Origin of the sequence: Pseudomonas sp. NFACC37-1 (assembly GCF_900101575.1) — a bacterium.
GTDB lineage: Bacteria > Pseudomonadota > Gammaproteobacteria > Pseudomonadales > Pseudomonadaceae > Aquipseudomonas > Aquipseudomonas fluorescens_AA.
Genome location: NZ_FMUZ01000021.1, coordinates 1 through 55,586, shown reverse-complemented (window position 1 = coordinate 55,586; position 55,586 = coordinate 1). Strand labels below are relative to the sequence as shown.

Sequence of the window (55,586 nt, the reverse complement as noted above, 5' to 3'; positions counted from 1 at the left end):
CCGCTACGGTGGCGTCGGAGTAGGTGCCGGATTCGGCGCGCGGCTGCCGCGTTTCGGCAAGATCAATATCCAGATCAAGGGCAAGGGTGTGTCTGCGGCCGGCGCGGCGGAGGCCTTTCCCAGCACCGGCAAGGTGTTTGTCAGCGATGCCTTGGTCGCTCGCGACCTGACCAGTGACGACATCACCGGACCGTGCATGTACACCGAAGTAGGGGTGGGCCTGGGAATCGGTGGTTCGGCCACGGCGCTGTTGTTCGGGCTTGATCCCAAGTTGCTGGCGTTGTCGATGGCACTGAATTCCAACCCGGCGACCTCGCTCATCGCTTCCACCCTGGTCAACCAGCGGCTGGCGAAGTCGGCCAAGGGGGCGGTGGTCATGGCCGGCATAAACGCTGGTTTGCAGGCCGGTGGTGGCGCTGCGATTTACATAGGCTATCTGTTCTAGCCCGGTTGTAGGAGTGGGCAAGACCACAGTGCCAATCAATTAGCTCTGCTCACGAAGCGCCCGCTGCATCTTTCGGCGGGCGCCTGGAGGAGGTCAGTTCAGTCTTTTGAACTCTGCGTCGATGGCTTCAGCTTCAACGCGCCATGCCTGGAAGCGCTGCTGACGTACACGGCTTTCATCCACATTGCTCTGCAGTTCTTTGCGGCGTGTGTTGAGCAGCAGGTACTCCGGGAAGAACTCCTCCTTGAAGCGTTCCGAGTTCACGAGGGCAAGGAAGTCCTGACGTTGCTGTTCGAAGTTGCCGACCATCGTCGCGACTGCTTTCTTGAAAGCTTCTTCGCGCTTGTATTGCTCCCAGCTGTCCCAGGCTTCGAGGGCCACGCCGAGGAAGGCCAGTGCGCCATTGGCACCTTTGGCGAACTTCACCGCCCCCCACGGCTTGAATTTCAGGTACTTGCCGATATCCATGCCTACCGTCTTGGCGATGGTGGTGAGGCCATCCCGTGCGGCCAGCACCGTGGTGTTATTGATGAAGTTGCCTTTGAGCACGTGGTTGATGCCTTGTTTACCCAAGGCCTTGACGGTGGTGTTGAAGTGGTTGACCTCGCTGTCGAAGCCCACTTGCATCTTCTCGACCTCAAGGGTAATCGACTGGGTCTGGCGGCTGAATTCATTTTGCAGACGGGTGGACAGGATGATGCCCTCAGCACCGACCTCGCGTTCGAAGAAGTCCGCGAAGGTTTCCAGGCTGCAACCTTTAGCCTGAAGGATCAGGTCGGAGAAGTAGCGGGTGGCAAAATCACGAAGGCTGATCCGTGCCTCTTCGATTTGCTGCCCGGTTGTTGCCAGTTGCTTGCCCAGGCGAGCATTGAGCTCATCGAGCCTGCCGACCTCCAGCGAAACCTTCTGATCGTTCTCGATGGCAACGGGCAGTTGGTTGCTCAGCACGTCACGGATGACGCTGGCGCGCATGTCGTTGATCAGCGCGGCGCTGCCTCCGTTCTGCTGCATCTTTCCTGTGGTGGCCGTCTGAAGTGTGGCGATGTGAGACAGCGCCTTGAACTGTTCGAGGTTGCCCAGCCAGTGCTCTACACCCATGTCGAAGGGGTTCGCGGCGACGGCGACAATGGACAGTTCGGCTGCTTCCTGGTCGGTCAGCGCGATCTGTTCACGAAGCCGGCCTGTCACGTTTTCGCGTTTGACCTGCAGGTTGGCCAGGTAGTCCTGTTCATCTTCTACGTCAGCCACTTCGTCGAAGCGGCTGAGGACGAACACTGTGCGTTGCAGCAGATCCAGAGTGCGGAACAACCAGATCAGGTCATCCTTGTGGCTTTCCTTGACGGGGTTGGTCGAGTTCATCACATAGAGCACCAGGTGAGATTCGCTCACGTATTTTTTAGTGATGTCCTTGTACTTCTCGATCGCGTGAGTTTCGGCATTTTCCATTTCCTTGAAGCCGAACAGCCCGGGGGTGTCGATCAGCACGAAGTCTTCGTCGATTTCGTAGACTTTCACCTCATTGGAGGATTCCTGATGGCTGATCTTCATGCTGGACCTGTCCAGCTTTTCCATCCAGGCCGCCGCAATCGAAGTCTTGCCTTCAGAGAAGCCGCCAATCAGCGCGACCTTGAGTTTCTCACCAGACACGCTGCTGACGACATTCTGCAGCTTGCTGCTCAACGCTGGGTCAATCGGAACGCCGGCCTGGGCCCCCTGACCGAGGAAATTCTGCAGCCTGTCCAGCAGCGTCAGCGTATTAGCCTGTTGGGCCTTGAACGTCTTGAGTGTGTTTTCCATTACAGGTTTCCTGCGAGTTCGATTTGGCGGGAGAGGGTTTTCAGGCGGATGGTCGAGCGCGACAGCGTGCTCACCTGGTTGGCCGCCTGTTTGGCAGGCGCTTCAAGTGCCAGGTCGAGTTGGTCGATAGTCTTCTGCATTTCGCTCAGAGCGCTGTCCAGACTTTCGCGCAGCATGTCGCGCAATTGCTCGGTGGCGCTGCGCAGATTCTTATCAAGGGCCTGGCGTTGTTGGGACATCTTGTAGTCCGTGCTGAGCGCGCTCCAGAGTGCCTTGCCGATCGAGACAAGCGCGGTCAGTACTGAAGCCCCAACGAACCACAAGCTGGCTCCGCCGGTGAACGGTGCCGTCGCGATACCCACAAGGCTTGCCAGCAGCCCCGCAACGTTGACGCCGTTGTCGATTTTTATGTTCAGGTTGAAAGGTTGGTTGAATCGCATGCTGCCCAGCTTTCCGTAACTGGAGGTCAACTCTTGGGCGTGTTTTTCAAAACGGGAGAGAATATCCTCGGCGGCCTTCTGGAATTTACCGACCTCTATGTTCACTGCCACGGGCAGCTGCTTGCTGAGCTGGCGCTGCTGGGTTTCAAGCTGCTCGGTCAGGGCGCTTTTGAAAGCGTCGTTGCTGATGTCTTTTTCGATGCGTGCGTAAACGTCGTTACGCACCTTACGGGTGAAGTTGTCGATCAAGGTTTCGCCGCAAGACTCCAGACGTTTCTTCAGCGCCGCAAAGCTGGTGGTCAACTGGCTCTTGGCGCTTTGCTCTTCCTGGGAGAGCTTTTCCGACAGCGCATTCAGAGTCTGCTGAACGCCTGAGAGCGTCTGGGTGGTGTGGTTGAGCGCGTCATTGGCCTTGTTGAAGTTGGCGCGAATGATCTTGGCTTTGCCGTTGTGAATCAGCTGGCGGCCTAGCAAATCCAGGAAGGGGCGCAGACGGGATTTTTCCAGCAACTCGTCGGCACCGAAATCCTCGAGCACTTTGCTGCGGCGCTTGGCATTCTGTGATCCCGGTGCAAGATGGTCGGTCGAGGCGAGAAAGGCAGGAAGCGCGCTCAGCGGAAACACATGTTGATAGTGCTTGCCGAGCTGCTCGCTCATTTTCTGGTCAAGCCCGGCAAGGCTGGCGATTTCGTCGTCGGAGACCAGTGGTCGGTCAGTCAGTGAGTGCTTGGGGTTGGTGATCTTCTTGTTGAAGATGGTCCACACCTCGGTTTGCGCTCCCAGATGCTGCTTGATCTTTTCCAGTGTGCCCTGGTGCTGGCCGTCACCCGTTTGTGGCGGTGCGGCCTGGTTGGTGACATAGAACACCGCGTGAGCGGTCTGGACGGCACGTTCTATCTGGTCGAGTACCAAGCCTTCCTTGCCCTCGATACCGGGTACATCCAGCAGCGCGAAGGGTTGGCCGTCCAGCTCGAACTCATAGCGCTGAGTCTCGCGGGTGAAGTCGCTCAAACCGTGACCGATGATTTGACCGTCAGCATGAACTTGCAGCTCTCCCAACAACTGCGCCAGTTGGGTCTCATGTTCGAGTCGCTGCTGGGTGAGCGCTCGCTGCTGCTGCGTCGCCTCCGCCTGTTGCGCGGACAGCGCCGCACAAGCGTCGTCGCGCCTGGTTACGATCTCGCTCACCTGCTGCTCCATCGCACGGCACGCCTGTTCGGCTTTCGTCTGTTCGACGTGCAGCGTCGCGGCAGCACTGTCCCGTGCCGCTGTAGTTGCGGTCAACGAAGCGGTGGCCTCATTCAACTGAAGCTCTTCCGGCATCGTTCTGAAAAGATTCAACAGCTTTTGCCAGAGCGAAGCGTTGCTTTTGCGTGTCGCAAGAAGCGTGTGCAGGCGAGTGACGGCGGCAAGGGCGTCCTTATGTGATTGCTCGTGTTGCTCAAACGCACCGCCCAGTCGCTGTTTCACCTCGCTGGACCGGGCGTTGGCCTGGTCCAGCGCGCTCTGTGCGTCCCTGAAAGGCTGTTCGAACTGCGACACTGTCGCACTCAGTTGCTGCGTCAGTTCTTCAAGTCGCGCTTCGGCTTGCTCGATGCTCCGTTGCAGCCCCTGCAGGGTTTCTTCAGTCAGCCCGTACTGGTCGCGCAGCTTGCGAAACGCCTCTTGACTCGCCCGCTTGCCGGGCTCCTGAAGCAGGATGCGCAGGGTCTCGATGAGGGTCGACTTGCCTGCCCCCGTCTCGCCATAGAAGGCAATGGTGAACGTGTTCCACTCGGCATTTTTCTCAAGTTCCGCGAGCCGCTCAAACAGCGCCGTCCGATGCTCGGTCAGCCGCCGAAGCGCCTCCTGACGGGATAGGTTCAAGGCTTCGTCGTCCGAAGGATGTCTCAGTTCACTGATAATGAGTGCCAGCTCGTCATTGATTTGCTGGTAAACATCAAGAGGGCTGTTCAGTTCGAGTTTCATGTCGTGTTCTTCGGCGAGTTGTTCGGGCGCCAGCGGTGGCAAGAGTTCTTCTGCAGGTGTTTGAGCAGCCTCCGACGAGCCGGGGGCGTGGGCTTTGAAACGAGTCTCCGCCAACACTTCTGGCAGTCGTTCCCAGTAATCGGTGTGACCGAAATCGTTCATTTCGATGCTCTCGAAGTGCTCGATCTCGTTACGTCCCAGGCAGGTTTCACCCCAGTTCAACAGCAGGGTCCTGTCTGCCTTGGAATAGGCATTGATAAGCCTCCCCTTGAACCGTTCACGCAGCTGCCGCGCTTCCATGGCGGTGACTTCAACGGCGGCGGCCATAAGCAGCACATCGTTGATAGCCAACTGCTGTCGATACGAAAAACTCTTCAGGCTGCTGATAACCAGCCGCCCACCGAGCGAGTGCCCGATCAGGTTGATGGTCTTGATCTTTGGATGGTTGCTACGCAAGTAATCCTGCAACTGGTCAAACAACACCGCTCCCATGTGCTCCGCCCGAGTGCGGGCCTGAGTGAAGTTGCCCATCCGGTCCTTGGCGAAGGCCCCCAAAAGGCCGAAAGAATCGAGGGGCGAACTCGACATGGTTTTACCGAAATTCAGACCTGCCGCGCCAAGTGCCCAAAGCGAAGACTTGTCGAAACGCAGAAGATGATTCGAAGGCCAGAACGCAAAGATATTGGTGTAGTGCTTTAGCTGGTCGGGGATCTTGTCGAGCAGAAACTGCTTGTCCTCCTCGCTATGCCCGGCGCTGTAGCCATGGACGAAAACGTTGGCTTCAGTGGTGCCCGGTCCGGCGAATGGCGAGGTTTGAAACTGAAAAGGGTGAGGCATGGACTCTCCTTATCCACGGTCATGCCGTTTCAAGGCTTGGCTGTCAGACTTATTTGCGTGGGTGCTTGGGGAGCGGGTGCTACAGGGCAGGTTCCAGGGGACGGTCGTTGCTGGCGGGCATGGCTACATCCTTGTGCTGTTCGGGGGGAGTGGGCTTGTTGGCGTCACCTCTTTGGCTAATTTACCTTAAGAGTGTGGCAAGTTGCTATCAGGAGGGGGCTTACGGCTTTTTCTCCGGTAGGAAGTTCGGTGGCTGAGCTAGCAGCTTGGCTGATTCACCCTGCGATTCTTCTGGCGAAGGATGGAAACAGCAGAAGCGAAATGTGACGTTCTGAAACAGAAAAACCGCGCTAAGGCGCGGTTTTCTGGGGTTGTATCGGTTCCTAGGTGTTTCAACAAACACCCTGGAACTTAATAGGCCGGTCAGACGTTAAAGCGGAAGTGCATCACGTCGCCATCCTTGACGATGTATTCCTTGCCTTCCAGACGCCATTTACCCGCTTCCTTGGCGCCGGCTTCGCCCTTGTACTGGATGAAGTCGTCGTAGGCGATGACTTCGGCGCGAATGAAGCCTTTTTCGAAGTCGGTGTGGATCACGGCCGCGGCTTGTGGCGCGGTGGCGCCGACGCGTACGGTCCAGGCGCGCACTTCCTTTACGCCAGCGGTGAAGTACGTCTGCAGGTTGAGCATTTCATAGCCGGCGCGGATCACGCGGTTCAGGCCTGGTTCTTCAAGGCCCAGGGCCTCCAGGAACATGTCCTTTTCTTCGCCGTCTTCAAGCTCGGCGATTTCCGCTTCGATCTTGTTGCAGACCGGTACGACCATCGCGCCTTCTTCTTCGGCAATGGCTTTCACCACGTCCAACAGCGGGTTGTTTTCGAAACCATCTTCGGCAACGTTGGCGATGTACATGACCGGTTTGGTGGTCAGCAGATGGAAGCCGCGAATGATCTGCTTCTCATCGGCGCCCATGTTCTTGATCAGGCTGCGTGCCGGTTTGCCCAGGGTGAAGTGGGCGATCAACTGCTCGAGCAAGGCTTTCTGAGCGACGGCGTCCTTGTCGCCGCCCTTGGCGTTGCGAGCGACTTTCTGCAGTTGCTTCTCGCAGCTATCGAGGTCGGCGAAGATCAGTTCCAGATCGATGATTTCGATATCGCGTTTCGGGTCGACGCTGTTGGAGACGTGAATCACGTTCTCGTCTTCGAAGCAGCGGACCACGTGGGCGATGGCATCGGTTTCGCGGATGTTGGCCAGGAACTTGTTACCCAGGCCTTCACCCTTCGAGGCACCGGCCACCAGGCCGGCGATGTCGACGAACTCCATGGTGGTCGGCAGCACCCGCTCCGGGATCACGATGGCTGCCAAGGCGTCCAGGCGCGGATCGGGCATCGGCACGATGCCGCTGTTCGGCTCGATGGTGCAGAAGGGGAAGTTCTCGGCCGCGATACCGGATTTGGTCAGGGCGTTGAACAGGGTGGACTTGCCGACGTTAGGCAGGCCGACGATGCCGCAATTGAATCCCATGGTGTTTCCCCTCGGATAAGTGTCAGGCCTTCTGGCTGTGCAGGTTTTTCATCGCGCGGTTCCATTCCCCGGCGAGAATATCCGGCAGCACGCCGAGGGCAAAGTCGATGCTGGCATCGAGTTTTTCCTGTTCGGCGCGAGGCGCACGACCCAGGACAAAGTTAGAAACCATACTGGCAACGCCCGGGTGGCCGATGCCAAGCCGCAGGCGGTGAAAGGTATTCTGATTACCCAGTTGCGCGATGATGTCGCGCAACCCGTTGTGACCGCCATGGCCGCCACCTTGCTTGAGCTTGGCAACGCCCGGAGGCAGGTCGAGTTCGTCGTGGGCCACCAGGATCTCTTCAGGCTTGATGCGAAAGAAACCGGCCAATGCCGCCACGGCCTGGCCGCTGCGGTTCATGTAGGTGGTGGGAATCAACAGGCGAACATCCTGACCCTGATGCGAGAAGCGCCCGGTCAGGCCGAAATACTTGCGATCGGCCGCCAGGCTGATCCCTTGCGCGTGCGCGATGCGCTCAACAAAAAGGGCCCCTGCGTTATGCCGGGTCTGTTCGTATTCAGCGCCTGGATTTCCCAGGCCAACGATCAGTTTAATGGCAGTCACGATAGGGGCCCTTCCTGGAGTGTGGATAACGATGTCGCAATCAGGCGGTGTTGCGACAGTGGACGAAAATGGCGGATTTACCGTTAAGTAAACTTCGCGTTCTCGCCCGCTGTCTCGCTACGTTCCAGTCCGCGATGTTTCCGGTCACTCCGGCGACAGAGTGAAATTACTCTGCAGCGCCTTCTTCAGTGGCTTCTGGAGCAACACGTGGAGCGTGGACGTTGGCAACAGCCTTGTCATCGCCGTGTGCCAGAGCAACAAACTCAACGCCTTTAGGAGCCTTGAGGTCGGACAGGTGAATGATCGTGCCGATTTCGGCGTCAGCCAGGTCGACTTCGATGAATTCAGGCAGGTCTTTCGGCAGGCAGGAAACTTCCAGCTCGGAAGTCACGTGCGAGATCTCGCCGCCTTTCTTGACCGGAGCAGCTTCGTTGATGAAGTGCACTGGAACAACAGCAGTCAGCTTCTGACCGGCAACAACGCGGACGAAGTCAGCGTGCATCACGTGGCCTTTGGCCGGGTGACGCTGCAGGGCTTTGATCACGACGTTTTGCTTGGTGCCGCCAACGTTCAGCTCGATGATGTGGCTGTAGGCCGCTTCGTTTTCGAGCAGTTTGGCAACTTCTTTGGCCAGCATGCTGATGGACTCAGGGGCTTTTTCGCCACCGTAGACTACAGCTGGAACCAGGCTTGCGAGACGACGCAGGCGGCGGCTCGCACCTTTCCCCAGGTCGGAACGCACTTCAGCATTCAGAGTAAAATCGTTCATGTTGTATCTCCAAAATAGCCATGACCGAGTGACGTTTGCGACCAGCGTCAGGCACGGTATGGGCAAAAAAGCCCCGCCCCGACAGGTGATGTCGGGGCGGGGCGCTTTTCGTCAACGAGATGTCCTGGAAAGGGCAGGGCCCTTAGCGGAACATCGCGCTGATCGATTCTTCATTGCTGATGCGGCGAACCGCTTCGGCAACCACCGGTGCGATATCCAGTTGACGGATACGTGCACAGGCTTGTGCTGCAGCGGACAGCGGAATGGTATTGGTCACCACCAGCTCGTCCAGCACGGAATTTTCAATGTTCTCGATCGCTCGACCCGACAGCACAGGGTGTGTGCAGTAGGCAAAGACCTTGGCAGCGCCATGCTCTTTCAGGGCCTTGGCCGCGTGGCACAGGGTGCCGGCGGTATCGACCATGTCATCGACCAGGATACAGGTGCGCCCTTCGACGTCGCCGATGATATGCATCACTTCGGAGTGATTGGCTTTCTCACGGCGTTTGTCGATGATACCCAGATCCACGCCCAGGGATTTGGCAACAGCCCGTGCACGCACGACGCCGCCAATGTCCGGGGACACGATCATCAGGTTTTCGAAGCGCTGATCTTCAATATCATCCACCAGGACCGGGGAGCCGTAGATGTTATCCACGGGAATATCGAAGAACCCCTGAATCTGGTCAGCATGCAGATCAACCGTGAGGACACGGTCGATGCCGACTACGGTGAGCATATCAGCCACGACTTTCGCGCTGATCGCCACACGTGCGGAACGCGGACGGCGATCCTGACGGGCATAACCAAAGTAAGGAATAACAGCAGTGATACGAGTAGCCGAGGAACGGCGGAAGGCATCAGCCATCACGACGAGTTCCATCAGGTTATCGTTGGTCGGAGCGCAAGTCGGCTGAATAATGAAGACGTCTTTACCGCGAACGTTTTCATTGATCTCGGCAGTGATTTCGCCGTCGGAAAATTTACCGACAGAGATGTCACCGAGAGGGATATGCAGCTGACGTACGACACGCCGAGCCAGATCGGGGTTGGCGTTCCCCGTAAAGACCATCATCTTGGACACGCGCAGTACCTGAAGGCTGAGGGTATACCTGGATGAGTATAGGAAAATGGCAGGGGCGGCTGGATTCGAACCAACGCATGGCAGGATCAAAACCTGCTGCCTTACCGCTTGGCGACGCCCCTGTATCTGTTGCTGCGAGTGCCCAGCACTCGATTCCTTTTAGAGCAGGTCTTGCAGCTTGCGATGCAACATCGAAACGTTGCTTCCTTTTGCTACAAATCCTGTAAGGGTCTCTGTAAGAAGGGCCGAGACTTTATCAGCTTCAGCTTTGCTTGGGAAGCCCCCAAACACACAACTTCCAGTTCCGGTGAGTTTTGCTTCGGTAAATTTACCTAACAAATTCAATGCGTTACGAACATCTGGATAACGCCTTGCTACCACCGGTAAGCAGTCATTTCGACTGTTTCCCTTGGGAACGGGGCGCACTTTAATGGGAGGAGAGTTACGTGTCAACAGTGGATCTGAAAAAATTTCTGCTGTACTTACAGATACTTGCGGCACCAGCACCAAGTACCAGGGTTCCTCGGGTTCCACTGGGGTGAGTTTTTCCCCGACGCCCTCGGCGAAAGCGGCGTGGCCACGCACGAAAACCGGCACGTCGGCGCCCAGCGTCAGGCCCAGGGCAGCCAGGCGATCGATGTCCCAGCCAAGCTGCCACAAATGGTTGAGGCCCAATAAAGTCGTCGCCGCATTCGAGCTGCCGCCGCCGATGCCGCCGCCCATGGGCAGGATTTTCTCGATCCAGATATTGATGCCCAGCGTACAACCGGATTGCGCCTGGAGTTGTTTCGCGGCCTTGACGATCAGGTTGCTGTCGTGGGGCACGCCTTCAAACTCGGTGTGCAGATGAATCACGCCGTCGTCGCGCACGGCGAAGGTGATGTCGTCGCCGTAGTCCAGGAACTGGAAGATCGTCTGCAACTCGTGGTAGCCGTCCGGACGACGGCCGAGGATGTGCAGCATCAGGTTGAGCTTGGCCGGGGAGGGCAGCGTCAGGCGTGCGGCGGTCATGTCATTGCCCCAGCTTGCGCGGCTGCCATTGCTTGATCACCAGCGTGACGTCGAGGTCGCTGCCGTGCAACTTGATGCGTTCGGGCAGCCAGTAGCCGTTCTGCTGGGCATAGCTGAGGTATTCGATCTGCCAGTCATCCTGTTCCAGGTTGGACAGGCGGCTGTCGGCGTCGAGGGTCAGGCGACTTTTACTGTCCGGTGCCGGCAGCCCGCGAACCCACCAGGTCAGGTGGGAAACCGGCAGTTTCCAGCCCAGCTGTTCTTCCAGCAGCGCTTCGGGGCTCGGGGCCTCGTAGCGTCCCTGATTGGCGACTTCCAGGGAAACCTGGCCCGGCCGGCCAGTCAGGCGGGCCGCGCCGCGACCCAGTGGGCCCGACAGGCGAATGTCGTAGTAGTCCTGGCGTTGCAGCCAGAACAGCGTGCCGCTGCCCGAGTCTTTCGGGGCGCGGATGCCGATCTTGCCGTCGATCTGCCAGCCGTCGAGGCCGCTCAGTTGTTGCTTGTGCTCGCGCCACTGGGCCTGGTTGCCCTGGCCCTGGACGGATTCACGGGCGCCGAAGCCCGCGCAACCGGCGAGCAAGGCAATGAAGCTGAAAACGATGAGATGGCGCAAAAACATAATCTTAAAGGGTCTCGGATCCGGTCAGGCGTTTGATGGTGCTGCGCAAGATAGGGCTGTCTGGCTGATCCTTGAGGAATCGGCTCCAGATCTGCCGGGCTTCGCGTTGCTTGCCGTTGGCCCACAGGACCTCGCCCAGGTGAGCGGCGACTTCCTGGTCGGGAAAGCGCTCCAGGGCCTGGCGCAACAGGCGTTCGGCTTCGTCGAGGTTGCCCAGGCGGAAATTCACCCAGCCAAGGCTGTCGAGTACCGCCGGGTCTTCCGGATTGATCTGGTGGGCCTGTTCGATCAGCAGCTTGGCTTCGTCATAGCGGGTGGTGCGATCCGACAAGGTGTAGCCCAGGGCATTGAGGGCCATGGCGTTGTCCGGGTCGCGCTGGATGATCAGGCGCAGGTCTTTTTCCATCTGGGCCAGGTCATTGCGTTTTTCCGCCAGCATGGCGCGGGTATACAACAGGTTCAGATCGTCCGGGTACTGCTTCAAGGCTTGCTGCAGTACGTTCCAGGCCTTGTCGCCCTGATTGTTGGCCGACAGGGTTTCGGCTTCGATCAGGTACAGCTGGATGCCGTAGTCCGGCTGGGAGTCGCGTTGTACCGCGAGGCGGCTCTGGGCATCGGCGGTCTTGCCATTGCTGATCAGGATATCGGCCTGGCGCAACTGCGCCGGCAGATAGTCGTTGCCCGGGCCGACCTGGGCGTACTCGATCAGTGCGCTCTCGGGGTCGTTGCGTTCCTCGGCGATGCGACCCAGGTTCAAATGGGCCGAGTCGACATGGCTTTCCCGGGCGATCAGGTCTTCCAGGTAACCCTTGGCCTCTTCCCAAGCCTTGGCTTCCAGGCAGACCAGCGCCAGGGAATAGCGCAGCTCGTCGTCTTCCGGGTATTGCTGGACCAGGCTGGAGAATTCCACCTTGGCGTCGTCCATGCGGTTGTTTTCCACCAGCATGCGGGCGTAGGTGAGGCGCAGGCGTTTGTCGTCCGGGTACTTCTTGATGCTTTTTTCCAGCAGCGGCAAGGCTTCGTCGCCGCGATTCAAGCCTTGCAGCAGGCGGGCACGAAGCAGGATCGGCGCCACTTCGCCGGCTTCCGGCGGGTTGTCTTCCAGCAGGGTGAGGGCGCCCTGGGTGTCGCCATCCTGTTGCAGCAGCAGGGCCTTGCCGAAAATCAGCTGGCCGTTATTCGGGTGGCGCTGCAACAGGCGATCGAAACTTTTCATCAGCCCGTTGCGGGTTTCCTGGTCGGTATCGGCGGCCGACAGCGCCAGGAAGTCGAAATGGGTGTCGCCCTTGCCCAGCAGGACTTTCTCCATATAGACCATGGAGTCGTCGTAACGCCCGGCCCGGGCCAGTTGCACGGCGGCGGCGCGCTGCGCTTCCAGGTCATCGGGGGCATTCCTGGCCCAGATCAGCGCGGTATCCAGCGCGGGCTGGTCGGCGCCCAGGTATTCGGCAATGCGAAATGCCCGCTCGGAGATGCCCGGGTCCTGGGTATTGATGGCCTGGGTCACGTAGTTGTCCAGCGCAATGTCGAAGCGATTGCGCTGGCCTGCCAGTTCGGCGCTCAACAGGCTGAAGATGGTTTCTTCGCTGAACGAGCCATAGACCTTGGGTTTTTCAGGGGCCTGCACGCTGTCTTCGACTGGCGGCGTACCGTCCGTCGAAACGGGGGCCATGGACTGGCAGCCGCTGAGCAAGGCAAGGGCGAGGAGCAACGCGGAAGATCTATTCATATAGGAAGAGGACGACTAACCTGCGGTCGGATCATCATGACACAAGCCTTGGGTCAAACATAACCGCCCCGTCGATTTACAAGCCAGGGCAGGGCGATAGAGATCGAGTGGTTGTTCTGAATCTGACGAAGTAGGACAATTGCCGGCTTCACGTCACCATCAGCGACCTTGAATGGCCTTCCTTGCACTCGGTATTAACCACAAGACTGCTTCAGTAGACGTCCGCGAGCGCGTGGCCTTTACGCCTGAGCAGCTGGTTGAGGCCCTGCAGCAGCTCTGCCGACTCACCGACAGCCGCGAAGCTGCGATCCTCTCCACCTGCAATCGCAGTGAGCTTTATATAGAACAGGATCACGTTTCGGCCGATTCAGTGCTGCGCTGGCTGGCCGAATATCACAACCTGAGCCTTGAAGAGCTGCGCGCCAGTGCTTATGTGCACGAAGACGATGCGGCCGTTCGTCACATGATGCGCGTCGCCTCGGGGCTCGACTCGCTGGTGCTGGGCGAGCCGCAGATTCTCGGCCAGATGAAATCGGCCTACGCCGTGGCCCGTGAGGCCGGCACCGTCGGCCCGCTGCTGGGGCGCTTGTTCCAGGCCACCTTCAATGCCGCCAAGCAGGTGCGCACCGACACCGCCATCGGCGAGAACCCGGTGTCCGTGGCGTTCGCCGCCGTCAGCCTGGCGAAACAGATTTTCAGTGATTTGCAACGCAGCCAGGCGCTGCTGATCGGCGCCGGCGAGACCATCACCCTGGTCGCTCGCCATCTCCACGACCTGGGTGTGAAGCGCATTGTCGTCGCCAACCGGACCCTGGAACGGGCCAGCACCCTGGCCGAACAGTTTGGTGCCCATGCCGTGCTGCTGTCGGACATTCCCGCCGAGCTGGTGCACAGTGATATCGTCATCAGTTCCACCGCCAGCCAGCTGCCGATCCTCGGCAAGGGCGCCGTGGAAAGTGCCCTGAAGCTGCGCAAGCACAAGCCGATTTTCATGGTGGACATCGCCGTTCCCAGGGACATCGAGCCGGAAGTCGGCGAGCTGGACGACGTTTACCTCTATAGCGTCGACGACCTGCACGAGGTGGTGGCCGAGAACCTCAAGAGCCGGCAGGGCGCAGCCCAGGCGGCGGAAGAGATGATCGGCGTCGGTGCCGAGGACTTCATGGTGCGCCTGCGCGAGCTGGCGGCGGTGGATGTGCTCAAGGCGTATCGTCAACAGAGCGAACGCCTGCGCGACGAGGAGCTGCAAAAGGCCCAGCGCCTTCTGGCCAACGGCGGCAGTGCCGAAGAGGTGCTGGTGCAACTGGCCCGCGGCCTGACCAACAAGTTGCTCCACGCCCCCAGTGTCCAGCTCAAGAAGCTGACTGCCGAAGGCCGCCTCGATGCGCTGGCCATGGCCCAGGAACTCTTTGCCCTCGGTGAGGGCTCACCGGATAGCTTTTCGGATAAAAAACCGCAATGAAAGCGTCGCTGCTCAACAAACTGGACATTCTCCAGGACCGTTTCGAAGAATTGACCGCCTTGCTGGGCGATGGCGAAGTCATTGCCGACCAGAACAAATTCCGCACCTATTCCAAGGAATATGCGGAAGTCGAGCCGATTGTCGCCACCTATAAACAGCTGCTTAAAGTGCAGGACGACCTCGAAGGCGCCCAGGCGCTGCTCAAGGACAGCGACCCGGACATGCGCGAAATGGCCGTGGAGGAAGTGCGCGAAGCCAAGGAGCAGTTGCTCGAACTGGAAGGCAACCTGCAACGCATGCTGCTGCCCAAGGACCCGAATGACGGGCGCAACGTGTTCCTCGAGATCCGTGCCGGCACCGGCGGCGACGAGGCGGCGATTTTTTCCGGCGACCTGTTCCGCATGTATTCGCGTTATGCCGAGCGTCGCGGTTGGCGCGTGGAGATCCTGTCGGAGAACGAAGGCGAGCACGGCGGCTATAAAGAAGTCATCGCCCGGGTCGAAGGCGACAATGTCTACGGCAAGCTGAAGTTCGAATCCGGCGCCCACCGTGTGCAGCGCGTACCGGCCACCGAATCCCAGGGGCGCATCCACACCTCGGCCTGCACCGTGGCGGTATTGCCCGAGCCGGACGAGCAGGAAGCCATCGAGATCAACCCGGCGGACCTGCGGGTCGACACGTACCGTTCCTCCGGCGCGGGCGGCCAGCACGTCAACAAGACCGACTCGGCGATCCGCATTACCCACTTGCCCTCGGGCATCGTGGTCGAGTGCCAGGAAGAACGTTCCCAGCACAAGAACCGTGCGCGGGCCATGGCCTGGTTGTCGGCCAAGCTCAACGACCAGCAGACCAGCGCCGCTGCCAATGCCATCGCCAGCGAACGCAAATTGCTGGTGGGTTCGGGCGATCGCTCCGAACGGATCCGCACCTACAACTTCGCCCAGGGCCGGGTCACCGACCATCGCGTCAACCTGACCCTGTATTCCCTGGACGAGATCCTGGCCGGTGGTGTCGATGCGGTCATCGAGCCGTTGCTGGCCGAATACCAGGCCGACCAGTTGGCGGCGATTGGCGAGTAAGCACAGGTGAATAAATGACCATCATCGCCAGTCTGTTACGCGCCGCCGAGCTGCCGGATTCGCCCACGCCACGGCTGGATGTCGAGTTGTTGCTGGCCGCTGCCCTGGGCAAGCCCCGCAGCTTCCTGCACACCTGGCCCGAGCGGATCGTGCCCAGCGAGGCGGCGTTGCTGTTCTCCGAATACCTGCGTCGCCGTCGCTCCGGCGAACCGGTGGCCTACATCCTTGGGCAGCAGGGTTTCTGGAAACTCGACCTGGAAGTCGCGCCCCATACGCTGATCCCGCGTCCCGACACCGAGCTGCTGGTGGAAACCGCACTGGCCTTGCTGCCCGCGACACCGGCCCGGGTCCTGGACCTGGGCACCGGCAGCGGCGCGATTGCCCTGGCATTGGCCAGTGAGCGTCCGGCCTGGAACGTCACGGCGGTCGACCGGGTGCTGGAGGCCGTGGCCCTGGCCGAGCGCAATCGCCAGCGGCTGGACCTGCGCAATGTCACGGTGTTGAGCAGCCACTGGTTCAGCGCCTTGGAAGGCGAGCGTTTCCAGTTGATCATCAGCAACCCACCGTACATCGCGGCCAGCGATCCGCATCTGGCCGAGGGCGACGTGCGTTTCGAGCCGGCCAGTGCCCTGGTGGCCGGGCCGGACGGGCTCGATGATCTGCGCCAGATCGTGGCCCAGGCGTCGGCGCACCTCGAACCGGGTGGCTGGCTGATGCTCGAGCATGGTTACGACCAGGCCGAGGCGGTGCGCGATTTGCTGAGCGCCCAAGGATTTGTCGAGGTCCACAGTCGCAAGGACTTGGGAGGGCATGAGCGCATCAGCCTGGGGTGCCTGCCGTGCTGAACGATCAGGAGCTGTTGCGCTACAGCCGGCAGATTCTGTTGCAGCACGTCGACATCGACGGCCAATTGCGTCTCAAGCAAAGCCGCGTGTTGATCATCGGCCTCGGCGGGCTCGGCGCTCCGGTGGCGTTGTACCTGGCCGCCGCTGGCGTGGGCGAGATGCACCTGGCGGATTTCGACAGCGTCGACCTGACCAACCTGCAACGCCAAGTCATTCACGACACCGACAGCGTCGGCCTGAGCAAGGTCGATTCGGCGATGCGGCGCCTGGGGGCGATCAACCCCGAGGTTCGGTTGGTGCCTCATCGGGTCGCCATGGACGAAGATAGCCTGGCCGCGGCGGTCGCGGCGGTGGATGTGGTGCTCGACTGCTCGGACAACTTCTCGACCCGCGAGGCGGTGAACGCGGCCTGTGTCGCGGCGGGTAAGCCGCTGGTCAGCGGTGCGGCGATTCGCCTGGAAGGGCAGTTGTCGGTGTTCGATCCGCGTCGCCCTGAAAGCCCTTGCTACCACTGCCTTTACGGTCATGGCAGCGAAGCCGAGCTGACCTGCAGCGAGGCGGGGGTGCTCGGGCCACTGGTGGGCCTGGTAGGCAGTTTGCAAGCCCTTGAAGCCTTGAAGTTGCTGGTCGGTTTCGGCGAGCCGCTGGTGGGACGGCTGCTGCTGATCGACGCCTTGGGCACGCGTTTCCGCGAATTGCGGGTCAAGCGCGACCCGGGTTGCAGTGTCTGTGGTGGCCCGCATGAATGACGCACCGGTGGGCGTACTGGACTCGGGCGTCGGCGGGCTGTCGGTGCTGGGTGAGATCCGTCAGTTGCTGCCCAATGAGTCGCTGCTGTACGTGGCTGACTGTGGGCACATCCCCTACGGCGAGAAGAGCCCGGAATACATCCGACAGCGCAGCACGATCATTGCCGACTTTCTCTTCAGTCAGGGCGCCAAGGCGTTAGTGGTCGCCTGCAACACCGCAACGGTGGCCGCGGTCGCCGATCTGCGGCGCGATTTTCCCCGCTGGCCGATTGTCGGCATGGAACCGGCAGTCAAACCGGCGGCCGCCGCAACCCGCAGCGGTATCGTCGGGGTGCTGGCGACCACCGGCACCTTGCAAAGCGCCAAATTCGCCGCCTTGCTCGACCGTTTCGCCACCGATGTGCGCGTCATCACCCAGCCGTGCCCGGGCCTGGTTGAGTTGATCGAAGCGGGGGACCTGCACAGCCAGGCCCTGCATCAACTGCTGCAACACTACGTCGAGCCGTTGCTGGCAGCCGGCTGCGATACGCTGATCCTGGGCTGCACCCACTATCCATTTCTCAAGCCTTTGCTCAAGGACATGATCCCAAGGGACATCAGCCTGATCGACACCGGCGCCGCTGTGGCCCGGCAACTTCAGCGCCTGTTGGCCGAACGTGGGTGGCTGGCGGAGGGCGAGCCCCATGAAACGCAATTCTGGACAAGTGCAGACCCGATACATTTCAGAAAAATCCTACCGCTTCTATGGCATTCGTCCGGCATTGTGCGAAGCTTTGGTCTGTAAAAAAAACGTGAAAAATGTGTAAAACGGGGTGAACTTCTGTTTTAGCGCAGATTTCTATAGTTTTGTCTTTGTAACAAAATTAACTAAGTCTGTTCGGAAAAGGATGTTTCTAATGAAGCGCTTATTCTGCTTTGCCGCGTTTGCGGCTGCGTTGTTGGGGCACACTTATACTGCGCAAGCAGCGGGTGTGGAATTTGGGGTGGGCCAGACCAGCGATTCGACCATGACCTATCGCCTGGGCATGCAGTTCGACTGGGACAAGAGTTGGTTGCAAAGTGACGTCGGTCGCCTGACTGGCTACTGGAGCGGCGCCTATACTTATTGGGAAGGTGACGAGACGTCCAGCAACCATAGCCTGTCGTTCTCGCCCGTGTTTGTGTATGAATTTTCCGGCCAGAACGTGAAGCCATACATCGAGGCGGGTGTCGGCGTTGCGCTGTTCGCCAATACCGAAGTGGAAAGCAACAAGTTGGGAACGGCCTTCCAGTTCGAGGATCGCATCGGGTTCGGCCTGCGCTTCAATGGCGGACATGAAGTGGGCATTCGCGCCACTCACTACTCCAACGCTGGTATCAAGTCGACCAACGACGGTGTGGAAAGCTACGCGCTGCACTACACGATGCCGCTGTAACATTAAATACTGTGGGAGCGGGCTTGCTCGCGAAGGCGTAGTGTCAATCACTTCAGTGCTGGCTGATCCGACGCTTTCGCGAGCAAGCCCGCTCCCACAAAAAATCGGATCTATTTTCCTACCGATACGCCGTCGCAATGCCCTGACGCTCTTCCAGGCATTCCGGCGCGCCCATCTCGAACTCGCGGCAGATCAGCGGGCGCTTTTCGTAGATGGTGCACATCATGCTGTCGCGATCCAGGGCTGCGCACCAACCGTCGTCGAGCCGCAGCATCACTTCCCCGCCCCAGTCGTCCGTGTCGATATAACGCTCCGGGACCCCGGTGTCGGTGATCAGCATCACTTCCAACTGGCAGCAGCACGCCGCGCATGTCGAGCAGGTGACGGCCGGTGCCGGGATTTCATGGAGGGGGATGGTTTTCATGGCGCGCAGTGTAAGGCAATCGGCGGCTCAGGGTCGTCCCTTGATCGGATTGCCGTTTTTTGCCTGGCGTGAGTCGATGTCGGCCGATAGGGTTTCGGTGGATGAAGGCAAGGGCCACAGTGCGGTCAGGGACGCCATGGGAAGCGCGACTTCCCGGGGGCGTTCGACCAAGTGCTTCAGCACATGCCGCGCCGCTTCTTCTGGCGACCAGTGGGCCGGGAATGGGAAACAATCGTCGGGCCCCCGCGATGGATCGTCGTAGCCAGGATGCACCCAGGTCACATCAACGCCCGTAGACGCCAGCTCTGCCCGAGTCGATTCGAACAGATGGCGCATCGCGCTTCCACCCGCTTCGATTCTCGAGGGCGGCAGATAAGTCACCGGGCTGGCAATACCCACCAGATGAGGTTGGGTCCCGGCGCGCAACAAGGGCATGGCCACTTCGATGCAGAAACTGGCGGCCAGCAGGTTACTGCGCACGATATGCTCGATCAATGTGTGGTCAGTATGCTGTTCGTCAACGTACTCAGTCGTTCCAGCATTGAGGATCACCTGATCCAGGGCGCCCCATTGTTGGGTGATCTGTTCACCGATCTCGCGCACGGCCTGGCTGTCGGTCAAATTGCCGGGCACGCTCAGCACTTGTCCTGGATAACGTACCAAAAGGTTTTCGCACGAGCGGGGCGAGTGTGAACTGACGGCCAGGTATGCACCTGTCTCAAGTATCGCTTCGGCCAACGAAGCGCCGATTCCATTGCCGGCCCCGGTGAGCCAATAGCGCCGGGGCAGTCTTGAATCCATTCCGTACTCCTTTCGATTGCATAACGCTGATACACGACGTTCAGTAGCGTTCGTACGATGAGTACGACTATAAGTTATCGGGTAAAGATTGCATCCCGCGGCCCGGCAATTTCATGTCCGCTAATCGCCCACCCTTTCAACGGCTGCGTCCTGTCGCGTCGGCAGGTTTCTGAACGCTGCCAGTGCACGGGCCCTGGATTCGCGCAAATCGACGATCGGTGCCGGATAGTCCACTGCGCCAAACAAGCCGCCCTGGGTATTTGGGTTATGGACCTGTTGTCTGTCCAGGTCGTTCAGTTCAGGTAACCAGTACTTGATGAACAGGCCCTCGCGGTCAAATTTTTCCGACTGGCTCAAAGGGTTGAAGATGCGGAACCAAGGCGCCGAGTCGGTGCCGGTGGAGGCGCTCCACTGCCAGCCGCCATTATTGGCGGCGAGGTCGCCGTCGATCAGGTGCTGCATGAAAAAACGTTCGCCTTCACGCCAATCGATCAGCAGGTTCTTGGTCAGGAACATGGCGACCACCATCCGCAAGCGGTTGTGCATCCAGCCGGTTTCCAGCAATTGGCGCATGGCCGCATCGATAATCGGCAGGCCGGTGCGCGCCTGTTTCCAGGCCTCCAGTTCGCCGGGGGCCTTGCGCCACGCGAGCGCCTCGGTTTCCGGGCGGAACGCGCGGTGGCGCGACACACGTGGGTAGCCCACGAGAATGTGCTTGTAGAACTCGCGCCAGAGCAATTCATTAATCCAGGTCACGGCGCCGGCACTTCCACTCTCGAACTCACCCCGGTTGGCTTGCAAAGCCGCATGCAGGCACTGACGTGGCGACACCACCCCGGCTACCAGATAGGCCGAGAGCTGGCTGGTGCCGGGCCGGGCCGGGAAGTCCCGCTCGTGCTGGTAGTCGTCGAGGTGCTGGTCGACAAAACTGTCCAGGCGCCGTCGGGCTTCGGTTTCACCGGCGGGCCAGAGGGCACGCAGTGTTTCGCTGGGCGGGGCGAATCCATCGACATGCGTCGGCACCGGATCGCGGGCAATGCCGGTGCGGGCCTGCTGGCGCGGTGTGGCGACCAGGCTCGGCAGCGAAAAATGCAGACGGTTGTAGCAGACCTTGCGGAACTGACTGAACACCTGGAAATAATTGCCGGTCTTGGTCAGTACACTGCCAGGCCTGAACAGCAGTTGATCGAGGTGCTGGTGAAACTCGATGCCCTGATCATTCAACACTCGGGCGACTTCGGTGTCGCGCTGCGTTTCATTCAGGCCGTACTCTTCGTTGACATGCACGGCGCCAACGTCCAGTTCGCGACATAGCTTGAGCAGCACGTGTGGCGCCTGGTGCCAATGCGTTGCCTCACGAATCAAGAGCGGGATGTTCAATTCATCCAGGGCCACGCTCAATGCGCCGAGGTTGCGCAGCCAGAAATCGATCTTGCACGCTGCGTCGTCATGGGTACGCCATTGTCCGGGGCTGGTCAGGTACACCGCCACGCAGGGCCCTTGGGCTGCGGCCGCTGCGAGGGCGGTGTTGTCGTGCAGGCGCAAGTCGCTGCGCAGCCAGATCAGTTGCAGGTTGTTTTCCATCTAAAGGAGTTCTCTGCGGCTCAGTTCGCGGTGAGCCGATAGCGGGTCTTCGGCCCAGGACAGGTCAATCATCGAAACGCCTGTGGATAACCGGGTCTGGTGGATCGACGCGGCCGGGCCGGCAATGATGATCGGGCAATCGATGCCACCCAGCAGCCTGGGCAGTTGGGACAGGTTGATGGCGTGACTGGAATACAACAGGACGCCGCGAGCCTTGAGACGTTCGACCGCCAGGGCCAGCTCACCCGCCGGTAGCGGGCTGTCGAGCACCTCCACCGGGCAATCGGCGCTGCTGGCCAGCCAGGCTGTGAGCCACAGGTGCGGCTCCTGGGGCAAGTCCGAATGATTGACCAGCAACAGTGGCGCACCGCGCAACTGACGGTTGTTGTGGTAGATCCGGCTGCCAAACTTGCTGCGCAGCCACGAGTACAGGAAGACCCGTTCCAACTGCGCGCCGAACTGGCCTTGCCAGCGCAAGTGCAGCTCGGCCAGCAACGGCAAGAGCAATTGCTCGCAAACGGTCCAGGGCGGATACAGCGCCATCGCCTGGTTGACCAGGTCATCGATCTGACGCTCGGCCAGTTGCGTCACCGCCAGTGCCAAGGCGTTGCGCTGACGCTGCCAATCGTTCTCCGGTGGCGGCGTGGGGGCTGTCGGCAGCGGCGGTGTATCCAGCAACGGCTTGATCTTGCTCACCGCGACGCCACGATCGATCCAAGTGAGGATGCTCCGGATCCGTTGCACATGCTCGGCATTGAACAGGCGATGACCCTTGGGCGTGCGATGGGGCACGATCAGTCCGTAACGGCGCTCCCAGGCCCGCAACGTGACGGCGTTGATACCGGTCTGCCGGGCGACTTCGCGTATGGGCAGCCAGCCTTGCGCCAAGGCCTTGGCAAAGTCGGCCCCCAGGTCTTCGCGGGCACTGGAATCGGGGTTGTTATTCATTAAATGGCGTTTCGCAAACTGAGGTTTTCCGGGTGCGGCTGCAGGTAGACCTGCTGTGCCAGATAAGGATCGGGGTGCTGGCGCAGGTGATGCTTGAGCAGCGTCAGCGGCACCACCAAGGGCACGATGCCGAGGCGGTACTGCCCGATGAGATGCTGTACCTCCTGCTTGTCGTCGGCGTCGATGGCGCCCTTGAGGTAACCGCTCAGGTGTTGCAGCACATTGGTGTGGGTGCGGCGGGTGGCGCATTTCTTCAAGGCGGCCATCAATGCACTGAAATAGCGTGGACCCAGTTCATTGGGATCGGCCTTGCCCATGTCGCCCAGCAGTTTGCCCAGGGCCTTGTACTGCTCGGGGTTGTGAGCCATGAGCAGGTATTTGTAGCGCGAGTGGAATTCGATCAGGTCGCGCCGGGTCAGGCCCTGGCGGCGCAAGGGTTGCCAGGCGGCATAGGCAAACACCCGGGTCAGGAAGTTTTCTCGCAGTACCGGGTCGTTGAGGCGACCGTCTTCCTCCACCGGCAGATCGGGATGGCGTTCGCAAAAGGCCTGGGCATAGATACCGCGTCCGCCGCCTTCCTGGGGGACACCGTTGTGGTCATAGACCTTGACCCGCTCCAGTCCGCAGGACGGCGATTTCTGCATGAAGATGTAGCCGCAGAGGTCATCCAGTTCCCCGGCCATCTGCTGCCCATAGTCGGCCAATGGCCGGGTTGCGTTGAGGTCGCGATTCACCGTACCGAGCGCCTCGGGGTGCTCAGGATTGCCCACCAGGCGAATCGGCTCCCGGGGAATGCCCAGGCCGATGGCGACTTCGGGGCACACCGGCACGAAATCGAAGTAATCGATGAGGGTGCGGCTGCACAACGACGATTGCTTGTGCCCGCCGTTGAAGCGAACTTCGGCACCCATCAGGCAGGCGCTGATGGCGATTCTGGGTTTGGCGATGGCTGCGCTGGGCATGGGCGACCTCTGATGGGTTAATCTTGTACAAGTTTACATTTATGTACAATATTTTCATCATAGGTCCGAATGCACACAAGTCAACCGGATTCATCGAGGGGCTGGGCGACGTCAGTGGGTGCCGCGGGCAGGCTGCTGTCTCTTTCGACAGCAGCGAAGAGCGATGGGTGACTCGATCTATTGCAGGCTTGCGTGCAGGCGGCGTGCAGCCTCCTGGCCGCTGAGCCATGCGCCTTCGACCCGGCCGGACAGGCACCAGTCACCACACACGTACAGCCCCAGGTCGGCATCGGCCAGGGCGCCCCACTCATGGCTGCCGGCGGGTCGGGCATAGAGCCAACGATGGGCCACGCTGAAGCTCGGTGCGGGCATCGCGCTGTGGAGCAGTTCGGCGAACGCACCGTGCAGGTGTTCGATCACCGCTTCCTTGGACAGGTCGATATGCTGCCGGCTCCAGTCGCTGGTTGCGTGCAGGACCCAGGTGTCGAGCTTGCTGTCGCGTCCCGGTTTGCTGCGGTTGCGCGCCAGCCAGTCCAGAGGGCTGTCTTGTACGAAGCAGCCCTCCATGGGCGTATCCAGCGGGGCTTCGAAGGCCAGGGCCACAGCCCAGGTCGGGTCCATCTTCACGCCGGCGGCCACGGCGGCCAGCTTCGGTACGGCCGCCAGCAATGCGGTGGCCTGGGGCGCGGGCGTGGCGATCACCACGTGGCCGAAGGGGCCGTGGGTGAAACCTTCCGCGTCCTGCAGATGCCAATGCTCCTGGCCGCGGTACACCTCGGTGATCCGGCAGGAAAACTGCACCTGCAGTTTGTCGAGCAAGGCGCGGGTGATGGCGCTCATGCGCGGGGTGCCGACCCAGCGAGTCTGTTCGTCCGGCGATGGGCTCAGTTGCCCATTCTGGAAGTTGTAGAGCTGCGGGTTCCATTCCGCGGCCCAGCCGTTGGCTTGCCAGCGCTGGACCTCTGTGACAAAGCGGCGATCGCGGGCAGTGAAGTACTGCGCGCCCATGTCCAGTGCGCCAGCGTCGCTGCGTTTGCTTGACATGCGTCCGCCACTGCCGTGGCTTTTATCGAAGAGTTGAACGATATGCCCGGCCTCCGTCAGGGCCTGGGCGGCTGAAAGTCCGGCGATGCCGGTGCCGATGATCGCGATAGGTACAGTCATGAGGGCCTCGTTTACCTTTCTGTACAGACTACGCCGTCGTTTAAACCTGTACAATTCGGGTTTTTGGTATAAGTTTTACCGTTCGCGTTTGGACAGGTTGTCCTATTGTTAAACACAGACCCTGTCCGATACGAAAAATCCCTGCCTATAAAAATAGACTAATGGGCCGGGTAAAACGCGATTCGAGGAACATCTCATGCACATATTGCTGACCGGCGGTACTGGTTTGATCGGACGTCAGCTCTGCCGCCTCTGGTTGCAGCAGGGGCATCGCCTGACAGTATGGAGTCGCCGACCCGAAGAGGTGGCGAAAATCTGCGGGACACCGGTGCGGGGCGTGGCCAAGCTCGATGAAATCCACGAGCCGGTGGACGCGGTGGTCAACCTCGCCGGCGCCCCCATCGCCGACCGTCCCTGGAGTCATAAACGCAAGATGTTGTTGTGGAGCAGTCGTATCACGTTGACGGAAGTCTTGCTGGCGTGGCTGGAGCGTTGCGAGCAGAAACCGCGGGTGCTGATTTCCGGTTCTGCGGTGGGCTGGTACGGCGATGGTGGCGAGCGTGAATTGACCGAGGAGTCGGGACCGGTGAGCGAAGATTTCGCCAGCCAGTTGTGCATCGCCTGGGAAGAAACCGCGCAACGGGCCGAGGCCTTGGGCCTGCGCGTGGTGCTGGTGCGTACCGGTCTGGTCCTGTCCGCCGAGGGCGGCTTTTTGTCGCGGCTGCTGTTGCCGTTCAAACTGGCGCTGGGCGGGCGTATCGGCAATGGTCGGCAGTGGATGCCGTGGGTTCATATTGACGATCAAATCGCCCTGATTGATTTTCTTCTGCACCGCACCGATGCCAGCGGTCCTTATAATGCGTGCGCGCCGAACCCGGTGCGCAACCGCGATTTTGCCAAGGCCCTGGGGCGCGTATTGCATCGGCCGGCCGTGGTGCCGATGCCGGAGCTTGCGCTGAAGGTCACGCTGGGGGAATTGTCCTTGCTGTTGCTCGGCGGCCAGCGCGCCACGCCGGCCCGATTGCAGGCGGCGGGTTTCACATTCCGGTTCACTGATTTGCCTGCGGCCCTGGAAGACTTGTCCAGCCGCCTTTGAAATAGGACGTTGCATGACCGATCACGCGTTGCTTCTGGTGAATCTGGGTTCGCCTGCCTCCACCTCGGTGGCCGATGTGCGCCGCTACCTCAATCAATTCCTGATGGACCCGTATGTCATCGACCTGCCATGGCCGGTGCGGCGTTTGCTGGTGTCGCTGATCCTGATTAAGCGGCCCGAACAGTCGGCCCACGCCTACGCCTCGATCTGGTGGGAAGAGGGGTCGCCGTTGGTGGTGCTCAGTCGCCGGCTGCAACAGGCCATGATCGCGCAGTGGACCCAGGGCCCGGTGGAGCTGGCGATGCGTTATGGCGAGCCGTCCATTGAGTCGGCACTGGTGCGGCTGGCGAGTCAGGGTCACAAGAAGATCACGTTGGCGCCGTTGTACCCGCAGTTCGCCGACAGCACCGTGACCACGGTGATCGAGGAGGCCAAGCGGGTCGTGCGGGAAAAGAAACTCAATGTGCAGTTTTCGATCCTCCAGCCGTTCTACGATCAGCCCGAATACCTCGACGCCCTGGTGACCAGCGCCAAGCCGTACCTGATGCAGGAACACGATCATCTGTTGTTGAGTTTCCACGGCTTGCCGGAGCGGCACCTGACCAAGCTCGACCCGACGGGATTCCATTGCTTCAAGGATGCCGACTGCTGCAAGAACGCGCCGCCGGAGGTCATGGCGACCTGTTACCGCGCGCAATGCATCCGCACTGCCGAACTGTTTGCCCAACGCATGGGGCTGGCGGATGGCAAATGGTCGGTGTCGTTCCAGTCGCGCTTGGGGCGTGCCAAGTGGATCGAACCCTACACCGAGGCGCGCCTGGAGGAACTGGCCAAAAGCGGCGTGAAGAAAGTACTGGTGATGTGCCCGGCGTTCGTGGCCGACTGCATTGAAACCCTGGAGGAAATCGGCGATCGCGGCCGTGAACAGTTCCGCGCGGCAGGGGGGGAGGAGTTGGTGCTGGTGCCTTGCCTCAATGATGAGCCGCAATGGGCACAGGCGTTGAGTACTCTCTGCGAACGGGCTCCGATAGCGTTGTGAGGTGCAAGGGCCTCATCGCGAGCAAGCTCGCTCCCACATGGAATCTGCGGTGTACACAAATGTTGTGACCACTCAAGATCCACTGTGGGAGCGAACTTGCTCGCGATGGCTATCAGGCTGACAACAAAGCCTTCAAGCTTGAGTCAGATCAGAGGCTCATCCGCCTTCTTCTGCTTCCAGCCGTCATTGCCCGGCAGCAGCAGGTTCAGCGCGATCGCCACCACCGCGCACAACGCGATGCCTTTGAGGCCGAAGTCGTCCGGGCCGGTGCCGGTGCCCACCAGCACGCCGCCGATCCCGAACACCAGCGTCACCGAAACGATCACCAGGTTGCGCGCCTCGCCCAGGTCGATCTTGTGACGGATCAGCGTATTCATGCCTACCGCCGCAATCGAACCGAACAACAGGCACAGGATCCCGCCCATCACCGGCACCGGGATGCTTTGCAGCAGCGCGCCGAACTTGCCGATGAACGCCAGGCTGATGGCAAAGATCGCCGCCCAGGTCATGATCTTCGGGTTGTAGTTCTTGGTCAGCATCACCGCGCCGGTCACTTCGGCGTAGGTGGTGTTGGGCGGGCCACCGAACAGGCCGGCGGCGGTGGTGGCAATGCCGTCACCGAGCAGGGTGCGGTGCAGGCCGGGTTTCTTCAGGTAGTCGCGACCGGTCACGCTGCCCACGGCAATCACGCCGCCGATGTGCTCGATGGCCGGCGCCAGGGCGACCGGCACGATGAACAGGATCGCTTGCCAATTGAACTCCGGCGCGGTGAAGGCTGGCAGGGCGAACCAGGGGGCGGCGGCGATTTTCGCGGTGTCCACGATCCCGAAGAAAAACGCCATGGCAAAGCCCACCAGCACACCGGAAATGATCGGCACCAGGCGGAAAATGCCCTTGCCGAACACCGCCACGATCAGGGTGGTGAGCAGGGCCGGCATCGAGATCATCATCGCGGTCTGATAATGAATCAGCTCGGTGCCGTCACCGGCTTTGCCCATTGCCATGTTGGCGGCAATCGGCGCCATGGCCAGGCCGATGGAAATGATCACCGGACCGATGACCACTGGCGGCAGCAGCCGGTCGATGAACCCGGTGCCCTTGATCTTCACCGCCAGGCCCAGGAAGGTGTAGACGAAACCCGCCGCCATCACCCCACCCATGGTCGCGGCCAGGCCGAACTGGCCCTTGGCGAGGATGATCGGGGTGATGAAGGCAAAGCTCGAGGCCAGGAACACTGGTACCTGGCGCCCGGTGACGACTTGGAACAGGATCGTTCCCAGGCCGGCGGTGAACAGCGCCACGTTAGGGTCCAGCCCGGTGATCAGCGGCATCAATACCAGCGCGCCGAAGGCGACGAACAGCATCTGCGCGCCGGACAGGATCTGGCGCCAGAGCGGATCGTTGAACTCATCCCGCATGCTCAAGCGTCCTTCTGCTTGGTGCCGAAGATCTTGTCGCCGGCATCGCCCAGGCCCGGGATGATGTAGCCATGCTCGTTGAGTTTCTGGTCGATGGACGCGGTGTAGATGGTTACGTCCGGGTGGGCGTCCTGCACGGCCTTGATGCCTTCGGGAGCGGCGACCAGCACCATGGCGCGGATGTCCCGGCAACCGGCCTTTTTCAACAGGTCGATGGTGGCGACCATGGAACTGCCGGTGGCGAGCATCGGGTCGATGATCATCGCCAGGCGCTCGTCGATTTCCGGCACCAGTTTTTCCAGGTAGGTGTGGGCTTGCAGGGTCTGCTCGTTGCGAGCCACGCCCACGGCGCTGACCTTGGCCCCCGGGATCAGGCTCAGTACGCCTTCGAGCATGCCGATGCCGGCGCGCAGGATCGGCACCACGGTGATCTTCTTGCCGGCGATTTTCTCGACCTGGACCGTACCGGCCCAGCCGTCGATTTCGTAGGACTCCAGCGGCAGGTCCTTGGTGGCTTCATAGGTGAGCAGGGCTCCGACTTCCTGGGCCAGTTCACGGAAGTTCTTCGTGCTGATATCGGCACGGCGCATCAGGCCGAGTTTGTGTCTGATCAGCGGATGGCGGATCTCGAGGATGGGCATGGGGAAGGCTCCGGCGGCGGGCAAAAAAACCGACCTAGATTAATCTATCCGAGGGTGTTGTCCTATAGACAATACAGAACGTTAGTCCACAAACGCTTGATCTGGCCGGGCGGGATGCGTACCTTTGCCGGCTTTTCCGAACCCTGCCCCCCTGGAGAGCGCCATGTCCGCTGATCTCGAGCATATCCGTCAAATCATGCGAGAGGCTGACTGCCTGTACACCGAAGCCGAAGTCGAAGCGGCCATCGCCCGTGTCGGTGCGCAAATCAACGAGCAACTGGCCGATGCCAATCCGGTGGTGTTCTGCGTCATGAACGGCGGGCTGATTTTCTCCGGCAAGCTGCTGACCTATCTGAACTTCCCCCTGGAAGCGTCCTACCTGCACGCGACGCGTTATCGCAACGAAACCAGCGGTGGCGACCTGTTCTGGAAAGCCAAGCCGGAAGTCTCGTTCATCGACCGCGACGTGCTGATCATCGACGACATCCTCGACGAAGGTCACACCCTGGGCGCGATCATCGACTTCTGCAAACACGCTGGCGCCCGTGCCGTGCACACTGCCGTGCTGATCGACAAGGACCATGACCGCAAGGCGCGGCCGGACTTGAAAGCCGATTTCGTCGGCCTGCCGTGTATCGACCGCTACATTTTCGGCTATGGCATGGACTACAAAGGTTACTGGCGCAACGCCAATGGCATTTTCGCCGTCAAGGGGATGTAATCGATGACTCGGCCAAGTTTCCTGGAACAAGCGTTGTTCGATGAACTGGCCGAGAAAGCCGCGGCCAGTCCTCGCGGACGCCAGCACCATAACTTCCATGAGATGGATGAACCGTGCCACCGCATGGCGGTTGGCTTGCAGCCTTGCACCTACATCCCGCCGCACCGCCACCTGAGCGCCGATAAGGCGGAAACCCTGCTGGTGCTCAAGGGGCGGTTGGGGGTGTTGATTTTCGACGAGGCCGGTGCGGTGGTGGACAAGCGCATTCTGCAGGCCGGCGGCGATTGCCTCGGTGTCGACCTGCCTTCTGGCGTGTATCACGGGTTGGTGGTGCTGGAAGCCGACAGCCTGATGTTCGAGTGCAAGGCCGGCCCTTACCGGCCCGTGGGCGAGGGCGAACTGGCCCACTGGGCGCCCCGCGAAGGCGAGCCGGGCGTGGCCGAGTACCAGGCCTGGATGCGTGCTCAGTTCGACTGAGCACCGAATCAGGCACAGGCACGGAGCTTTTGTGGCGAGGGAATTTATCCCCGCTGGGTTGCGAAGCAGCCCTGAAATCAGGCGACTCGGTATGCCGGGTTGAGCGAGTCGATCGGTTTGGGGTCGCTTCGCAACCCAGCGGGGATAAATCCCCTCGCCACATGAATCTGCTGTGCACCAGCGATCTCACTATGAATCAAGCAAGTCTTGGATGAGCGGTGTTGCCGCCGGCCAACCACTGCTCACTCTTGACCCGCGCCTGCTCCAGGGTCTGCACATACGCCAATTGCCGCTGTTCGCGATGAATCCCGGCGCGGCGCAGTTTCAGGCGCACCCTGGGCGCGGTCGCCACCAGGATCAGTCCGATGCCGTGCTTGCGGTAATCCTTCAGGATATTTTCAAACGCAGCCAGCGCGGTCATGTCCAGCATGGGCACGGCACTCATTTCCACGACTACCACCCGAACGCCCGGGTCGAACCGGCGCAGCACATCCAGGGCTTTTTCCGCCGCGCCAAAGAACAACGGTCCGCGAATGGCGTAGCAGCGAACGTGCTCGGGCATGTCCAGCAGGGCCTGGTGAAAATGGCGCGGCAACTCGGCGCTGTCGGTCAGTTCGCTCATGCGCTTGATGAACAGCCCGGCGGCCAGCAGCAGGCCGACGGCGACAGCCAGGACCATGTCGAACAGCACCGTCAGGCCCAGGCAGGTCAGCAGCACCAGCACGTCGCTGCGCGGGGCGATGCGCAGGGTGTGCAGCACATGCCCGGCTTCGCTCATGTTCCAGGCGACCATCACCAGCAGCGCGGCCAGTGCGGCCATGGGCAAGTAACTGAACAGCGGCGCCAGCAGCACAATCGCCACCAGCACCACGAGACTATGGATGATCGCGGCCAGCGGTGAAAAGGCGCCACTGCGCACATTGGTGGCGCTGCGGGCAATGGCGGCGGTGGCGGTGATGCCACCGAACAGCGGCGCCACCAGGTTGCCCAGGCCCTGGCCCATCAGCTCGGCATTGGGATCGTGTTTGCTGCCGGTCATACCGTCCGCCACCACGGCGCACAACAGCGATTCGATGGCACCGAGCATGGCAATGGCAAAGGCGGGCGCCAGCAATTGGCGGATCAGGTCATAGGACAGGATCAACGGATGTCCCTGGCTGTCCGGCAGGTTCCAGGGCCAGTCGAAGCTGGGTAGAAAGGGTGGGATGCCCGGGTGAGCGATGCCATCGACGACGTAGCTGAAACGTTCGCCCAGCGTCGCGATCGGCCATCCGCCGCGCTCCATCGCCAGCCCCAGCAACGTGCCCACCAGCAGCGCCACCAGATGCCCGGGCACCCGTGGCACCCAGCGTGGCCAGACGATCAGCACCGCCAGGCACGCGGCCCCGATGACCCCATCAGCCAGACGGGCGCCGGGCAGCGCCACGATCAATTCGCCCAGTTGTTCGATGTAGTGTTTGGCTTGGCCGGCAGTGGTCAGTCCCAGCAGATCCTTCAGTTGCAACGTGGCGATGACCACGCCGATGCCTGCGGTGAAGCCGAGGATGACCGGATAGGGAATGTACTGGATCAAGCGGCCGGCGCGTATCAGGCCCAAGGCGATCAAGATCAGGCCGGCGAGCATGGTGCACAGCAGCAGGCCGCCCAGGCCGTATTGTTGGGTGATGGGCAGCAGGATCACCACGAACGCCGCTGTCGGCCCGCTCACGTTGAAGCGCGAGCCGCCGGTGAGGGCGATCAGCGGCGCCGCCACCAACACCGTGTACAGGCCGTGCTGCGGCGGCACGCCGACGGCAATCGCCAGGGCCATGGCCAGGGGGATGGCAATGATGCCGACGGTCAGCCCGGCCACCAGATCGCCGCGCAGGCGTTCCAGGGTGTAACCGGCACGCCAGGCCTGGCGCCAGGCGGCGAACAACGGTGGGGCGGAGAAAGACATGAATACTCCTCGCAAGGGGGACACTGGCCTTGTACAGATCGTTGTACAGATCGTTCCCACGCTCCGCGTGGGAATGCCGCCCGGGACGCTCCGCGTCCCATGTGACGCAGAGCGTCACTGGATGCATTCCCACGCAGGAACGTGGGAACGATCATGCGCCGGTAGGCCGGGGCTGATGGCTCTTTGAGTATGCCGTGCTCGTTGCGCGGATGTATTGATCTGGATCGTTATTTTTACCATCCAGGCTCATGCTAGAGTGCTCGGCCAAGACCCCGGAGCTTGTCATGCGTGTATCGATCCGCCGCTGCGCCACTTCACTGCTGATCGCCAGCCTGCCTTTGACGGCCGTGGCCGCGCCGATGCACAGCCAGTTCCTGCCGCCGGATGACCTGGTGGTGCGCCAGGAACAGCCCGAGCAGCAGCAGTTGCTGCAGGTGACCGAGTATTCGGTGGTGCTGGGTAACCAGCGCCAGTCCAACCAGCAACCGATCCCGGTCACTTCGCCCTTGCTGGTCCGTCTCAAGGGCAAGTCCTTGAACAAGGGGGCGACGATCAGCCAGGTGATCCTCAACTTCGACGGCGAAAGCAAAAGCTTGAAGAAACCGGCCTTCGACGAGGCGAGCAAGACCCTGACACTGTCTTATCCACAGGCCCAGTACCGGGTGGTCATCGATCTGTTGCGCAACAACACGGTCTACGTGCAGTTCCTCACCTACGCCAACGGCCATATCTGGGCCGATCTGCACACCGGCACCGAACGCCCGCGTTGAGCCCCGAGGCCTGCCGGGGGTAAACTGCCCGCCCCGTGAATTGTGCGAGTTGGAGCCGGCAATGCGTAAAGACAAGAAACAAGTGATTGGCGACGAGATTGGCGACGAGCAGATCAAGCTGTTCCTCAATTTCGAACCGGTCGATGCCACTTCGCCGTCGTTGCACAAACTGATCAAGGCCTACCGTGGCCTGCGGGTCGATGATTTCGAGCGTTTCTTGACGTTCTTCGTCGAGGCCGGCCATGACCTCGACGGCAAGGATGAGCACGGCAACGATTTCGTTGCGCTGATCCAGGACCAGCGCAACGCCGAGGAATACATCGAATTGATCAACAAGGCGCGCCGCTGAATTGAACCCTGTCAACGCTCTTCGGAGCGTTGAATCGTTCGGGCTGACCGCAACTAATTTCTTCTTCTGCAAGTTGCTCCGAAAGGTTATGTCACCATTCGGGCTGTTTTGTTTTATTTGAATTTCCATTACTTTTGCGCCGAAGCCAAGTGGCTTTGACGTCATCGTTTAAATGGAGTTGTATTTATCATGGAAGATCAAAAGAAGTTTGTCGCCGGGGTGTTGTTGTCCCTGGCGGCGTGTCTGGCAAGTTCAGCTTCCTGTGCGCGGGATGAAATTGTCAATGTCGAAGTCTATAACGCAACCGCCGCCGTCATCGTTCCCGGCAGCGATTTTATCTGGACGCAGAATCCGGCCAATGCAGGCCACAGCTTTTCGATAAACCCGGGCGAGAGCCAGGAATTAACCTACTACCTGCCCCAGTCACGCGCCGAGCGAGAGGCCTTCAGCTACACGCAAGGAAGCCGAACCTGTCATTTCAGCTTTGGACATGTCCCAAGGGCCCCGGGCAATGATAAAGAGGCAATGCCTTATCATCGCTGGGTCAAGGCTGAGCCGGCGGGTTCCTGTGTCGCTGAACTGTTTTATGTTGAAGATGATGACGACTATGTCAGTCACGGTGGAACACGGGTTAAATTCAGCATGAACTAACACCGAGGAAATAAAAAAGCCTCCTGTCTGCACGGGAGGCTTTTTTATATGAGTGGCAAGGTGTCAGGCGTAACTTTGAGCCTTGCTGTCTTCAACCAACTCCAACGCAATGTTGTTCTGCGCGTTGATCTTGCGATACAGCGCCGCGTCGGTTTCCAGCACTTTTTCCCGGGCCGGGAATATCTCTGCGAGCTTGCCAGCCCACTCGCCCTTGGCCTTGTCCGGGAAGCAGCGTTCGATCAGTTCCAGCATGATCGATACGGTCACCGAAGCCCCCGGCGATGCGCCGAGCAGGGCGGCGAGGGTGCCGTCCTTGGCTGCCACCAGTTCGGTGCCGAACTGCAGGACGCCACCTTTCTTCGGATCTTTCTTGATGATCTGCACCCGCTGGCCGGCCACTTCCAGGCGCCAGTCTTCGGCTTTCGCCTCGGGGTAGAAGCGACGCAGGGATTCCAGGCGCTGCTCCATGGACTGCATCACTTCGCTGATCAGGTACTTGGTCAGGTCCATGTTGTCCCGGGCCACGGCCAGCATCGGGCCGATGTTGCCGGCGCGTACCGACAGCGGCAGGTCCATGAGCGAACCGTGCTTGAGGAACTTGGTGGTGAAACCGGCGTATGGCCCGAACAGCAGGGATTTCTTGCCGTCGACCACGCGGGTGTCCAGGTGCGGCACCGACATCGGCGGCGAACCCACGGCGGCCTGGCTGTAGACCTTGGCCTGATGGTGCTTGACCACTTCCGGGTTATCGCAACGCAGCCACTGGCCGCTGACCGGGAAGCCACCGAAGCCCTTGCTTTCCTCGATGCCCGAGGCTTGCAGCAGCGGCAAGGCCGCGCCGCCGGCACCGAGGAACACGAACTTGGCGTCGACTTCGCGGGTGCTGCCGGAATTGACGTCCTTGATGCTCACGGTCCAGCCGCTGCCGTTGCGCTTGAGGCCGGTGACGCGCTTGCAGTATTTGACCTGGGTGTCCGGGGCGCTGGTCAGGTGCTTGAGCAACTGATTGGTCAGGGCGCCGAAGTTGACGTCGGTCCCGTTCATGACGCGGGTGGCGGCGATGACTTCATCGTCCGGCCGGCCAGGCATCATCAACGGCATCCACTCGGCCATCTGGCCTTTGTCTTCGGTGTATTCCATGTCGGCGAAGGCGTGATGCTGACGCATCAGCTCGAAGCGCTTCTTCAGGAACGCCACGCCTTTCTCACCCTGTACGAAACTCAGGTGTGGCACCGGGGCGATGAAGGACTTGGAGGAGCCGAACGTGCCTTTGCGGGTCAGGTACGTCCAGAACTGCTTCGACACTTCGAACTGGGTGTTGATGTGCACGGCTTTCTTGATGTCGACCGTGCCGTCGGCCGCCTGGGGTGTGTAGTTGAGCTCACACAGCCCGGCGTGGCCGGTACCGGCGTTGTTCCACGGGTTGGAACTCTCCGCGGCACCGGAGTCCATCAGCTCGACGACTTCCAGCGAGACCGCGGGGTCGAGCTCCTTGAGCAGCACGGCCAGGGTGGCACTCATGATGCCGGCCCCTACCAGAACTACATCGACTGCTTCGTTATGCGCCATTTAACGCGTCTCCAAAATCTGCAGCACCAAATTGTCGGCATAGCGGCCAGGAGTGGCGGGGCAGGTCAGTTGCGCCCCAGTTATCCATGGCCAGGATCGCCATGTCCGAATCTTCGCAATTTTTCGCACCTACTGCGGATGCATGCAGCCTGGCCTCAAGAGTCACATGAACTCATTTAAGCGCCGGGCAGGCAATTCGACTTATGGCCGAGACATCCGTTCGTGCAACCAAATCCGTAGCGGACAGGCTTCAGGCGCCGGTTCTTGAGCGATATCCGGTCCTGTGTCGTTGGGCTGTTTCAGACGCTAATGGTGCTTGTTCAGACGCAAAACTCTTCATTTGCTCGCCACACTCTCGTGAAGTTGTGAAAACCCGTTTTTTCACGCTCTTTTGAAGACGTGAACCTCAAAAAAGGGCTGTCCCAGCCTGGCACCGTGCCCGGTTTGGTTGCCCCCATGCAGTACATGACAGGCAAAACAGGCAGACAGCTCAGTGACCGAGCGTAATGACAGCTCTGCAGATTCGCGAAAAGTGGTGATTTGCCTGGAGAACAGCAAGCGCGCCAGCTTCACTCGATCTGTGTGGGCGGCTCTCTGTGGGCGGTGCGGGGTGCCAATACCAGGGTATCAGCGGTGTTGCGAGGCCCGATCAGGAGACGTCCTTATAATCGGGGGGAGATTGTATCGAAGAAACGCAGGGAAATGGTCGTGTTTAATGACTTTTATTAGCCGTCCGGTCAGATGGTCAACAGTTGCCGGTTGCGTGCGCGGGCACGAAGCGGTTGCACGCGGGCGCTGGCGGGCAATGGCTGGTGCAACCAGTTGAGGCGGATTTCGTCGATTTCCACCCAGCCCTCGCCCATGGGTTGCAGGCTGCACTGCTTGAAGGCCTGGCAACGGCCGTTGCGATCGAGCAGGGCGAAGCTACGGTGATGGGGACGCGGGGTGAACAGGGAAATGAGGAAGCGCATGGGCGGATACCGGGTCAGGGAGCTTGGAGCAAGCCTGACAGCGAGCCATGACATGCCGGTGTACGGACCGTGACAATGGGGTGACAGGAACCGGCAATCACGGCCCGTGTCAGACATTTCAGTATTCATCGTGTGACGCTAGTTCACGGCGATGGCGCACCGCTATACTGCCGGCCTGTTTGTGCCCGATTCTGGAGAGAAGAGCATGTTGCAACGCCTGTTGTTCGGTTTGATCGCTGTGACCAGTCTGACCCTCGTCGGCTGCGCCCACAGCCCGCAACAACTTAACCCGGAGCCCAAGCTCAATGCCCAACTGGCGCCTGTGGGGCGTGGCCAGCCGGTGGTGGTGCGGGTCGTGGACGGTCGTCCGTCGCCGACGCTCGGCACCCGTGGCGGGCTGTACCCGGAAACCAGCGTGATCACGGTGCAGGGGGCGCAGATCCTGCCCAAGCTGCAGGCCCAGGCTGAAGCCGCGGTGCGTTTGCTGGGCTTCACGCCGACCGCCAATGCCTTGAATGCACCGCAACTGACCGTGACCCTGGCTGAGCTCAAGTATCAGTCGCCCAAGGAAGGCATGTACGTGACCGAAGCTACCATCGGCGCGACCTTCCGCTCCGACGTGCAGAACGCCAACCGCCGCTACAGCGGTCGTTACGGGGCGTCCCTGGACCAGCGCTTCGGCATGGCGCCCAACCAGGACACCAACACCAAGCTGGTCAGCGACGTGTTGAGCGATGCCCTGACCCGGCTGTTCAAGGACCCGACCATTGGCCAGGTGTTGGCTGAGTAAGCACCAAGTCTGCAACCCCGTGGGAGCGAGCTTGCTCGCGATAGCTGAGTGTCAGCCATTTCGATGTTGGCTGATCCACCGCCATCGCGAGCAAGCTCGCTCCCACAGTTTTTTCAGGCGGCCTGGGAATAGAATTCCAGCACGCTGATCCCGGTCAGCAGGTCTGTCTCAGGCAGGTCGGCATGTTGATGGCCGCCGAGGGCGCAGTACACCAGCCAATGACGGTCCTGCACATTGAAGGACAGGCTGTCGACGAGGTTCTGTTGTTCCTCGCTTGGGCTGATGAGATAGAGGCGATCCTGGTTTTCGGCGTGCAGCATGACGGGTTCCGTGCGGGTTTGAAGGGCGACAGAGTGGCCTATTCAGATGACGAAACCGTGACGTAAAGAATTACGATGGATTGAGGCCTTTCTCCTGCAGAAAGCTCGGGGCTGCTTCGCAGCCCAGCGGGGATAAATCCCCTCGCCACAAAGTCACTACGCCAACATCCGAAGGCGCCGAAGAAGGTCGTTACTGGTCGGAAAAAACGGTGCAGGGCGGCAGGCTTTCGGTAGAATCCGCGCCCTGTTCGTAGGTCATGGGCGTATCTGTCCTGTCCGTTTTTCGCTTGAGGTTCGTGATGTCGCTGCATCTGTTTTCGTTGTTCGCCGCCCACCCCGCCAAACTGATCAACCTGCTCGCGTTGCTGTTTGCCTGCCCGGGCGGCTGGGTATTGCACGCGACGCGTCGCCGTGAACAGCGGGCGCGCGCCTGCCTGCAAGCACGCAATGGCAATGGCGAGGAGCGCTTCGAAGCACTGCTGGACCTGGCCACCCAGCGCATGAACCGGTTCTTCTATCGGTTCGGCTTTGGCTGCCTGGCGCTGGCGTTGCTGGTGTCGTGGATCAGTACGCAGTTCTGATGAGATAACCGTTTTGATCGGGGCATGGTGGCCTGTGGCGAGGGGATTTATCCCCGTTGGGCTGCGTAGCAGCCCTGATCAGGTTGATGTGATCGACCAGACTTACCGAGCTGTCAGGGTTTGGGGCTGCTGCGCAGCCCAGCGGGGATAAATCCCCTCGCCACAGCAAGCTCCCTTGCCACAGGGAACCCGTGTCCTCAGACCTATCGCTTAAAGCGCCAACCCGGCCTTGACCCGGTACTGATTACGCACCGGCGTCGCATATTGCAGCACCAGGAACGGCCGGTGTTCCGGCGGGCAAGCGTCCAGCCGGCGCTGCCATTCTTCCTGGGCCTTGGCCAGCTCGTCGGCACCAAACACTTCGGCCGCCGTCGGCACCTGCAACTGCGGGTCGGCGCCGGCCCATTGGGCGTAAGCCAGGTAATGCACCGGGAACAGGCGGTAGCCGCCGAGAATCTGCCGGTCCATTTCCAGGGCCAATTGCTTGGTGTCCTCGAACAGCTCGGTGATGGGCGCGGCGAAGTTCACGTGGACCCGGCCCTTGTAGCCAGTGATGCCCTTGGCGATGCTCACATCGTCCTCGCCCGGTGCCTTGGTGTAGGTGCCGGTGGTGGCGCGGATATACAGCTCGCGGGCCTTGGCCTGGTCGCACGGGTCGTATTCGTAGCTGATCGACACCGGCGTGAGGTTCAGCGACTGGATCACCTCGCCGAACGGTTCGTCCTTGCGGCTCATGTGGAACATCTTGAGGATCGCCGATTCGGTCCGGTCGTCACCGTCCTTGGCCCGCCCTTCGGCCTGGGCGATCCAGATCGAGGCGCAGTCGTTGCGGATCGAATGGTTGATGTACGCCGACAGCAACTGGTACGCCGCCATTTTTTCCCGCCGTCCGGTGATTGAGCGGTGCACGATGAAGCTCTTGTTCAGGCGCATCAGGTCGCTGACAAAAGGCTTTTGCAGCAGGTTGTCGCCAATGGCGATGCGCGGCGTCGGCAGGCCGGCGTGGTACACGGCGTAGTTGACGAAGGCCGGGTCCATCACGATATCGCGGTGGTTGGCGATGAACAGGTAGGCGCTGCCGGACTTGAATTGCTCCACGCCGGTGTAGGTCACGCCATCGGTGGCGCGCTCGATGGTGTGGTCGACGTAGAACTCTACCTTGTCCTGCAAAGTGGCGACCGACGTCACACCGGCGAACTCACGGCGCAATCTTTGCGCTATAAGGGGTTTGAGCATCCAGCCGAACGCGCCGGCCAGGCGTGGGAAGCGGAAGTGGGTGAGGATATCTAGAAACGCCTTGTCGCCGAGCAGCCGTGCCAGCACCGCTGGGACTTCGCTGTCGTCGTAAGGTCGGATGGCATCGAATTCGCCCATCATGCTCTCTTGTTGGAAACGGCTAGGGTAAGTAAAGGTTCGATCGAAAAAACGACGGGGCACGGCCTGGAAGATAAGCCAGACGAAAATAGCCCTGCAAATAGACCGGCGATTATACGCACAAGTCACTTGGGAGACCGCGATGCTGGAGCAGGCTCATTATGATTGTCCCTATTGTGGGGAGGATGTGGAGACAACCGTGGACTTGTCCGGCGGCGACCAGACCTACATCGAGGACTGTCAGGTGTGCTGTCGACCGATCACCTTTGTGCTGCAGGTCCATGGCGAGGAATGGCATCTCGAAGTCTTCAGCGAAAACGAATGATGGGGCGCCCATGCAGCGAATCTACGAGCTGGAAAACCTGATGGAAGGCGAGTTGTTGCAAGGGATGCTTGCGAGCGAAGGCATCACGGCGCATCTGGTGGGGCGTGATTTGCTGGGCGGCGCGGGGGAGTTGCCCATTCAGGGCCTGCTGGGGCTGGCGGTGGAGGACGAGCAGGCGCAATACGCCCGTGAGTTGATCGCCGCGTACAATGCCGCGCTGCCGCTGCCCGGCGATGAACCGGACAGCTACCCCGGCACGCTGGTCTGTTAGGCTGGCGGTCGTTCGTTCGATCAAGAGTCGTGTTGCCCCATGTGTGGACGTTATGCCCTGTTTCGCTGGAACCCCGCCTTTGCGGCCCTGCCCGGTTTTCCCGCCGATCAGAAGGCCCAGTGGAATATTTCGCCCAACGATTCGGTGCTGATACTGCGGGCCGGCGCCGAGGGCCAGCGCGAGCTGGCTCGGGCGCGCTGGGGCCTGACGCCGCCGTGGTTGACCGACCTGTCCCGCACCCCGGCCCATGCCCGGGCCGAAACCGTGGCCGAGCAGCCGATGTTTCGCGAGGCCTTGCGCCTGCGCCGCTGCCTGCTGCCGGCCAACGGCTTTTATGAGTGGCGCGGCGGCACGCGCAAGCGTCCGTACTGGCTGACGCCGGGGGAGGGCTCGTCGCTGTCTTTTGCCGCGATCTGGGAAGCGTATCCGGTGCAGGAGCAGGTGTGGCTGAGCACGGCGGTCATCACTCAGCCGGCGGCGGGGCAGCGCCGGCCGTTGATCCTGGACGAAGAAGGCCAGCGCCTGTGGCTCGACCCTCAGACGCCGCTGCATGCCTTGCAAGGGTTGCTGGCAAGCGAGCCGGCGCCACTGCGCGAGCGGGTATTGGCCAATATGGTCAATGATCCGAAGCTCAATGGGCCGGAGTGCTTGACCCCGGCTTGAGTTTTGCGGCGCTTTTATTGGCCTCATCGCGAGCAAGCTCGCTCCCACAGTGGGTTACTGGGGTGTTCACAAAAAATGTGTTCACCGCCTAACCCCTGTGGGAGCGAGCTTGCTCGCGATGGGGGCGTGTCAGTCAACCTACTCGTGGTGCGGTTCGCCCAGGAAGGTCAGCGAGGTGAACACGCCGCGGGTGGCCACGTCCTTGTTGTCCTTGAGCGCAATTTCCATCTGCGCCGCGATCACATTCAGGCCTTCGTTGCGCACCAGCACCTTGGCCCGGCCTTCTGCGTCGGTTTCGGTCGATACGGTGTTCGGCGCGCTGCGGTAGTCGCCCACCAGTTTCACTCCAGCGGCCGGTTTGCCATCCAGCAGCACCCGTACCGGCAGTGACTGGCCCGGGCCTACGGTCAGCGGGTCGACTTCCGGCAGGATCACGAACTTGATCGGTGCAAGCGCCGGCAGTTTCGCCCCCGGCTCATAGATCGCCAGGCTGTATTTGAACGTATGGGTCGATTCGATCGCCCCGGGCACTTTGCTGCGGCCTTCGTTGATCCACTTCTTGTCGGCCGTCTGGGACCACATGCCGTTGTCCAGCGCCACGGCCAGCACCGCTGGCGGCTTGAGCGGTTGCAGGCGGGCGTGGTCCGGCAGGCGCTCTACGGTGACGGGGATCATCTTGCCGCCCAGGTCATAGGCCCAGGCACCGCTGATTTTCTGCGCCTTGAAGGGGTTGTCTTCGGCGCCGTGGCCGTAGATCACTTCGACGTTGCCGCGACGCTGTTCGGTCCACAGGCCATGGGCCGAGGCCTGCGCGGCCAGGAGCAGGCCAAGCAGGGCGAAGGTCTTGGGGTATTTCATGCTGACTTCCTTATAGATCGAGGGTGAGGCTGACAGTGAAGTTGCGCGGATCGCCGGGGGTGACCCAGTAGTTGCTGTAGGAGCGTTCGTAGTATTTTTCGTCGAAGACGTTATTCAGGTTCAGGCCCACGGTGACGTCATCGCTGGCCTTGTAATGGGCCAGCAGGTCCACGGTGTGGTAGGCCGGCAGTTCGAAATCCTTGCCGGCTTCGCCCGAGCGATCGCCGACGTAAGTGAACGCCGCGCCAACATCCGAGCCGCGCAGGTGCCCATCCTGGAATTCGTAGACCCCCAGCACGCTGCCGCTGTGTTTGGCGACGCCGAGGATCCGGCTGCCAGTGGGGTTTCCCGGGTCACCCTTGGTCACTTCGGCGTCGATGTAGGCATAGGCGCCGATCACGCGCACGGCGTCGGTCACCTGCCCAGTCACTTGCAGGTCGATGCCCTGGCTGCGGGCCTTGCCGATGGCGCGGCTGAAGTCGGTCCCGGCGACCGGGCTCAGGACGTTTTCCTTCTCTATATGGAAGGCCGCCAGGGTAGTGCTCAGGCGATCGTCGAACCACTCGCTCTTGATCCCCACTTCATAGCCGACGCCTTCCTCGGGATCGAAAGTCTTGCCACTGGCATCCAGGCCGTTGTTGGGCTTGAACGAGGTGGAGGCGTTGGCGAACAGCCCGACTTCGGGTGTCAGTTGATACAGCAGGCCGGCTCGTTGCGTCAGGGTGTCGTGGCGCTGGCGGCTGGTTTTACCGCGGGTGTGGTCGTCGATGCTCTGCTCGAAATGCTCATACCGCACGCCGAGCATGCCCCGCAGCTTGTCAGTGAAGATGATCTGGTCCTGCAGGTTCAGCGCCCGGCTTTGCACATGTTCGAAGAAGTCTGTGCCGGTCCGGGCACCATTGGGTTTCGGCTGGCCGTAGATCGGTTGATAGAGGTCGATGGGGTAGGGGCTGCCACCGATGGTGGTCACGCGCTCGTTCTTGCGGTAGTCCTCGTATTCGCTGCCGATCAGCAGTTCGTGCTGCCACGGGCCGAGGTCGAACAGGCCGCGCAATTCCAGTTGGGTGATGCTGTCGTGCCAATTGTTGTCGCGCTCGCGATAGCGGCGGTTCACCGTGTGGCCATCGGCGTTCAGCGGGCGCGCTTCAGAGGCGAAGCCCCAGAGCTCACCTTGCTTGTAGTGGCTGGCCAGGCGCAATTGCCAGGTGTCGTTGAGCTGATGCTCGAGGGCGGCCTGGAGCATGTTGTTGTGATTGTCGATGTCGCCGTCGTTGGGCTCGCCCAGGAACGTCGAGCGGGAAACGCCGCTCCAGCGATTGTTCGGAGCGACGATGCCGCGGTCGAACGTCGAGCTGTGGCGCACGATTTCGCTTTCCACTAGCAACCGCGTATCGGGGTTCAGTTGCCAACTGATGGAAGGCGCAACGAAAACACGTTTGCTGCCGACATGGTCGCGAAAGCTATTGTTGTCCTCGACCGCCAGGTTGACCCGCGACAGCAGGTTGCCTTCGGTGTCCAGTGGCGTGTTGACGTCCAGCGCAGTGCGGTAGCGATCCCAACTGCCAGCGCTGGTTTGCAAGGTGGTGAAGGCTTCGGGCTGGGGTTTCTTGGTGACAATGTTCACCGTACCGCCGGGATCGCCCCGGCCATACAGGCTGGCGGCCGGGCCCTTGAGCACTTCGATGCGTTCGATGTTCGCGGCGTCCGGCGTGCTCGGATAACCGCGGTTGGCGCTGAAGCCGTCCTTGTAGAACTCCGAAGTGGTGAAGCCGCGCACGCTGTATTCGTAGAGCGTCAGGCCGCCGAAGTTGTTCTGCTTCGACACACCGCCAGCATATTCCAAGGCTCGCTCGACGCTGGTGCTGCCCAGGTCCTTGAGCACGCTGGCGGGAATCACGCTGATCGATTGCGGGATGTCGCGCAGGGCGGTGTCGGTTTTGGTGGCGCTGGCCGAGCGGGTGGCGCGGTAACCCGTCACAGGGCCGGTGGGGGATTCGTAGTCGGACGTCACGGTGATGGCGTCCAGTTCCAGCGGTTGGATTTCTTCGGCGTAGGCCGGATCGCCGAGCAGGCCCAAGGCGAGGCTGACAGCCGAAATCCGTTTTAAGGGTGGCATGTTATGTTGTTCCAATTTTTAGTATTGAAACAATATAACACTACTAATGAGAATTTATGCTATCTGTAATTTCAATTGGAATCTGGATAGGTTTGCCAGGGGGACCACATTGGAGGTGCAGGTAGGCATCTTTGTGGCGAGGGGATTTATCCCCGTTCGGCTGCGCAGCAGCCGTAGACCGTTGGTGCGGTTCGTCTGATGGACCGCGGTGTCTGATTTTGGGGTTGCTGCGCAACCCAGCGGGGATAAATCCCCTCGCCACAAGTTTTTTTCAGGCCCCCAGGATGTGTTCCGCGGCTACTGCTCTTCCTTGAGCACCACCGGTGCCGGCGGTGGGCGCAGGCCGATTTCGGCGGTGAGCTTGAGCTCCTTGCCGTTGCGCATGACCTGGATCGTCACCTTGTCGGTGGGCTTGATCCGCGCCACCTGGTTCATCGAGCGGCGGCCATCGCCGGCCGGTTCGCCATCGATGCTCAGGATCACATCGCCCAGTTGCAGGCCGGCCTTCTGCGCCGGACCGTCGCGGAAAATTCCCGCCACCACGATACCGGGCCGCCCGGACAAGCCGAAGGACTCCGCCAGTTCCTGGGTCAGCGGCTGGACTTCAATGCCCAGCCAGCCACGGATCACCTGGCCGTGTTCGATGATCGACTTCATCACCTCCATCGCCAGCTTCACCGGAATGGCGAAACCGATGCCCTGGCTGCCGCCGGACTTGGAAAAGATCGCCGTGTTGATCCCGGTGAGGTTGCCGTTGGCATCCACCAGCGCGCCGCCGGAGTTGCCGGGGTTGATCGCGGCGTCGGTCTGGATGAAGTCCTCGTAGTTGTTCAGGCCCAACTGATTGCGCCCGGTGGCGCTGATGATGCCCATGGTCACGGTCTGGCCGACGCCGAACGGGTTGCCGATGGCCAGGGCGACGTCACCGATGCGGATGCTGTCGGAGCGGCCGATGGTGATGGCCGGCAGGTTCTTGAGGTCGATCTTCAGCACCGCGAGGTCGGTTTCCGGGTCGCTGCCGATCACCCGGGCCAGGGTTTCACGGCCGTCCTTGAGGGCCACCACAATCTGGTCGGCACCGCTGGTGACGTGGTTGTTGGTCAGGATGTAGCCTTCCGGGCTCATGATCACGCCCGAGCCCAGGCTCGACTCCATGCGTTTCTGCTTGGGCGAGTTGTCGCCGAAGAAGCGCCGGAATTGAGGGTCTTCGAACAGCGGATGGCTGGGTTTGTTGATGACCTTGGTGGTGTACAGGTTCACCACGGCCGGCGCGGCGGTGGTCACGGCGTCGGCATAGGACACCGGCCCCTGTTGCACCGCCTTGGTTTGCGGTGCCTGCTGCAGGTTGACGTCGAGGCTCGGCAGGCCGACCCATTCCGGGTAGCGCTGGATAATCAGTAGAGCGACAAGCACGCCGGCCAACAGCGGCCAGCCGGAAAAACGCAGCGCCTTGAGCATTAAGCACGTCCTACAAAGGTTGCAGGCGGTATGAGACCGCCCATAATGTCGCGCATTATACGAGGCCGCGCGCGCCTCTGAACGGGATATTTAGGAGTCTTTTATGGCCGTAGCCCTGAACACCCTGGTTGAAGAAGCGGACCGTTACCTGGCCAGCAGCCGGATTGCCGATTATTGCCCCAATGGCCTGCAGGTCGAAGGCGCGCCCCAGGTGATGCGCATCGTCAGCGGTGTCACCGCCAGCCAGGCGCTGCTCGATGCCGCCGTCGAGGCCGAGGCCGACCTGGTGCTGGTGCATCACGGTTATTTCTGGAAGGGCGAGAACCCTTGCATCACCGGCATGAAACAGCGTCGCCTCAAGACGTTGCTCAAGCATGACATCAGCCTGTTGGCCTATCACTTGCCCCTGGACCTGCACCCCGAGGTGGGCAACAACGTGCAATTGGCCCGCCAGTTGGACATCACCGTCGAGGGCCCCCTGGATCCGGACAATCCCAAGGTTGTCGGTCTGGTCGGTTCCCTGTCCGAACCGATGACGGCGCGGGATTTCGCGCGCAAGGTCCAGGAAACCCTGGGGCGCGAGCCCTTGCTGATCGAGGGTGGGCAGATGATCCGCCGGGTCGGCTGGTGCACCGGTGGCGGCCAAGGTTATATCGATCAGGCGGTGCTGGCCGGGGTCGACCTGTACCTCAGCGGCGAGGCGTCGGAGCAGACATTCCACAGTGCGCGGGAAAACGGCATCAGCTTCATCGCCGCCGGGCATCATGCGACCGAACGCTACGGCGTCCAGGCACTGGGTGACTACCTGGCGCGACGGTTTGCCCTGGAGCACATCTTCATCGATTGCCCGAATCCCATCTGACTGTAACCGGACCTGTGGGAGCGGGCTTGCTCGCGAATGCGGTGGGTCAGTCAACAGTTATGCAACTGAACCACCGCATTCGCGAGCAAGCCCGCTCCCACAAAGGTCAGTGCAATACCCGAACCACCAGGCATATCCATATGCTGTTTCGATCTAGTTGGCGCCCTGATTAGAAGAGGTCGCTGTGCTAGGATTCCCCGCTCGAACACGGCCCGCTGGCCGTTCATAAGAAAGTTTTCGTGAGTAGCCATGGTCGACAAACTGACGCATCTGAAACAGCTGGAGGCGGAAAGCATCCACATCATCCGCGAGGTGGCCGCCGAGTTCGATAACCCGGTGATGCTGTACTCCATCGGTAAAGACTCCGCCGTGATGCTGCACCTGGCACGCAAGGCGTTCTTCCCCGGCAAGCTGCCGTTTCCGGTGATGCACGTCGACACCCGCTGGAAATTCCAGGAAATGTACAAGTTCCGCGACCGCATGGTCGAGGAACTGGGCCTGGACCTGATCACTCATGTGAACCCGGACGGCGTGGCGCAGGGCATCAACCCGTTCACCCACGGCAGTGCCAAGCACACCGACATCATGAAGACCGAAGGCCTCAAGCAGGCCTTGGACAAATATGGTTTCGACGCCGCGTTCGGCGGTGCCCGTCGCGATGAAGAGAAATCCCGCGCCAAGGAGCGCGTGTACTCGTTCCGTGACAGCAAGCACCGTTGGGACCCGAAGAACCAGCGGCCGGAACTGTGGAACGTCTACAACGGCAAGGTCAACAAAGGCGAGTCGATCCGCGTATTCCCGCTGTCGAACTGGACCGAGCTGGACATCTGGCAGTACATCTACCTCGAAGGTATCCCGATCGTGCCGCTGTACTTCGCCGCCGAGCGTGAAGTGATCGAGAAGAACGGCACGCTGATCATGATCGACGACGAGCGCATCCTCGAGCACCTGTCCGACGAAGACAAAGCCCGTATCGTCAAGAAGAAAGTGCGTTTCCGTACCCTTGGCTGCTACCCGTTGACGGGTGCGGTGGAGTCCGAGGCCGAGAGCCTGACGGACATCATTCAGGAAATGCTCCTGACGCGAACTTCCGAGCGCCAGGGCCGGGTCATCGACCACGATGGCGCAGGCTCGATGGAAGATAAAAAACGTCAAGGGTACTTTTAAGCTTCGAGTTACAAGCGGCAAGCTGCAAGTTAAAGGCTGTATGCGTAATTTGTAGCTTGGTGCTTGCAGCCGGTTGTTGCGAGCCGCGATTGAGTGACTCGTAATGGATTTCGAGAAGTTGGTTGTTTGGCAGAGAAGCAAGTGTCTGGCGGTGGGAATCTACCGAGAGTTTGCTCAATGCAGGGATCTTGGTTTTAAAGACCAAATCACCCGCTCAGCACTTTCGGTGCCTTCCAATATTGCTGAGGGAATGGAGCGGCGCAGCGCCAAAGAAAAGGTACGTTTTCTTTGGATCGCGAAGGCCTCTTGTGGAGAGTTACGAACACAGATTCTCATCGGCAGCGACATTGCTTACATCGCCCACCCGCTGGCTGATAACTGGATTGCAGAAACTCGCGAGCTATCAAAAATGCTCTGCGGCTTGATAAACAAAATTTCTGACTAGCTGTACGCCGACAAGCTTGCCGCTTGAAGCTTACAGCTCGGAGCTTGAACACAATGAGCCACCAATCTGATTTGATCAGCGAGGACATCCTCGCCTACCTGGGCCAGCACGAACGTAAAGAGCTGCTGCGCTTTTTGACCTGCGGTAACGTCGACGACGGCAAGAGCACCCTGATCGGGCGCCTGCTGCACGACTCCAAGATGATCTACGAAGATCACCTGGAAGCCATCACCCGCGATTCGAAGAAAGTCGGCACCACCGGGGACGATATCGACCTGGCGCTGCTGGTCGACGGCCTGCAGGCCGAGCGCGAGCAAGGCATCACCATCGATGTCGCCTACCGCTATTTCTCCACCGCCAAGCGCAAGTTCATCATCGCCGATACCCCCGGCCATGAGCAGTACACCCGCAACATGGCCACCGGTGCCTCCACCTGTGACCTGGCGATCATCCTGGTGGATGCCCGCTACGGCGTGCAGACCCAGACCCGTCGCCACAGCTTCATCGCTTCGTTGCTGGGCATCAAGCACATCGTCGTGGCCATCAACAAAATGGACCTCAAGGACTTCGATCAGGGCGTGTTCGAGTCGATCAAGGCCGACTACCTGAAGTTCGCCGAAGGCTTGAAGATGAAGCCCACCAGCATGCACTTCGTGCCGATGTCCGCCCTCAAGGGCGACAACGTGGTGAACAAGTCCGAGCGTTCGCCGTGGTACACCGGCCAGTCGCTGATGGAAATCCTCGAGACCGTGGAAGTGGCGGGCGACCGCAACTTCACCGACCTGCGTTTCCCGGTGCAGTACGTCAACCGTCCGAACCTGAACTTCCGCGGTTTCGCCGGCACCCTTGCCAGCGGCATCGTGCACAAGGGCGACGAAGTGGTGGTGCTGCCGTCGGGCAAGAGCAGCCGCGTGAAATCCATCGTCACCTTCGAAGGCGAGCTGGAGCATGCCGGTCCAGGCCAGGCGGTCACACTGACCATGGAAGACGAGATCGACATCTCCCGTGGCGACCTGCTGGTGCATGCCGACAACGTCCCGCCGGTCACCGACAGCTTCGAAGCGATGCTGGTGTGGATGGCCGAAGAGCCGATGCTGCCGGGCAAGAAATACGACATCAAGCGCGCCACCAGCTACGTGCCGGGCTCCATTGCCAGCATCGTCAACAAGGTGGATGTGAACACCCTTGAAGAGGGTCCGGCCAGCGCGCTGCAGCTCAACGAAATCGGCAAGGTGAAGATCGCCCTGGATGCGCCGATCGCCCTGGACGGTTACGAAAGCAACCGCACCACCGGCGCATTCATCGTCATCGATCGCCTGACCAACGGTACGGTCGGTGCCGGTATGATCGTCGCCCAGCCGCTGACCCACGGCAGCAGTACGCACCACGGCAAGCTGGCCCATGTGTCGGTGGAAGAACGCGCCCAGCGCTTCGGCCAGCAACCGGCCACGGTCTTGTTCAGTGGCCTGTCGGGTGCTGGCAAAAGCACCCTGGCCTACGCGGTCGAGCGCAAGCTGTTCGATTCGGGGCGTGCGGTCTTTGTCCTCGATGGCCAGAACCTGCGTCATGACCTGAACAAGGGCCTGCCCCAGGACCGTGCCGGGCGGACCGAGAACTGGCGCCGCGCGGCGCATGTCGCTCGTCAGTTCAACGAAGCCGGCCTGCTGACCCTCGCCGCGTTCGTCGCGCCGAGCGCCGAAGGACGTGAACAGGCCAAGGACCTGATCGGTCGTGAGCGTCTGCTGACGGTCTACGTCCAGGCCTCGCCAACGGTGTGTGCCCAGCGTGATCCACAGGGGCTGTATGCCGCCGCCGGCGACAACATCCCGGGCGAGTCCTTCCCGTATGACGTGCCGCTGGATGCCGACCTGGTCATCGACACCCAGGCGCTGACCCTGGAAGAGAGCGTCAAGCAGGTGCTGGATCTGCTGCGCAAGCGTGGGGCAATCTAAGGAACGCCGCTGTCAGTAAAAAGCCCGCAGATGAGTAATCATCTGCGGGCTTTTTCTTTTCCAGAGGGTCGCTCGATCAAATGTGGGAGCGGGCTTGCCCGCGAAGACGGTGGAACATCCAACATCTCCATGAGCTGATCCACCGCTTTCGCGGGCAAGCCCGCTCCCACAGGGATTAACGGTGGTCTGGATACTCGCGGTGCATCTGCGCAAGCAACGCATCCTTGTCCTGCCACAGCTGGTTGATCCAGCCCTGGAACTCCAGGCGATACACACCGTCTTGGTCGTAGTTCTTGCCGATGAACTGCGGCGCAATCTTCAGTTCCTGGAAATGCACCACCACTTCCCCAACGTTGCCGCAGAGCAAATCCCAATACCCCGGACGCCCGCCCGGGTAATGGATGGTCACGTTGATGATCGATTCCAGTTGCTCACCCATGGCATCGAGCACGAACGCGATGCCACCGGCCTTGGGCTTGAGCAGGTAGCGAAACGGTGACTGTTGCTGGGCATGCTTGCCGTCGGTGAAACGCGTGCCTTCGACGAAGTTGAAAATGCCCACGGGGTTGTTGCGAAACTTCGCGCAAGTCTTGCGAGTGGTTTCCAGGTCCTTGCCTTTCTTTTCCGGGTGTTTTTCCAGGTACGCCTTGGAGTAGCGCTTCATGAACGGGAAGCCCAGGGCCCACCAGGCCAGGCCGATCACCGGCACCCAGATCAGTTCCTGCTTGAGAAAGAACTTCAACGGCCGGATGCGCCGGTTCAGCACGTACTGCAACACCATGATGTCGACCCAGCTCTGGTGGTTGCTGGTGATCAGGTACGAATGCTGGTAGTCCAGGCCCTCCAGGCCACTGAGGTGCCAGCGGGTACGGCGCAGCAGGTTCATCCAGGCCTTGTTGTTGCTGATCCAGGCCTCGTGGATGTGGCCCATCAACCAGTCGGTGAAGCGCTGGGCGGTGGGGAAGGGCAGCAACAGCTTGAAAATCGCCACGATGAACAGCGGCGTACAGCAGGCGATGGTGTTCAGCGCCAACAGCAGCGAGGCAATGACGCCGCGCAAGGGGGGAGGCAGGAAGTCCAGCATTTAAATATCCAGAGGTCGGTTGGCGGCTTGGATCGCGGTCAGGGCGATGGTGTACACGATGTCGTCGACCTGGGCACCGCGGGGCAAGTCATTCACCGGTTTGCGCAGGCCTTGCAGCATCGGCCCGAGGCTGACGCAATCGGCGCTGCGCTGCACGGCCTTGTGGGTGGTGTTGCCGGTGTTGAGGTCGGGGAAGATGAAGACCGTCGCCCGGCCGGCTACCTGGCTGTTGGGCGCCAATTGCCGCGCCACGGTTTCATTGGCGGCGGCGTCGTATTGCAGCGGACCGTCGATCAGCAGGCCATGCTGGGCTTCGTGGGCCAGCAGGGTGGCTTCACGGACTTTTTCCACTTCTTCACCACTGGCCGACTCGCCGCTGGAATAACTGAGCATCGCCACCCGCGGCGTGATGCCGAACGCTGCGGCCGAATCGGCGCTTTGCAGGGCGATTTCCGCCAGTTCCGCGGCGCTGGGGTGCGGGTTCATCACGCAGTCGCCGTAGACCAGCACTTCTTCGGGGAAGAGCATGAAAAACACCGAGGACACCAGGGAGCAACCCGGCGCGGTCTTGATCAGCTGCAACGCCGGACGGATGGTGTTGGCGGTGGAGTGGATGACCCCGGATACCAGCCCGTCCACTTCATCCAGGGCCAGCATCATGGTGCCGATGACCACGGTGTCTTCCAGTTGCTGCTCGGCCATCGGCGCGTTCAGGCTCTTGCTCTTGCGCAACCTCACCATCGGTTCGACATAACGCTCGCGAATCGAATCCGGGTCGAGAATCTCCAGCCCCGGCGGCAGCTCGATGCCTTGGGCGCGGGCCACCGCTTCGACGTCGGCCGGTTTGGCCAGCAACACGCAGCGGGCAATGCCCCGGGCCTGGCAAATGGCGGCGGCCTGGACGGTCAGCGGTTCGCTGCCTTCGGGCAGCACGATGCGTTTGTTGGCGGCTTGGGCGCGCTGGATCAACTGATAGCGGAACACCGCCGGTGACAAGCGCATTTCCCGCGGTGTGCCGCAGCGCTGGTGCAGCCATCTGGCGTCCAGGTGGCTGGCGACGAAATCGGTGATGATCTCCGCACGTTCGCGGTCATCGACGGGAATTTCCTTGTTCAGGCCGTTGAGCAGGTTGGCGGTGTCATAGGAGCCGGTGCTCACCGACAGCACCGGTAACCCTGCCTGCAAGGCGCCGCGGCACAGGTCCATGATGCGTGGGTCGGGCAGGGTATCGCTGGTCAGCAGCAGGCCGGCCAGTGGCACACCGTTGATCGCGGCCAGGCTCACGGCGAGGATAATGTCGTCGCGATCGCCGGGAGTCACCACCAGCACACCGGGCTTGAGCAGTTCCACCGTGTTGCGCATGGTGCGGGCGCAAATGATGATGTTGCTCATGCGCCGGGTTTCGTAGTCGCCGGCATTGAGCACTTGGGCGCCCATCAGGTCGGCCACGTCGCGGGTACGCGGGGCGTTGAGTTCGGGACGAAACGGAATGCAGCCGAGCAGGCGGAAATCACCGCTGCGCAGCAAGGGCGAGTGCTCCTTGAGCCGTGCGGAAAACGCCTCCATGCTTTCCTCGGTGCGGACCTTGTTCAGGATCACCCCGAGGACTTTCGGGTCCTTCGGCCCGCCGAACAGCTGCGCCTGTAGCTCTACCCGCCCGGAAAGCTCGGTCAGCACTTCGTTCTCCGGCGCCGACACCAGGATGACCTCGGCGTCGAGGCTCTTGGCCAGGTGCAGGTTGACCCGGGCGGCGTAGCTGGCGTTGCGGGTCGGGACCATGCCTTCGACGACCAGCACGTCCTTGCCGATGGCCGCTTGCTGGTAAAGGGTGATGATTTCTTCCAGCAGTTCATCGAGCTGGCCGTCGCCGAGCATGCGCTCGACGTGTGCCAGGCCCAGGGGCTGTGGGGGCTTGAGGCCATGGGTGCGGGCCACCAGCTCGGTGGAGCGCTCCGGCCCGGTGTCGCCGGGATGCGGCTGGGCAATGGGTTTGAAAAAGCCGACTTTCAGCCCGGCCCGTTCGAGGGTACGCACCAGCCCGAGACTGATGGAGGTCAGGCCCACGCCAAAATCGGTGGGTGCGATAAAAAAAGTTTGCATGCGGATTCTCTAAAGGAGCATGGCAATGGCGCGGCCTATGACTGGCCGTCTACCCACAATTCAGTCGCCAAGGTTATCGCTAACCGGGCCTTGAGCGCACCAGCCGCAAGCAAAGGGCTGGCCTATTTTTTCAATACGTTGCACAGGGTCCAGCACCCAGGCCCGGGACTGCCAGGGTGGTTGGTGGCGCAGGTGCTGGGTATGGCCGCAGGACAGCTCGGCCACCCAGTGCCCGTCCTCATCCTGATGCAAACCGGTGACCGTCGGTCTGTTCGAGCAGGCCCGTTTGTCCGGGTTCCGTTCGCTTTCGGGCAAATCCTTGTTTAGACTTGTCCGTTCTTCATTCTTATGCAAAAGGTCTCGCCCCATGCTGATCGCCGCCAATAAGGCTGTCTCCATTGACTATACCCTGACCAACGACGCTGGTGAGGTCATCGACAGCTCTGCCGGCGGCGCTCCGCTGGTCTACCTGCATGGCGCAGGCAACATCATCCCGGGCTTGGAAAAAGCCCTGGAAGGTAAAGCGGTCGGTGACGACCTGAACGTTGCCGTCGAGCCGGAAGACGCTTACGGTGAATACTCCGCCGAACTGGTCAGCACCCTGAGCCGCAGCATGTTCGAAGGCGTGGATGAGCTGGAAGTGGGCATGCAGTTCCACGCCTCGGCGCCCGATGGCCAGATGCAGATCGTCACCATCCGCGACCTGGAAGGCGATGACGTCACCGTTGACGGCAACCACCCGTTGGCCGGCCAGCGCTTGAACTTCAAGGTCAAGATCGTCGACATCCGTGATGCCAGCCAGGAAGAGATCGCCCATGGTCACGTCCATGGCGAAGGTGGTCATCACCATTGATTTGTGCGCTACGCTCAAGTTGACTGGAGAGGCGCCCTATGGCGCCTTTTTAGTCGCTTGCTGTTAGCATCACCCATGGCTGTTTCGAAAAGATCTGCAAACCTGGAGTTCGTCATGAGTGCTTTCCACGACCTTAAACTCAAAGCCCTGGATGGTCAGGAGCTTGCTCTGGCGCCGTTCAAGGGGCAAGTCGTGCTGGTGGTCAACGTCGCCTCCAAATGTGGCCTGACGCCTCAGTACGCGGCGCTGGAAAATCTCTATCAGCAATACAAGGACAAGGGGTTCAGCGTGCTGGGCCTGCCCTGCAATCAGTTCGCCGGGCAAGAGCCGGGGACCGAGCAGGAGATCCAGGAATTCTGCAGCCTCAACTACGGCGTGACGTTCCCGCTGTCCAGCAAGCTGGACGTGAACGGTCATGATCGTCATCAGTTGTATCGCCTGCTGGCGGGCGAGGGGGCCGAGTTTCCCGGGGACATTACCTGGAACTTCGAAAAATTCCTGCTCGGCAAGGACGGCCGGGTGCTGGCGCGCTTTTCGCCGCGTACGGCGCCGGATGATCCCACGGTGATTCAGGCGATCGAAAAAGCACTGGGCTGAAAGCCAGGCACGGCACCCTGTGGCGAGGGGATTTATCCCCGCTGGGCTGCGAAGCAGCCCCAAGAGCAAGCGACTTGTCTAGGCTGACACACCGAGATATCAGATTTTAGGGCTGCTGTGCAGCCCAGCGGGGATAAATCCCCTCGCCACAGGTTCTGCACCCGGCTGTGCATTCGGTTCGGTCCACCCAATCGCGATCCGTCTGCGCCTTCTGATCCTTAATCATTCAAATCAATAGTGCTACCCAGCACTCCCTATGCTCCATATTATCGTCGTCATATCCGACCTGTGACTTCGTCCCGTGGAGTGCCCCATGCCTGCAAAAGCCCTGTTCAAACCCTTCCACCTCGGTGCGTTCGAGTTGCCAACCCGGGTGGTGATGGCCCCGATGACCCGTTCCTTTTCACCGGGCGGCGTGCCGAATGCCAAGGTGGTCGAGTACTACCGTCGCCGCGCGGCGGCCGGGGTCGGCCTGATCATCACCGAGGGCACGACGGTCGGGCACAAGGCGTCCAACGGTTATCCGAATGTGCCGCATTTCTACGGCGACGCCGCGCTGGCCGGTTGGAAGCAGGTGGTCGATGCGGTGCATGCCGAAGGCGGCAAGATCGTTCCACAGTTGTGGCATGTAGGCAGTGTGCGCCGCATCGGCACCGAACCGGATGCCAGCGTGCCCGGCTATGGTCCGAGCGAAAAACTCAAGGACGGCCAGGTGGTGGTCCACGGCATGACGCAGGCCGATATCGACGAGGTTATCGCTGCGTTTGCCCAGGCGGCGAAAGACGCCCAGAGCATCGGCATGGACGGGGTGGAAATCCACGGCGCCCACGGCTATCTGGTGGACCAGTTCTTCTGGGAAGGCAGCAACCAGCGCACTGACGGTTATGGCGGCAGCCTGGCCAACCGCTCGCGCTTCGCGATCGAATTGATCCGTGCCGTGCGGGCGGCAGTGGGCGAGGGCTTCCCGATCATTTTCCGCTTCTCCCAATGGAAGCAGCAGGATTACACCGCGCGCCTGGTGCAGACCCCCGAAGCCTTGGGCGAATTCCTCAAGCCGTTGTCCGAGGCGGGCGTGGACATTTTCCACTGTTCGACACGGCGCTTCTGGGAGCCGGAGTTCGAAGGTTCCGAGCTGAACCTGGCCGGCTGGACCCGCAAGCTCACCGGCAAGCCCACCATCACCGTCGGCAGCGTCGGCCTGGATGGCGAGTTCCTGCAGTTCATGGTCAACACCGACAAAGTCGCGCAACCGGCCAGCCTGGAAAAGCTGCTGGAGCGCTTGAACAACGATGAGTTCGACTTGGTGGCGGTGGGGCGTGCGCTGCTGGTGGATCCGGACTGGGCGCAAAAAGTCCGTGAAGGGCGGGAGCAGGATATCTTGCCGTTCAGTCGCGAAGCCTTGATGACCCTGGTTTAAGCGGCGCCTGATCTGACGCTATCGCGAGCAAGCTCGCTCCCACATTTGATCTTCAGCGAACATGATTCTGGTGTTCGACAAAGATCCCCTAATGAAATGGTCCTCTCAGACCTCCCCCAGTGAAAGCTAAGCTTTCACTGGGGGATCTACCGGAGACCGCCGCCATGAATACTGACAATCTTGCTATTACCAGCTTGGATCTAGGCAAAAACTGCTTCCACTTCTACGGTCAAGATAACCGCGGGCGCCACCTGTTCCGTGCCAAGGTTTCACGCGCTCAGGTTTTTGCCTTCATTGCTCAACTGCCCGCTTGCACCCTGGCTATGGAAGCCTGCGGCGGTGCGCATTTCATGGGCCGATTCGCAGTCAGTTGTGGCCATCAACCCAAACTCATAGCAGCCCAACATGTACGTCCTTACGTCAAAAGCAACAAGAACGACTATGTCGAT

At 60.9% G+C, this 55,586-nt stretch carries 54 protein-coding genes, 1 tRNA gene and 1 pseudogene (1 of these 56 running past the window's edge); 27 read left to right on the top strand and 29 right to left on the bottom strand.

Annotated features, from left to right (window positions below; all coding sequences use genetic code 11):
- Nucleotides 1–445, top strand: partial view of a hypothetical protein gene (locus tag BLP82_RS20230; RefSeq protein WP_092172179.1) — the 3' portion only. 143 nt of this gene lie to the left of the window's left edge; 445 of the gene's 588 nt are visible here — the last part of the coding sequence; its start codon lies beyond the left edge, outside the window; its stop codon occupies nt 443–445.
- Nucleotides 446–538: 93 nt separating this feature from the next.
- Here the strand turns inward: BLP82_RS20230 and BLP82_RS20225 are convergent, their stop codons facing one another.
- The 10 genes from BLP82_RS20225 to BLP82_RS20180 all read right to left on the bottom strand — a co-directional run bounded on the left by BLP82_RS20225 (nt 539) and on the right by BLP82_RS20180 (nt 12,830).
- On the bottom strand, nt 539–2,242 hold the full coding sequence (locus tag BLP82_RS20225) for a LeoA/HP0731 family dynamin-like GTPase (RefSeq protein WP_092172175.1): 1,704 nt from the start codon (nt 2,240–2,242) through the stop codon (nt 539–541).
- Complete coding sequence (locus tag BLP82_RS20220; RefSeq protein ID WP_092172172.1) at nt 2,242–5,487, bottom strand: DUF726 domain-containing protein; 3,246 nt, start codon at nt 5,485–5,487, stop codon at nt 2,242–2,244. The genes BLP82_RS20225 and BLP82_RS20220 overlap by 1 nt, the downstream gene beginning before the upstream one ends.
- Before the next feature lie 423 nt (nt 5,488–5,910).
- Complete coding sequence (gene ychF / locus BLP82_RS20215) at nt 5,911–7,011, bottom strand: redox-regulated ATPase YchF (RefSeq protein ID WP_092149599.1); 1,101 nt, start codon at nt 7,009–7,011, stop codon at nt 5,911–5,913.
- Nucleotides 7,012–7,033: 22 nt separating this feature from the next.
- A complete protein-coding gene (gene pth, locus BLP82_RS20210) occupies nt 7,034–7,618 on the bottom strand; it encodes an aminoacyl-tRNA hydrolase (RefSeq protein ID WP_092172169.1) in 585 nt (194 codons plus the stop codon).
- 166 nt (nt 7,619–7,784) lie between these two features.
- Nucleotides 7,785–8,387 (bottom strand): 50S ribosomal protein L25/general stress protein Ctc, encoded by a 603-nt coding sequence (locus tag BLP82_RS20205; protein ID WP_092172166.1) that lies wholly within the window; start codon nt 8,385–8,387, stop codon nt 7,785–7,787.
- 142 nt (nt 8,388–8,529) lie between these two features.
- A complete protein-coding gene (locus BLP82_RS20200; RefSeq protein ID WP_003171603.1) occupies nt 8,530–9,471 on the bottom strand; it encodes a ribose-phosphate pyrophosphokinase in 942 nt (313 codons plus the stop codon).
- 47 nt (nt 9,472–9,518) lie between these two features.
- Nucleotides 9,519–9,593, bottom strand: a tRNA-Gln gene (locus BLP82_RS20195).
- A 37-nt stretch (nt 9,594–9,630) separates the two neighbouring features.
- Nucleotides 9,631–10,482, bottom strand: a complete 852-nt coding sequence (gene ispE, locus BLP82_RS20190) for a 4-(cytidine 5'-diphospho)-2-C-methyl-D-erythritol kinase (RefSeq protein WP_092172163.1) — start codon at nt 10,480–10,482, stop codon at nt 9,631–9,633.
- A 1-nt stretch (nt 10,483) separates the two neighbouring features.
- Nucleotides 10,484–11,101 carry a lipoprotein insertase outer membrane protein LolB gene (lolB, locus tag BLP82_RS20185; RefSeq protein WP_060740650.1) on the bottom strand — a complete coding sequence of 206 codons (618 nt, stop codon included), beginning with the start codon at nt 11,099–11,101 and terminating at the stop codon, nt 10,484–10,486.
- Nucleotides 11,102–11,105: 4 nt separating this feature from the next.
- Nucleotides 11,106–12,830 carry a tetratricopeptide repeat protein gene (locus BLP82_RS20180; protein ID WP_060740651.1) on the bottom strand — a complete coding sequence of 575 codons (1,725 nt, stop codon included), beginning with the start codon at nt 12,828–12,830 and terminating at the stop codon, nt 11,106–11,108.
- A gap of 172 nt (nt 12,831–13,002) precedes the next feature.
- On the opposite strand from BLP82_RS20180, the gene hemA reads away from it, so the two are divergent.
- The 6 genes from hemA to BLP82_RS20150 all read left to right on the top strand — a co-directional run bounded on the left by hemA (nt 13,003) and on the right by BLP82_RS20150 (nt 18,380).
- Complete coding sequence (hemA, locus tag BLP82_RS20175) at nt 13,003–14,292, top strand: glutamyl-tRNA reductase (protein WP_092172160.1); 1,290 nt, start codon at nt 13,003–13,005, stop codon at nt 14,290–14,292.
- Nucleotides 14,289–15,371, top strand: a complete 1,083-nt coding sequence (gene prfA / locus BLP82_RS20170) for a peptide chain release factor 1 (protein ID WP_092172157.1) — start codon at nt 14,289–14,291, stop codon at nt 15,369–15,371. The genes hemA and prfA overlap by 4 nt, the downstream gene beginning before the upstream one ends.
- A 14-nt stretch (nt 15,372–15,385) precedes the next feature.
- Nucleotides 15,386–16,216 (top strand): peptide chain release factor N(5)-glutamine methyltransferase, encoded by an 831-nt coding sequence (gene prmC, locus BLP82_RS20165; RefSeq protein WP_092172154.1) that lies wholly within the window; start codon nt 15,386–15,388, stop codon nt 16,214–16,216.
- Entirely contained in the window at nt 16,210–16,965 is a 756-nt protein-coding gene (locus BLP82_RS20160) for a molybdopterin-synthase adenylyltransferase MoeB (RefSeq protein WP_092172287.1), read from the top strand. Before prmC ends, BLP82_RS20160 begins: the two co-directional genes overlap by 7 nt.
- On the top strand, nt 16,958–17,749 hold the full coding sequence (gene murI / locus BLP82_RS20155; protein WP_092172151.1) for a glutamate racemase: 792 nt from the start codon (nt 16,958–16,960) through the stop codon (nt 17,747–17,749). The genes BLP82_RS20160 and murI overlap by 8 nt, the downstream gene beginning before the upstream one ends.
- A gap of 112 nt (nt 17,750–17,861) precedes the next feature.
- Nucleotides 17,862–18,380, top strand: coding sequence for an acyloxyacyl hydrolase (locus tag BLP82_RS20150; RefSeq protein WP_060740656.1), 519 nt, complete (start codon nt 17,862–17,864; stop codon nt 18,378–18,380).
- A 118-nt stretch (nt 18,381–18,498) separates the two neighbouring features.
- Here BLP82_RS20150 and BLP82_RS20145 read toward each other — a convergent pair whose 3' ends face one another.
- From BLP82_RS20145 to BLP82_RS20120, 6 genes are all read right to left on the bottom strand, one after another.
- Entirely contained in the window at nt 18,499–18,804 is a 306-nt protein-coding gene (locus BLP82_RS20145) for a YkgJ family cysteine cluster protein (RefSeq protein ID WP_092172148.1), read from the bottom strand.
- Nucleotides 18,805–18,831: 27 nt separating this feature from the next.
- The gene (locus BLP82_RS20140; RefSeq protein WP_092172145.1) at nt 18,832–19,605 is read right to left on the bottom strand and encodes an SDR family NAD(P)-dependent oxidoreductase; all 774 of its coding nucleotides are present in this window, start codon (nt 19,603–19,605) and stop codon (nt 18,832–18,834) included.
- A 120-nt stretch (nt 19,606–19,725) separates the two neighbouring features.
- On the bottom strand, nt 19,726–21,177 hold the full coding sequence (gene phrB, locus BLP82_RS20135) for a deoxyribodipyrimidine photo-lyase (protein WP_092172284.1): 1,452 nt from the start codon (nt 21,175–21,177) through the stop codon (nt 19,726–19,728).
- Nucleotides 21,178–21,189: 12 nt separating this feature from the next.
- On the bottom strand, nt 21,190–22,137 hold the full coding sequence (locus tag BLP82_RS20130) for a MerR family transcriptional regulator (RefSeq protein WP_092172142.1): 948 nt from the start codon (nt 22,135–22,137) through the stop codon (nt 21,190–21,192).
- On the bottom strand, nt 22,137–23,099 hold the full coding sequence (locus BLP82_RS20125) for a YbgA family protein (RefSeq protein WP_092172139.1): 963 nt from the start codon (nt 23,097–23,099) through the stop codon (nt 22,137–22,139). The genes BLP82_RS20130 and BLP82_RS20125 overlap by 1 nt, the downstream gene beginning before the upstream one ends.
- A gap of 177 nt (nt 23,100–23,276) precedes the next feature.
- Entirely contained in the window at nt 23,277–24,263 is a 987-nt protein-coding gene (locus tag BLP82_RS20120) for an NAD(P)/FAD-dependent oxidoreductase (RefSeq protein WP_060740661.1), read from the bottom strand.
- 196 nt (nt 24,264–24,459) lie between these two features.
- Here BLP82_RS20120 and BLP82_RS20115 point away from each other — a divergent pair, with 196 nt between their 5' ends.
- Nucleotides 24,460–25,359 (top strand): TIGR01777 family oxidoreductase, encoded by a 900-nt coding sequence (locus BLP82_RS20115; RefSeq protein ID WP_092172136.1) that lies wholly within the window; start codon nt 24,460–24,462, stop codon nt 25,357–25,359.
- 13 nt (nt 25,360–25,372) lie between these two features.
- Complete coding sequence (gene hemH / locus BLP82_RS20110; protein ID WP_092172133.1) at nt 25,373–26,398, top strand: ferrochelatase; 1,026 nt, start codon at nt 25,373–25,375, stop codon at nt 26,396–26,398.
- 143 nt (nt 26,399–26,541) lie between these two features.
- Here hemH and BLP82_RS20105 read toward each other — a convergent pair whose 3' ends face one another.
- Entirely contained in the window at nt 26,542–27,816 is a 1,275-nt protein-coding gene (locus BLP82_RS20105; RefSeq protein WP_092172130.1) for a uracil-xanthine permease family protein, read from the bottom strand.
- A 2-nt stretch (nt 27,817–27,818) separates the two neighbouring features.
- The gene (gene upp, locus BLP82_RS20100) at nt 27,819–28,457 is read right to left on the bottom strand and encodes a uracil phosphoribosyltransferase (protein WP_003185330.1); all 639 of its coding nucleotides are present in this window, start codon (nt 28,455–28,457) and stop codon (nt 27,819–27,821) included.
- A 163-nt stretch (nt 28,458–28,620) separates the two neighbouring features.
- Between upp and BLP82_RS20095 the strand changes: the two genes are divergently transcribed.
- Nucleotides 28,621–29,178, top strand: coding sequence for a hypoxanthine-guanine phosphoribosyltransferase (locus BLP82_RS20095; RefSeq protein WP_053125250.1), 558 nt, complete (start codon nt 28,621–28,623; stop codon nt 29,176–29,178).
- Nucleotides 29,179–29,181: 3 nt separating this feature from the next.
- Nucleotides 29,182–29,655, top strand: coding sequence for a WbuC family cupin fold metalloprotein (locus tag BLP82_RS20090; RefSeq protein ID WP_092172127.1), 474 nt, complete (start codon nt 29,182–29,184; stop codon nt 29,653–29,655).
- 196 nt (nt 29,656–29,851) lie between these two features.
- Here the strand turns inward: BLP82_RS20090 and dauA are convergent, their stop codons facing one another.
- Nucleotides 29,852–31,594, bottom strand: coding sequence for a C4-dicarboxylic acid transporter DauA (gene dauA, locus BLP82_RS20085; protein WP_092172124.1), 1,743 nt, complete (start codon nt 31,592–31,594; stop codon nt 29,852–29,854).
- Nucleotides 31,595–31,878: 284 nt separating this feature from the next.
- Here dauA and BLP82_RS20080 point away from each other — a divergent pair, with 284 nt between their 5' ends.
- The 3 genes from BLP82_RS20080 (at nt 31,879) to BLP82_RS20070 (ending at nt 33,364) form a co-directional block, all read left to right on the top strand.
- On the top strand, nt 31,879–32,364 hold the full coding sequence (locus BLP82_RS20080; protein WP_092172121.1) for a hypothetical protein: 486 nt from the start codon (nt 31,879–31,881) through the stop codon (nt 32,362–32,364).
- A 61-nt stretch (nt 32,365–32,425) separates the two neighbouring features.
- The gene (locus BLP82_RS20075) at nt 32,426–32,713 is read left to right on the top strand and encodes a PA4642 family protein (protein WP_060740669.1); all 288 of its coding nucleotides are present in this window, start codon (nt 32,426–32,428) and stop codon (nt 32,711–32,713) included.
- Nucleotides 32,714–32,902: 189 nt separating this feature from the next.
- A complete protein-coding gene (locus BLP82_RS20070) occupies nt 32,903–33,364 on the top strand; it encodes a hypothetical protein (RefSeq protein ID WP_092172118.1) in 462 nt (153 codons plus the stop codon).
- A 63-nt stretch (nt 33,365–33,427) separates the two neighbouring features.
- Here BLP82_RS20070 and mqo read toward each other — a convergent pair whose 3' ends face one another.
- A complete protein-coding gene (gene mqo / locus BLP82_RS20065) occupies nt 33,428–34,933 on the bottom strand; it encodes a malate dehydrogenase (quinone) (protein WP_092172114.1) in 1,506 nt (501 codons plus the stop codon).
- Nucleotides 34,934–35,670: 737 nt separating this feature from the next.
- Nucleotides 35,671–35,904, bottom strand: a complete 234-nt coding sequence (locus tag BLP82_RS20060; RefSeq protein WP_014340171.1) for a hypothetical protein — start codon at nt 35,902–35,904, stop codon at nt 35,671–35,673.
- A 205-nt stretch (nt 35,905–36,109) separates the two neighbouring features.
- Between BLP82_RS20060 and BLP82_RS20055 the strand changes: the two genes are divergently transcribed.
- Nucleotides 36,110–36,694: a YajG family lipoprotein gene (locus tag BLP82_RS20055; RefSeq protein ID WP_003205489.1), complete on the top strand. Its 585-nt coding sequence runs from the start codon at nt 36,110–36,112 to the stop codon at nt 36,692–36,694.
- A gap of 113 nt (nt 36,695–36,807) precedes the next feature.
- On the opposite strand, the gene BLP82_RS20050 is transcribed toward BLP82_RS20055, so the two are convergent.
- Nucleotides 36,808–37,014 carry a hypothetical protein gene (locus tag BLP82_RS20050; RefSeq protein WP_092172111.1) on the bottom strand — a complete coding sequence of 69 codons (207 nt, stop codon included), beginning with the start codon at nt 37,012–37,014 and terminating at the stop codon, nt 36,808–36,810.
- 299 nt (nt 37,015–37,313) lie between these two features.
- On the opposite strand from BLP82_RS20050, the gene BLP82_RS20045 reads away from it, so the two are divergent.
- A complete protein-coding gene (locus BLP82_RS20045) occupies nt 37,314–37,595 on the top strand; it encodes a hypothetical protein (RefSeq protein WP_060740672.1) in 282 nt (93 codons plus the stop codon).
- A 210-nt stretch (nt 37,596–37,805) separates the two neighbouring features.
- Here the strand turns inward: BLP82_RS20045 and BLP82_RS20040 are convergent, their stop codons facing one another.
- The gene (locus BLP82_RS20040) at nt 37,806–38,972 is read right to left on the bottom strand and encodes a 1-acyl-sn-glycerol-3-phosphate acyltransferase (RefSeq protein ID WP_092172107.1); all 1,167 of its coding nucleotides are present in this window, start codon (nt 38,970–38,972) and stop codon (nt 37,806–37,808) included.
- A 139-nt stretch (nt 38,973–39,111) separates the two neighbouring features.
- On the opposite strand from BLP82_RS20040, the gene BLP82_RS20035 reads away from it, so the two are divergent.
- The 3 genes from BLP82_RS20035 to BLP82_RS20025 are packed head-to-tail and all read left to right on the top strand — an operon-like array spanning nt 39,112 to nt 40,228.
- Nucleotides 39,112–39,294, top strand: a complete 183-nt coding sequence (locus BLP82_RS20035) for a CPXCG motif-containing cysteine-rich protein (RefSeq protein WP_060740674.1) — start codon at nt 39,112–39,114, stop codon at nt 39,292–39,294.
- 10 nt (nt 39,295–39,304) lie between these two features.
- Nucleotides 39,305–39,565, top strand: a complete 261-nt coding sequence (locus tag BLP82_RS20030) for a putative signal transducing protein (RefSeq protein ID WP_092172103.1) — start codon at nt 39,305–39,307, stop codon at nt 39,563–39,565.
- Nucleotides 39,566–39,604: 39 nt separating this feature from the next.
- Nucleotides 39,605–40,228, top strand: coding sequence for an SOS response-associated peptidase (locus BLP82_RS20025; protein WP_092172098.1), 624 nt, complete (start codon nt 39,605–39,607; stop codon nt 40,226–40,228).
- Nucleotides 40,229–40,366: 138 nt separating this feature from the next.
- On the opposite strand, the gene BLP82_RS20020 is transcribed toward BLP82_RS20025, so the two are convergent.
- From BLP82_RS20020 to algW, 3 genes are all read right to left on the bottom strand, one after another.
- A complete protein-coding gene (locus BLP82_RS20020) occupies nt 40,367–41,086 on the bottom strand; it encodes a DUF4198 domain-containing protein (protein ID WP_092172095.1) in 720 nt (239 codons plus the stop codon).
- 10 nt (nt 41,087–41,096) lie between these two features.
- A complete protein-coding gene (locus BLP82_RS20015) occupies nt 41,097–43,202 on the bottom strand; it encodes a TonB-dependent siderophore receptor (RefSeq protein ID WP_092172092.1) in 2,106 nt (701 codons plus the stop codon).
- Nucleotides 43,203–43,499: 297 nt separating this feature from the next.
- The gene (algW, locus tag BLP82_RS20010; protein WP_072344423.1) at nt 43,500–44,660 is read right to left on the bottom strand and encodes a Do family serine endopeptidase AlgW; all 1,161 of its coding nucleotides are present in this window, start codon (nt 44,658–44,660) and stop codon (nt 43,500–43,502) included.
- Nucleotides 44,661–44,763: 103 nt separating this feature from the next.
- Here algW and BLP82_RS20005 point away from each other — a divergent pair, with 103 nt between their 5' ends.
- The 4 genes from BLP82_RS20005 (at nt 44,764) to cysN (ending at nt 49,086) form a co-directional block, all read left to right on the top strand.
- Nucleotides 44,764–45,522 carry a Nif3-like dinuclear metal center hexameric protein gene (locus BLP82_RS20005; protein ID WP_092172087.1) on the top strand — a complete coding sequence of 253 codons (759 nt, stop codon included), beginning with the start codon at nt 44,764–44,766 and terminating at the stop codon, nt 45,520–45,522.
- Nucleotides 45,523–45,771: 249 nt separating this feature from the next.
- Nucleotides 45,772–46,689, top strand: a complete 918-nt coding sequence (gene cysD, locus BLP82_RS20000) for a sulfate adenylyltransferase subunit CysD (protein WP_003178041.1) — start codon at nt 45,772–45,774, stop codon at nt 46,687–46,689.
- Nucleotides 46,690–46,792: 103 nt separating this feature from the next.
- Nucleotides 46,793–47,134 carry a four helix bundle protein gene (locus BLP82_RS19995; protein WP_092172083.1) on the top strand — a complete coding sequence of 114 codons (342 nt, stop codon included), beginning with the start codon at nt 46,793–46,795 and terminating at the stop codon, nt 47,132–47,134.
- 53 nt (nt 47,135–47,187) lie between these two features.
- Entirely contained in the window at nt 47,188–49,086 is a 1,899-nt protein-coding gene (gene cysN, locus BLP82_RS19990; protein WP_092172079.1) for a sulfate adenylyltransferase subunit CysN, read from the top strand.
- Nucleotides 49,087–49,261: 175 nt separating this feature from the next.
- On the opposite strand, the gene BLP82_RS19985 is transcribed toward cysN, so the two are convergent.
- Genes BLP82_RS19985 through BLP82_RS19975 form a run of 3 tightly spaced genes read right to left on the bottom strand, consistent with a single transcriptional unit; the run spans nt 49,262 to nt 52,669 of the window.
- A complete protein-coding gene (locus BLP82_RS19985; RefSeq protein WP_092172076.1) occupies nt 49,262–50,170 on the bottom strand; it encodes an acyltransferase in 909 nt (302 codons plus the stop codon).
- Complete coding sequence (gene pta / locus BLP82_RS19980; RefSeq protein ID WP_092172073.1) at nt 50,171–52,270, bottom strand: phosphate acetyltransferase; 2,100 nt, start codon at nt 52,268–52,270, stop codon at nt 50,171–50,173.
- A 60-nt stretch (nt 52,271–52,330) separates the two neighbouring features.
- The gene (locus tag BLP82_RS19975; protein WP_060740683.1) at nt 52,331–52,669 is read right to left on the bottom strand and encodes a DUF3565 domain-containing protein; all 339 of its coding nucleotides are present in this window, start codon (nt 52,667–52,669) and stop codon (nt 52,331–52,333) included.
- Between BLP82_RS19975 and BLP82_RS19970 the strand changes: the two genes are divergently transcribed.
- The 4 genes and pseudogenes from BLP82_RS19970 to BLP82_RS30700 all read left to right on the top strand — a co-directional run.
- Complete coding sequence (locus tag BLP82_RS19970; RefSeq protein ID WP_060740684.1) at nt 52,638–53,123, top strand: FKBP-type peptidyl-prolyl cis-trans isomerase; 486 nt, start codon at nt 52,638–52,640, stop codon at nt 53,121–53,123. The two genes, BLP82_RS19975 and BLP82_RS19970, sit on opposite strands and share 32 nt — an antisense overlap.
- Before the next feature lie 114 nt (nt 53,124–53,237).
- Entirely contained in the window at nt 53,238–53,720 is a 483-nt protein-coding gene (locus BLP82_RS19965; protein WP_072409398.1) for a glutathione peroxidase, read from the top strand.
- Nucleotides 53,721–54,033: 313 nt separating this feature from the next.
- Nucleotides 54,034–55,137 (top strand): NADH:flavin oxidoreductase, encoded by a 1,104-nt coding sequence (locus BLP82_RS19960; RefSeq protein WP_092172069.1) that lies wholly within the window; start codon nt 54,034–54,036, stop codon nt 55,135–55,137.
- 164 nt (nt 55,138–55,301) lie between these two features.
- Nucleotides 55,302–55,586, top strand: a pseudogene (locus BLP82_RS30700) (IS110 family transposase); the annotation flags it as partial.

Coding starts and splice junctions, on each gene's coding strand:
- BLP82_RS20225 (WP_092172175.1), bottom strand. CDS start 2,242: ATGGAAAACACACTCAAGACGTTCAAGGCCCAACAGGCTAATACGCTG.
- BLP82_RS20220 (WP_092172172.1), bottom strand. CDS start 5,487: ATGCCTCACCCTTTTCAGTTTCAAACCTCGCCATTCGCCGGACCGGGC.
- ychF (WP_092149599.1), bottom strand. CDS start 7,011: ATGGGATTCAATTGCGGCATCGTCGGCCTGCCTAACGTCGGCAAGTCC.
- BLP82_RS20205 (WP_092172166.1), bottom strand. CDS start 8,387: ATGAACGATTTTACTCTGAATGCTGAAGTGCGTTCCGACCTGGGGAAA.
- ispE (WP_092172163.1), bottom strand. CDS start 10,482: ATGACCGCCGCACGCCTGACGCTGCCCTCCCCGGCCAAGCTCAACCTG.
- lolB (WP_060740650.1), bottom strand. CDS start 11,101: ATGTTTTTGCGCCATCTCATCGTTTTCAGCTTCATTGCCTTGCTCGCC.
- BLP82_RS20180 (WP_060740651.1), bottom strand. CDS start 12,830: ATGAATAGATCTTCCGCGTTGCTCCTCGCCCTTGCCTTGCTCAGCGGC.
- hemA (WP_092172160.1), top strand. CDS start 13,003: ATGGCCTTCCTTGCACTCGGTATTAACCACAAGACTGCTTCAGTAGAC.
- prfA (WP_092172157.1), top strand. CDS start 14,289: ATGAAAGCGTCGCTGCTCAACAAACTGGACATTCTCCAGGACCGTTTC.
- prmC (WP_092172154.1), top strand. CDS start 15,386: ATGACCATCATCGCCAGTCTGTTACGCGCCGCCGAGCTGCCGGATTCG.
- murI (WP_092172151.1), top strand. CDS start 16,958: ATGAATGACGCACCGGTGGGCGTACTGGACTCGGGCGTCGGCGGGCTG.
- BLP82_RS20150 (WP_060740656.1), top strand. CDS start 17,862: ATGAAGCGCTTATTCTGCTTTGCCGCGTTTGCGGCTGCGTTGTTGGGG.
- BLP82_RS20145 (WP_092172148.1), bottom strand. CDS start 18,804: ATGAAAACCATCCCCCTCCATGAAATCCCGGCACCGGCCGTCACCTGC.
- BLP82_RS20140 (WP_092172145.1), bottom strand. CDS start 19,605: ATGGATTCAAGACTGCCCCGGCGCTATTGGCTCACCGGGGCCGGCAAT.
- BLP82_RS20130 (WP_092172142.1), bottom strand. CDS start 22,137: ATGAATAACAACCCCGATTCCAGTGCCCGCGAAGACCTGGGGGCCGAC.
- BLP82_RS20125 (WP_092172139.1), bottom strand. CDS start 23,099: ATGCCCAGCGCAGCCATCGCCAAACCCAGAATCGCCATCAGCGCCTGC.
- BLP82_RS20120 (WP_060740661.1), bottom strand. CDS start 24,263: ATGACTGTACCTATCGCGATCATCGGCACCGGCATCGCCGGACTTTCA.
- BLP82_RS20115 (WP_092172136.1), top strand. CDS start 24,460: ATGCACATATTGCTGACCGGCGGTACTGGTTTGATCGGACGTCAGCTC.
- hemH (WP_092172133.1), top strand. CDS start 25,373: ATGACCGATCACGCGTTGCTTCTGGTGAATCTGGGTTCGCCTGCCTCC.
- BLP82_RS20105 (WP_092172130.1), bottom strand. CDS start 27,816: ATGCGGGATGAGTTCAACGATCCGCTCTGGCGCCAGATCCTGTCCGGC.
- upp (WP_003185330.1), bottom strand. CDS start 28,457: ATGCCCATCCTCGAGATCCGCCATCCGCTGATCAGACACAAACTCGGC.
- BLP82_RS20095 (WP_053125250.1), top strand. CDS start 28,621: ATGTCCGCTGATCTCGAGCATATCCGTCAAATCATGCGAGAGGCTGAC.
- BLP82_RS20090 (WP_092172127.1), top strand. CDS start 29,182: ATGACTCGGCCAAGTTTCCTGGAACAAGCGTTGTTCGATGAACTGGCC.
- dauA (WP_092172124.1), bottom strand. CDS start 31,594: ATGTCTTTCTCCGCCCCACCGTTGTTCGCCGCCTGGCGCCAGGCCTGG.
- BLP82_RS20080 (WP_092172121.1), top strand. CDS start 31,879: ATGCGTGTATCGATCCGCCGCTGCGCCACTTCACTGCTGATCGCCAGC.
- BLP82_RS20075 (WP_060740669.1), top strand. CDS start 32,426: ATGCGTAAAGACAAGAAACAAGTGATTGGCGACGAGATTGGCGACGAG.
- BLP82_RS20070 (WP_092172118.1), top strand. CDS start 32,903: ATGGAAGATCAAAAGAAGTTTGTCGCCGGGGTGTTGTTGTCCCTGGCG.
- mqo (WP_092172114.1), bottom strand. CDS start 34,933: ATGGCGCATAACGAAGCAGTCGATGTAGTTCTGGTAGGGGCCGGCATC.
- BLP82_RS20060 (WP_014340171.1), bottom strand. CDS start 35,904: ATGCGCTTCCTCATTTCCCTGTTCACCCCGCGTCCCCATCACCGTAGC.
- BLP82_RS20055 (WP_003205489.1), top strand. CDS start 36,110: ATGTTGCAACGCCTGTTGTTCGGTTTGATCGCTGTGACCAGTCTGACC.
- BLP82_RS20050 (WP_092172111.1), bottom strand. CDS start 37,014: ATGCTGCACGCCGAAAACCAGGATCGCCTCTATCTCATCAGCCCAAGC.
- BLP82_RS20045 (WP_060740672.1), top strand. CDS start 37,314: ATGTCGCTGCATCTGTTTTCGTTGTTCGCCGCCCACCCCGCCAAACTG.
- BLP82_RS20040 (WP_092172107.1), bottom strand. CDS start 38,972: ATGATGGGCGAATTCGATGCCATCCGACCTTACGACGACAGCGAAGTC.
- BLP82_RS20035 (WP_060740674.1), top strand. CDS start 39,112: ATGCTGGAGCAGGCTCATTATGATTGTCCCTATTGTGGGGAGGATGTG.
- BLP82_RS20030 (WP_092172103.1), top strand. CDS start 39,305: ATGCAGCGAATCTACGAGCTGGAAAACCTGATGGAAGGCGAGTTGTTG.
- BLP82_RS20025 (WP_092172098.1), top strand. CDS start 39,605: ATGTGTGGACGTTATGCCCTGTTTCGCTGGAACCCCGCCTTTGCGGCC.
- BLP82_RS20020 (WP_092172095.1), bottom strand. CDS start 41,086: ATGAAATACCCCAAGACCTTCGCCCTGCTTGGCCTGCTCCTGGCCGCG.
- BLP82_RS20015 (WP_092172092.1), bottom strand. CDS start 43,202: ATGCCACCCTTAAAACGGATTTCGGCTGTCAGCCTCGCCTTGGGCCTG.
- algW (WP_072344423.1), bottom strand. CDS start 44,660: ATGCTCAAGGCGCTGCGTTTTTCCGGCTGGCCGCTGTTGGCCGGCGTG.
- BLP82_RS20005 (WP_092172087.1), top strand. CDS start 44,764: ATGGCCGTAGCCCTGAACACCCTGGTTGAAGAAGCGGACCGTTACCTG.
- cysD (WP_003178041.1), top strand. CDS start 45,772: ATGGTCGACAAACTGACGCATCTGAAACAGCTGGAGGCGGAAAGCATC.
- BLP82_RS19995 (WP_092172083.1), top strand. CDS start 46,793: ATGGATTTCGAGAAGTTGGTTGTTTGGCAGAGAAGCAAGTGTCTGGCG.
- cysN (WP_092172079.1), top strand. CDS start 47,188: ATGAGCCACCAATCTGATTTGATCAGCGAGGACATCCTCGCCTACCTG.
- BLP82_RS19985 (WP_092172076.1), bottom strand. CDS start 50,170: ATGCTGGACTTCCTGCCTCCCCCCTTGCGCGGCGTCATTGCCTCGCTG.
- pta (WP_092172073.1), bottom strand. CDS start 52,270: ATGCAAACTTTTTTTATCGCACCCACCGATTTTGGCGTGGGCCTGACC.
- BLP82_RS19970 (WP_060740684.1), top strand. CDS start 52,638: ATGCTGATCGCCGCCAATAAGGCTGTCTCCATTGACTATACCCTGACC.
- BLP82_RS19975 (WP_060740683.1), bottom strand. CDS start 52,669: ATGGAGACAGCCTTATTGGCGGCGATCAGCATGGGGCGAGACCTTTTG.
- BLP82_RS19965 (WP_072409398.1), top strand. CDS start 53,238: ATGAGTGCTTTCCACGACCTTAAACTCAAAGCCCTGGATGGTCAGGAG.
- BLP82_RS19960 (WP_092172069.1), top strand. CDS start 54,034: ATGCCTGCAAAAGCCCTGTTCAAACCCTTCCACCTCGGTGCGTTCGAG.